At 36.9% G+C, this 48535-nt stretch carries 43 protein-coding genes, 1 tRNA gene, 1 other RNA gene and 1 pseudogene; 11 read left to right on the top strand and 35 right to left on the bottom strand.

What is annotated here, in order from left to right; translation table 11 throughout:
- Positions 1–632: 632 nt before the first annotated feature.
- Positions 633–1487 carry an SAV1803-related protein gene (locus CWR48_RS20615; protein WP_211316765.1) on the bottom strand — a complete coding sequence of 285 codons (855 nt, stop codon included), beginning with the start codon at positions 1485–1487 and terminating at the stop codon, positions 633–635.
- Positions 1488–2041: 554 nt separating this feature from the next.
- Here CWR48_RS20615 and istA point away from each other — a divergent pair.
- The 3 genes from istA to CWR48_RS16295 all read left to right on the top strand — a co-directional run bounded on the left by istA (position 2042) and on the right by CWR48_RS16295 (position 4985).
- The gene (gene istA / locus CWR48_RS16305) at positions 2042–3613 is read left to right on the top strand and encodes an IS21 family transposase (RefSeq protein WP_115774390.1); all 1572 of its coding nucleotides are present in this window, start codon (positions 2042–2044) and stop codon (positions 3611–3613) included.
- Positions 3610–4374 carry an IS21-like element helper ATPase IstB gene (istB, locus tag CWR48_RS16300; protein WP_115774389.1) on the top strand — a complete coding sequence of 255 codons (765 nt, stop codon included), beginning with the start codon at positions 3610–3612 and terminating at the stop codon, positions 4372–4374. Before istA ends, istB begins: the two co-directional genes overlap by 4 nt.
- A 68-nt stretch (positions 4375–4442) precedes the next feature.
- Positions 4443–4985 (top strand): hypothetical protein, encoded by a 543-nt coding sequence (locus CWR48_RS16295; RefSeq protein WP_115774388.1) that lies wholly within the window; start codon positions 4443–4445, stop codon positions 4983–4985.
- A gap of 270 nt (positions 4986–5255) precedes the next feature.
- Here CWR48_RS16295 and CWR48_RS16290 read toward each other — a convergent pair whose 3' ends face one another.
- From CWR48_RS16290 to CWR48_RS21040, 12 genes and pseudogenes are all read right to left on the bottom strand, one after another.
- Positions 5256–5828, bottom strand: coding sequence for a DUF2812 domain-containing protein (locus CWR48_RS16290; protein WP_115774387.1), 573 nt, complete (start codon positions 5826–5828; stop codon positions 5256–5258).
- Positions 5815–6153: a PadR family transcriptional regulator gene (locus CWR48_RS16285; RefSeq protein WP_211316764.1), complete on the bottom strand. Its 339-nt coding sequence runs from the start codon at positions 6151–6153 to the stop codon at positions 5815–5817. The genes CWR48_RS16290 and CWR48_RS16285 overlap by 14 nt, the downstream gene beginning before the upstream one ends.
- Before the next feature lie 811 nt (positions 6154–6964).
- Positions 6965–8326, bottom strand: a complete 1362-nt coding sequence (locus CWR48_RS16280; protein WP_115774385.1) for an MFS transporter — start codon at positions 8324–8326, stop codon at positions 6965–6967.
- 108 nt (positions 8327–8434) lie between these two features.
- Positions 8435–9420: pseudogene (locus CWR48_RS16275) on the bottom strand (acrylyl-CoA reductase family protein).
- A 4-nt stretch (positions 9421–9424) separates the two neighbouring features.
- Positions 9425–9871 (bottom strand): PaaI family thioesterase, encoded by a 447-nt coding sequence (locus tag CWR48_RS16270; RefSeq protein ID WP_115774384.1) that lies wholly within the window; start codon positions 9869–9871, stop codon positions 9425–9427.
- A gap of 321 nt (positions 9872–10192) precedes the next feature.
- The gene (locus CWR48_RS16265; RefSeq protein ID WP_115774383.1) at positions 10193–11254 is read right to left on the bottom strand and encodes an alkene reductase; all 1062 of its coding nucleotides are present in this window, start codon (positions 11252–11254) and stop codon (positions 10193–10195) included.
- Positions 11255–11339: 85 nt separating this feature from the next.
- Positions 11340–12179 carry an alpha/beta fold hydrolase gene (locus CWR48_RS16260; RefSeq protein WP_067728766.1) on the bottom strand — a complete coding sequence of 280 codons (840 nt, stop codon included), beginning with the start codon at positions 12177–12179 and terminating at the stop codon, positions 11340–11342.
- Positions 12180–12265: 86 nt separating this feature from the next.
- Positions 12266–13264, bottom strand: coding sequence for an NADP-dependent oxidoreductase (locus CWR48_RS16255; protein WP_115774382.1), 999 nt, complete (start codon positions 13262–13264; stop codon positions 12266–12268).
- A 259-nt stretch (positions 13265–13523) separates the two neighbouring features.
- Positions 13524–14099, bottom strand: coding sequence for a TetR/AcrR family transcriptional regulator (locus CWR48_RS16250; RefSeq protein ID WP_115774381.1), 576 nt, complete (start codon positions 14097–14099; stop codon positions 13524–13526).
- A 1358-nt stretch (positions 14100–15457) separates the two neighbouring features.
- Positions 15458–15796 (bottom strand): hypothetical protein, encoded by a 339-nt coding sequence (locus tag CWR48_RS16240; protein WP_147294896.1) that lies wholly within the window; start codon positions 15794–15796, stop codon positions 15458–15460.
- Between the two features lie 277 nt (positions 15797–16073).
- Positions 16074–18023, bottom strand: coding sequence for an AAA family ATPase (locus tag CWR48_RS16235; protein ID WP_281270303.1), 1950 nt, complete (start codon positions 18021–18023; stop codon positions 16074–16076).
- The gene (locus tag CWR48_RS21040) at positions 18020–18337 is read right to left on the bottom strand and encodes an AAA family ATPase (protein WP_281270302.1); all 318 of its coding nucleotides are present in this window, start codon (positions 18335–18337) and stop codon (positions 18020–18022) included. Before CWR48_RS21040 ends, CWR48_RS16235 begins: the two co-directional genes overlap by 4 nt.
- A 229-nt stretch (positions 18338–18566) precedes the next feature.
- On the opposite strand from CWR48_RS21040, the gene CWR48_RS16230 reads away from it, so the two are divergent.
- Positions 18567–19301 carry a hypothetical protein gene (locus CWR48_RS16230; RefSeq protein ID WP_115774378.1) on the top strand — a complete coding sequence of 245 codons (735 nt, stop codon included), beginning with the start codon at positions 18567–18569 and terminating at the stop codon, positions 19299–19301.
- Positions 19302–19811: 510 nt separating this feature from the next.
- On the opposite strand, the gene ssrA is transcribed toward CWR48_RS16230, so the two are convergent.
- The 6 genes from ssrA to secG form a co-directional block, all read right to left on the bottom strand.
- Positions 19812–20150, bottom strand: a transfer-messenger RNA (tmRNA) gene (gene ssrA / locus CWR48_RS16225).
- Positions 20151–20292: 142 nt separating this feature from the next.
- The gene (smpB, locus tag CWR48_RS16220) at positions 20293–20760 is read right to left on the bottom strand and encodes an SsrA-binding protein SmpB (protein ID WP_115774377.1); all 468 of its coding nucleotides are present in this window, start codon (positions 20758–20760) and stop codon (positions 20293–20295) included.
- A gap of 81 nt (positions 20761–20841) precedes the next feature.
- Entirely contained in the window at positions 20842–21648 is an 807-nt protein-coding gene (gene zupT / locus CWR48_RS16215) for a zinc transporter ZupT (RefSeq protein WP_115774376.1), read from the bottom strand.
- A gap of 196 nt (positions 21649–21844) precedes the next feature.
- Entirely contained in the window at positions 21845–24073 is a 2229-nt protein-coding gene (gene rnr, locus CWR48_RS16210) for a ribonuclease R (protein ID WP_115774400.1), read from the bottom strand.
- Between the two features lie 210 nt (positions 24074–24283).
- On the bottom strand, positions 24284–25030 hold the full coding sequence (locus tag CWR48_RS16205; protein ID WP_115774375.1) for an alpha/beta hydrolase: 747 nt from the start codon (positions 25028–25030) through the stop codon (positions 24284–24286).
- A gap of 110 nt (positions 25031–25140) precedes the next feature.
- Positions 25141–25371: a preprotein translocase subunit SecG gene (secG, locus tag CWR48_RS16200; protein WP_115774374.1), complete on the bottom strand. Its 231-nt coding sequence runs from the start codon at positions 25369–25371 to the stop codon at positions 25141–25143.
- 159 nt (positions 25372–25530) lie between these two features.
- Here secG and CWR48_RS16195 point away from each other — a divergent pair, with 159 nt between their 5' ends.
- Together CWR48_RS16195 and ptsP are read left to right on the top strand one after the other, a co-directional pair.
- Complete coding sequence (locus tag CWR48_RS16195) at positions 25531–26457, top strand: alpha/beta hydrolase (protein WP_115774373.1); 927 nt, start codon at positions 25531–25533, stop codon at positions 26455–26457.
- A 183-nt stretch (positions 26458–26640) separates the two neighbouring features.
- Positions 26641–28356 carry a phosphoenolpyruvate--protein phosphotransferase gene (gene ptsP, locus CWR48_RS16190; RefSeq protein WP_115774372.1) on the top strand — a complete coding sequence of 572 codons (1716 nt, stop codon included), beginning with the start codon at positions 26641–26643 and terminating at the stop codon, positions 28354–28356.
- A 284-nt stretch (positions 28357–28640) separates the two neighbouring features.
- Here ptsP and eno read toward each other — a convergent pair whose 3' ends face one another.
- From eno to rpoN, 8 genes are all read right to left on the bottom strand, one after another.
- On the bottom strand, positions 28641–29927 hold the full coding sequence (gene eno / locus CWR48_RS16185) for a phosphopyruvate hydratase (protein WP_115774371.1): 1287 nt from the start codon (positions 29925–29927) through the stop codon (positions 28641–28643).
- A gap of 32 nt (positions 29928–29959) precedes the next feature.
- Complete coding sequence (gpmI, locus tag CWR48_RS16180; protein WP_115774370.1) at positions 29960–31501, bottom strand: 2,3-bisphosphoglycerate-independent phosphoglycerate mutase; 1542 nt, start codon at positions 31499–31501, stop codon at positions 29960–29962.
- Entirely contained in the window at positions 31498–32256 is a 759-nt protein-coding gene (gene tpiA / locus CWR48_RS16175) for a triose-phosphate isomerase (RefSeq protein ID WP_115774369.1), read from the bottom strand. The genes gpmI and tpiA overlap by 4 nt, the downstream gene beginning before the upstream one ends.
- An 18-nt stretch (positions 32257–32274) precedes the next feature.
- A complete protein-coding gene (locus CWR48_RS16170; RefSeq protein ID WP_115774368.1) occupies positions 32275–33456 on the bottom strand; it encodes a phosphoglycerate kinase in 1182 nt (393 codons plus the stop codon).
- Positions 33457–33625: 169 nt separating this feature from the next.
- A complete protein-coding gene (gene gap, locus CWR48_RS16165) occupies positions 33626–34633 on the bottom strand; it encodes a type I glyceraldehyde-3-phosphate dehydrogenase (protein WP_115774367.1) in 1008 nt (335 codons plus the stop codon).
- Positions 34634–34682: 49 nt separating this feature from the next.
- Positions 34683–35702, bottom strand: coding sequence for a sugar-binding transcriptional regulator (locus tag CWR48_RS16160; RefSeq protein ID WP_115774366.1), 1020 nt, complete (start codon positions 35700–35702; stop codon positions 34683–34685).
- 213 nt (positions 35703–35915) lie between these two features.
- Positions 35916–36161, bottom strand: a complete 246-nt coding sequence (locus tag CWR48_RS16155; RefSeq protein ID WP_115774365.1) for a glutaredoxin family protein — start codon at positions 36159–36161, stop codon at positions 35916–35918.
- Positions 36162–37457: an RNA polymerase factor sigma-54 gene (rpoN, locus tag CWR48_RS16150; RefSeq protein WP_115774364.1), complete on the bottom strand. Its 1296-nt coding sequence runs from the start codon at positions 37455–37457 to the stop codon at positions 36162–36164.
- 143 nt (positions 37458–37600) lie between these two features.
- On the opposite strand from rpoN, the gene CWR48_RS16145 reads away from it, so the two are divergent.
- The gene (locus CWR48_RS16145; protein ID WP_211316763.1) at positions 37601–38467 is read left to right on the top strand and encodes a YitT family protein; all 867 of its coding nucleotides are present in this window, start codon (positions 37601–37603) and stop codon (positions 38465–38467) included.
- Positions 38468–38514: 47 nt separating this feature from the next.
- On the opposite strand, the gene CWR48_RS16140 is transcribed toward CWR48_RS16145, so the two are convergent.
- Both CWR48_RS16140 and CWR48_RS16135 read right to left on the bottom strand, forming a co-directional pair.
- A complete protein-coding gene (locus CWR48_RS16140; protein WP_115774362.1) occupies positions 38515–39654 on the bottom strand; it encodes a DUF4179 domain-containing protein in 1140 nt (379 codons plus the stop codon).
- A complete protein-coding gene (locus tag CWR48_RS16135; protein ID WP_245976837.1) occupies positions 39554–40333 on the bottom strand; it encodes a sigma-70 family RNA polymerase sigma factor in 780 nt (259 codons plus the stop codon). The genes CWR48_RS16140 and CWR48_RS16135 overlap by 101 nt, the downstream gene beginning before the upstream one ends.
- Positions 40334–40476: 143 nt before the next feature.
- On the opposite strand from CWR48_RS16135, the gene CWR48_RS16130 reads away from it, so the two are divergent.
- Positions 40477–41277 carry an alpha/beta fold hydrolase gene (locus CWR48_RS16130; protein WP_115774361.1) on the top strand — a complete coding sequence of 267 codons (801 nt, stop codon included), beginning with the start codon at positions 40477–40479 and terminating at the stop codon, positions 41275–41277.
- A gap of 63 nt (positions 41278–41340) precedes the next feature.
- Here the strand turns inward: CWR48_RS16130 and CWR48_RS16125 are convergent, their stop codons facing one another.
- A complete protein-coding gene (locus tag CWR48_RS16125; protein ID WP_115774360.1) occupies positions 41341–42279 on the bottom strand; it encodes a fumarylacetoacetate hydrolase family protein in 939 nt (312 codons plus the stop codon).
- 221 nt (positions 42280–42500) lie between these two features.
- Between CWR48_RS16125 and CWR48_RS16120 the strand changes: the two genes are divergently transcribed.
- Together CWR48_RS16120 and CWR48_RS16115 are read left to right on the top strand one after the other, a co-directional pair.
- Positions 42501–43250 carry a FixH family protein gene (locus tag CWR48_RS16120; protein WP_115774359.1) on the top strand — a complete coding sequence of 250 codons (750 nt, stop codon included), beginning with the start codon at positions 42501–42503 and terminating at the stop codon, positions 43248–43250.
- Between the two features lie 86 nt (positions 43251–43336).
- Positions 43337–43891, top strand: coding sequence for a shikimate kinase (locus CWR48_RS16115; protein WP_115774358.1), 555 nt, complete (start codon positions 43337–43339; stop codon positions 43889–43891).
- 177 nt (positions 43892–44068) lie between these two features.
- Here CWR48_RS16115 and CWR48_RS16110 read toward each other — a convergent pair.
- Positions 44069–44144, bottom strand: a tRNA-Arg gene (locus tag CWR48_RS16110).
- A 241-nt stretch (positions 44145–44385) separates the two neighbouring features.
- On the opposite strand from CWR48_RS16110, the gene clpP reads away from it, so the two are divergent.
- Positions 44386–44979 (top strand): ATP-dependent Clp endopeptidase proteolytic subunit ClpP, encoded by a 594-nt coding sequence (gene clpP / locus CWR48_RS16105; RefSeq protein WP_115774357.1) that lies wholly within the window; start codon positions 44386–44388, stop codon positions 44977–44979.
- 61 nt (positions 44980–45040) lie between these two features.
- On the opposite strand, the gene CWR48_RS16100 is transcribed toward clpP, so the two are convergent.
- The 4 genes from CWR48_RS16100 to rapZ all read right to left on the bottom strand — a co-directional run bounded on the left by CWR48_RS16100 (position 45041) and on the right by rapZ (position 48292).
- Positions 45041–45292 carry an HPr family phosphocarrier protein gene (locus tag CWR48_RS16100; protein ID WP_115774356.1) on the bottom strand — a complete coding sequence of 84 codons (252 nt, stop codon included), beginning with the start codon at positions 45290–45292 and terminating at the stop codon, positions 45041–45043.
- 162 nt (positions 45293–45454) lie between these two features.
- On the bottom strand, positions 45455–46405 hold the full coding sequence (gene whiA, locus CWR48_RS16095) for a DNA-binding protein WhiA (RefSeq protein WP_115774355.1): 951 nt from the start codon (positions 46403–46405) through the stop codon (positions 45455–45457).
- A gap of 37 nt (positions 46406–46442) precedes the next feature.
- The gene (locus CWR48_RS16090; protein WP_115774354.1) at positions 46443–47405 is read right to left on the bottom strand and encodes a gluconeogenesis factor YvcK family protein; all 963 of its coding nucleotides are present in this window, start codon (positions 47403–47405) and stop codon (positions 46443–46445) included.
- Positions 47405–48292: an RNase adapter RapZ gene (rapZ, locus tag CWR48_RS16085; protein WP_115774353.1), complete on the bottom strand. Its 888-nt coding sequence runs from the start codon at positions 48290–48292 to the stop codon at positions 47405–47407. Before rapZ ends, CWR48_RS16090 begins: the two co-directional genes overlap by 1 nt.
- Positions 48293–48535 lie beyond the last annotated feature (243 nt).

The following is a 48535-nucleotide window of genomic DNA, read 5'->3' as shown; positions in this document are numbered from 1 at the left end:
TGTGTGTAGTAAATGTGTCCCTAGTAAGGGTGATAACTGGTAGCTAGCCTTTCCTCCATCGGCATTACCCGACTTCATTGGTACTACGCTGCTATCCGACTCCCTACACGGCATTTGGCTTCCTTGCTTGTTATCGCTTGTACACCATACTCTTCTAAAATAAGAGACCGGTAGGGTCTCCCGAGTTGCCGTATCATATCAATGTATAACGTGCCAAGGTCTCTGACTCCAGAGAGGCTTTACCCTTCTTGCCTGTAACAAAGGATAAAATATAGCTTTCTGCTGTGTGTAAGGCATCAGCCCTCTCGATTTACTAACATTATGGAGCTCAATCCCTTCAACCATTTGGCTTTCGGCCCGCTACCTAACTGTCTACGCTTAAAGACTAGAGTTACCTTTAGCCCTCCAAGACTCACTACGAGCGAATGGCTAGTTCTTACTCGACGGGAATCCCACCCGTTATATGACACGACCTAAGCTCGGCCGCACACGCACCAGTTAACACAATAAAACTTTTTATTAGTTTTTAACTTCATAATGGAATTCTACAAACTGATTGAAGTCTCATTCCCAATAAAAGGTCTAATTGATAATCTCCCTCTCTAAATAACGTAATTCCTTTACCAATTTCGTCACCCAAGCTCCTGTAAACTTTCTATATATATCAAAAGATCTTCCAATATTTTTTCCTTTGTATATTTCTTCTTTTTACTATCGTATTCTTCATATGTAACGGCTATATTTCTTTTAAAAATGTCCTTTGGATCTTTATATTCAATGTATATAGAATAGCTAATGGCAACTATATTCTTTCTTGGACTTTTACTATGTAATTGCTTAGCACGCTTTATCAACTCGTCTCGCTCATTAATTCGAGCTTGCTCTAGCTGTTTTAGCCATTTTATTCTTTCTTCTTCCTTTTTCTTTATTTCTTCATAATAATCCAATAAAGTATTGAAATAACCTTTTCCTAACGTTTTTTGCATCCCTTTTAATATATTGAATGCTTCTTGAGCCTCTAAATATGATGTATTGTAACAATTTTTCATCCACTCTGTTTTAGGAATTGCTTTATTAAGATACCAATCTTCAATAATTGGTTTTAAATATAACTCATATCCTGGGTAGCCAAACTCAAAGGAAGTTTCTTTTGTAATCAAAACATGTAAAATACTGTGCTCTACCAAATCACAATAAACTAACCTATCTTTTCTTTGGCATTCAAACGGAATATTAAATCTTTTCACAAAATCCTTATCCGATACCTTTAACCATTTGATCTCATCTATATGATGACAATATAAACCTTCATTTGTTCTTGATATTTTTCCTTTTGCGATATTTTTTATTTCTCCATTCATAAACCTCTGATATGATTTTTCTCTAAAATAATCATCATGTGCAGGACCGTATTTCTGAAGTAAAAAATCAACTGCCTCTTCATAAGTTTTCGATAGTAAATCCAAGTACTCTTTAAAGCTGTTCATTAACTATTACCTCTAATCCTAGTTATTTTTGAGTTTATTTATAAATTAACCTGTCACGGTAATGTATAGCCCCCATTATAAATCTTATATTCAGTTCTTCTTCTGAAAATCTATGATATACCCCACCCCTAGTCTTTATTATCATCATAAAGAAGTACGATTTGTGTGTCTTGGTTCTAAAAGGTGATTTTCTGAATCAATAACTGCTTTATACATTTTCCTCCCTCTATAGTTCCATGTATTCTAAACGTCCTTCTTCAACTCTTCTGCCCCTTTAGTACAATAGCTGCCGTTCGATTTCATCTTCAACTAATGCACCAGTTTGATAATTAAGCACCTATCTTTTGTAATATTACCTACGAACTTATACAAAAAATCATAAAATTACAATAGATTCTCCGATTACAAATATTGTTGTGACCGCTAAACTAAAGTAGACAGTTTTTGCTAGATAAAAAGAAACACTTATTTATCCAAAAAATACTAATACTAAAAAGTACTTTCCATTGTAAAATGTTTATATTATTAAACATCATCAGTGGAGGTCGCTAAAGGTGGATAAGTGGGAAATGTATATGGAAATACATCAGTTAATTAAAAAGGGATTTAGTAAGGCAAAAGTGGCGGAAAAACTAGGAATATCAAGATCAACGGTTTATCGAAATCTAAGAAGGTCACCCTCAGATATGGCCGAATGGGTAGAATCAATTCAAACAAGAAGTAAGAAATTAGATCCCCATAAAGAGCTTATATTATCATGGTTGAGAGAACATCCAGATATGTCTGCTGCACAAGTAGAAGATTGGTTAAAAGAGAAATACGAGGATTTAAAGGTAGGAGAAAGTACTGTTCGATCTTATGTTAGAGAATTGCGAGAGGATTATAGAATAGAGAAAGAAACGTCACCACGAATCTATGAAGCTATTCCAGATTCACCTATGGGTGAACAAATACAAGTTGACTTCGGTCATACCAAACAGAAAACAGTAGATAACAATGAGGTAAAACTGAATTTCATCGCATTTGTATTATCGAATTCTAGATATAAATATCAAGAATGGCTGGATAGACCTTTTACTACCCAAGATGTAATACAAGCACATGAAAATGCATTTAGGTGGTATGGGGGAATCCCAAATGAATTGGTATATGACCAAGACAGTTTAATCGTCGTCAGTGAAAATGGTGGAGATTTAATTTTAACCCGGGAGTTCCAACAGTACAAAGAATCTAGGGATTTATCCCTTCGGGTATGCCGTAAGGTTGATCCAGAGAGCAAAGGAAAAGTTGAAAATGTAGTTGGTTTTATTAAACATAACTTCGCTAAACATCGGGTTTTTCACAACATTGACTCTTGGAATGAACAAGGTTGGGAATGGCTCAATAGAACTGGAAACTATAAAGTTCATAATACAACAAAAAAGAGACCGGTCGAAGTGTTTTCCCTGGAAAGACAACACTTGAGACCAGTCACCAAAAATCTAGATATAAAATATAACTATGAAAATAGTATATCAAGATGTGTCCATAAGGACAATACTATTCGTTATTTATCTAGTCGTTATTCCCTTCCATTGGGGACGTTTGGTAAACATGAAACAGTATGTATTAAGGAAACCGAAGACAAGCAGTTAATCATTTATAGCTCTGAGACAGGAGAGATTATCGCAATACATAAGGTTCCTGACGGAAAGGGATTATTAATCAAGGACAGAAAACATAGCCGAGATAGATCAAAAGGGATAGATGCATTTATTGATACTGTTGCACAATATTTTAAAGAAAATGAGCTAGCTTATGAGTTTTTACAAACTATTAGAGAGAAGTATCCTAGATATACTAGAGATCAGCTACAAATTATTCTAAAAGAGGCAAAGGCAAACAATAAAGAAATTTTATCAGCAGCATTAAATGAATGTGTAAAGAGAAATCTATATAGTGCAACAGATTTTAGCGATGTCGTTTCATACTTAAAACGATACCGACCGACTGATGATACAGTGATTACGAATAACACTGAGATTGTAACACCATTAGGCCATGTTTCTGAATGGGTAATGGAGACAGAAACTCAGAAAAGAGAAGTAGATGCTTATACTGCAATATTGGAAGGTGATTATAAATGAGCCAACTAAAACAGTTGCAGGAATTAATGAAGACTCTGCGTCTCACAGAAACCGCCAATCATCTTCCTACATTAATAAGAGAAGCCGAGCAAACGGATTTATCCTTTACTCAGTTCCTCTTCGATGTAGCAAAATATGAACAGACCCGTAGGGAAGAAAAGCAATTAGAGAATCGATTTAAAAGGGCTACATTCCCTTTTCAAAAAACATTAGACGAATTCAATTTAAAAGAACAGAAATCATTAAGCAATAAACATTTGAATCGATTAAAAGATTTAACGTGGATTGAACAGTTACACAATATTATCTTATTGGGACCGCCAGGTTCTGGGAAAACTCACATTTCAATTGGATTGGGCATTGAAGCGTTAAATCAAGGTTACAAGGTTATCTTTACTACGATGGGAGACCTTATTCATGTTTTAAAGACGGAAGAAATTACTCGTAAATCCCAAACTAGAATGAAAAGAATAAGGACCGCTGATTTAGTGATTATTGATGATTTGATGTTCATGGCAATGGATCAACAAGAAGCAAATATGTTTTTTCATTTGATTAATGACTTATATAATCAGTCTTCCATTGTATTAACGTCAAATAAGGCCCCAAAAGAATGGGGTGAACTATTAGGAGATCAAGCAATCACAACCGCTATATTGGACAGAATTTTACATCGAGTAGAAATAATTCATTTGAATGAAGATAGTTATCGAATGAAACATAGATCAACGATATTTGGGCAAGAAAGTGTTTCAAATTAATCAGCAGTAATTGTGTCTTTTTACTTGACGGTCACAGTTGTATAATTTAAAGTGAGGAGTGATAAAATTTGCTTGTAAAGATGAGTAAGAAGGATTTTGATTTATTAGCACTTAGTAATTTAAGTCAAGAGTGTTTTGAACCGCTTATTAAGATTTATAAAAACAGAGTAGCTGAACAAACTTCATTTAATGTTTCCCAAATTAAAGAGCAATTTTATGAGGAACTAACTGAAGGGCAACGAGCGTTATTTATGTTTTATGCGTATTACAACCACGTAAGTAAATCACTTATCGAATTCTATTGGTGGAGTGCATATTTTATGGCTCAACCTCGAAGTTGGTTAGCAATTAAAACAGGTATTAAGTATTTCGATGATAAATCTATGCTGTCGCTCCTTGAAAGGATTGAAGTAGAACTAAAACGGCATAATCATCCAGATACTTTAGAGAACTTTACGGTTAAACGTGAAGACCTTGAACGGAATAAAGAACTCCAAGCATCTTTCAAATTACTTTATGAAATACTTGATAAAACTTCCTCACTGACTATTAACAAAATAAACGAGTGCATTGGACAAAACCATCAAGATTTTTTGGAGATAGAAGATTAGTTTTAAAAATAACAGGCAGCACCTTTTAAACGGGTGCTGTCTTTCCAAGATAATTAATAAGTAATATAGGACAAATTATAAATACAAGAGAGAAGAATTTCATCTCCTTCTTCAACTATCCTGCCCCGTTAGTGAAACAACTTCTCTTCTAATAATAGCATAATATTCAAACAATGTTTCTGGAAGAAAAAGACGACCGTTTCGAGGGCCGTCCTGTTTAACTCTTGCACCAGTTACCTCAATAAGCGAATTAATTTTCTTAAAAAAATATTATTCAACTTCTCTTGTCAGTAAAGACTTATAGACTTTTTTATGTCGGTAGTAATCTACCATACATTTTATATTGAAAAACAATGTCATTATCCCTACTCCAAGAAAAGCAGATCTGTCGTAAATAATATATAAAGCTATTAAAACAACGAACATTAAAATACCTATGATTATATATATAAGGGAAGAAGACATTCTTCGTCTCTCTCGTTCTCTATATGATTCCTGATCAGAAAAAATATCTCTTTGAGGATTCGTAGAGGTTGTATAGAAAATATGCTTAGAATACCAACTGTTTTTTGAAAGTAAAATCCAGCCAGCACCCTCAAAAATACTTTTGTACTCCTCAAACTCTCCCTTTTGATTTAACTCACGAAAATCAATTTTGTAAATTATATTTTTTTGTTTCTCACTTTTTACAGGTTCGAAAACATATTGACAGTCATCCATATCCTCTGAATCATAACTCTTAAGTATCCAACCTTCGTTTAACATACTTTGCAACCATTGTTCTTCCTTAGAGAAATCAGAAAAATGTTTTGTCACCTTTTTTACCTTATTATTTTTCACCATTTTCAATCCCCCGCTGAATGATTTTTTTTGAAAGATTAATCATTCGAATATATCTTTCATATTCCCAATGGAGTACATCTTTTCCTTGTTCCGTAATACAATAGGTTTTCTTCTTACGATGTTCCTTTTCAACTGCTATTGTTTTTATCAACCCTTGCTTCTCTAGATTTTTTAATACTCCGTAAAGAGTCCCTGGTGCAATAATATAGTTACCTTCACTCGTATTTTCTATTTCTTTTATAATGCCATAACCGTGTAGTGGTTCTTGATAAAGAGCTAATAAAATTAAATATGTAGATTCTGATAATGGATTTATAGGAGACAACTCCCTTGATATAATGAATAACGATATATCGATAACCATAATTTAAACTATAATATATCGACTGTCAATATATTGGTGATAAAAATTTAAAAAATCAGACACGAAAAGTACATTTCTTTAATAAAGAAATGTACTCGTTAGTTATATGCACTTTTAATTCGAATACAATTTTTCATCATTATGTTTAGATTTTTGATTAAATTAAATTACTCAGCTGATTTTTCTTGAAGTTCTTGTTCAACTGCGATTCTTCGCCTTCCACGTCTGTACCGATTATGCCTGAAGTTAATTCTTATCTCCTTTTTATTTAAATAGTGTCTTATCAAATCGTACCATTTAGCTTTAGTGATTTGCTCAACCCACATATTTTAACCTCATTTAATTACCAGTTTAGTCACTTTTCTTCTTCAACTATTCTGCTTCATTAGTACAATAAGAATAAATAGCTGCTGTTTGATCTTATCTTCAACTCTTGCACCCGATAGTTTAAGTACAATCTTTCACAATCTATTTTAATATGCAAAGAAAGTATTAACTGTTCAAATTTTAACACTCAGACATGTCTTAATTAACATCTTACATTTAATTGTTTCACTGGGCTTTTTTATTAAATCTAGGTTTACTAAAAATGTTGTAAGAAACATGAATAATAAAGCGCATTAAAAGACCAACTGAGCAGAGTATCTATTTAAGATTTATTAACTGAAACAGTAAAACAATAACGATTGAGAAGCTTTCAATTAGGAAACAACCGAATAGAATGATTGAAACATATTATGACTGTATTATTTTGATTCAAGTGATAATAAAGTTAACTTGGTTGTTTAAGCCTAGAACTTCGATAATATAAACCGTATATTAAAATAGCTATCATTATAACAGAGAAAAAGCAATTAAAAATATTTCTATAAATAGTTTCTGGAGATAAACTATTTTGAAGGGTTAGTAGTAATCCAGAAATAGTGACTCCAAGCCCTCCACCGAAAAATTGGATTAATTGGGCGACTCCTATGCCTGAACCGACTTGTCTCATTGGCAGAATCCTCGTTATCTCATTAGAAATACTCGTTGAAAGTGATGTAAAACCAACACTTACAAACATATATGCCACAAGTATAAAATAAGGACTGATGGTAGATAACAATGCGAATAAGATGGTCGCGCTTAATAAAAACAATTGCCCCGAAATAATTAATGGCATATTGCCAAAACGATCAATTACTCTTCCTATATATTGTCCAGCAATCACTGCAATAATAGCTCCTGGAAAAATGATCATCCCTACCTCTATCGGCCCTTGTTGGAATGTAGTTGTAAGCATAATTGGCATTAAAAACAGAGTTGCAAAATTTATAAAAAAAGTGATACAAACTATTAACAGTAGTTTTGTATACTGCCTATTTCTAAAGAGGATTGGCGGAATGAACGGCTCTTTTCTTTTATGAAGATATCTCCACCACACCACAAAAAGAACGACGGTTGCAGCTAAGATAATATAGGAAAATGTGGTCAGAAAAAGGAGTAGACCTGTAACACTAAGTCCCGTTAGAATTGCACCAAATAGATCGAAGTGACCTTTTTGAAGAACCTCTTTCGGCAACAACAAATGGAAGAATGGAATGGAAAGGACCGAAATGCTACTGATAGCGAAAAGATAATTCCATCCTAAGTATTGTGTAATGATTCCCCCTATTAGAGGGCCTAAACCAAATGCCAAAGAAGCCGTAGAATTAATAATTGCCATCGCTCTTGCACGCCTCGAAAGACGTAAACGCCCGGCGATGATTATTCCCAATCCCATAATCCCTCCACCACCAACAGCCTGAACAATTCGAGCTCCTAATAGGAGGAGAAAATGATTGGAAAAGAAGCCGATGATGGATGCGATTCCTAAAATACTGATTCCAAAAAACAAAAGTCTAGAGACGGGGATAAAGTCCGACAATCTGCTAAAAGCCAATGATGCAATGGCAAACATGATTGAATAACCGGAAACGAGCCACGACGCTGTTGATGAATTTAAGGAAAAGTCTATAATTATAGAGGGCAATGCAACATTAAACATCGTCGCGTTCATTACTACGAGCAAGATGGTAAAACTCAAAATTAAAATAATCTTATTCACTTGAGTGGGTACCATGCTTTCTAATTGGGGAGAAGTAGTTGAAGTCATTTGATCCCATCCTTATTTTTAAAGTAATTAGTCGTTATCGTATTCGGACGACAACGACTAATCAACCCGCCTCACACAGGCAGTGAGCTGATTCCATTCAAAATCTGTTTATAGTTTAACAAGCGTTCTTCCGCGTACTTTCCCTTCTAATATAGCAGCTAATACTCCGGGTAGTTCTTCTAATGAGATTTCATTCACCATCTCTTCATTTAAGGTTGTTGGTTTCAAATCATTCCCAAGACGATTCCAAACTTTTAAACGCTCATTTCTTGGATATTGAACCGAGTCAACGCCAAGCCAATTTATACCTCGTGAAATATGAGGAAAAACGGTTGTGGAAACTTCACTGCCACCAGTGAAACCACATGTAGCTACAGATCCACCATACTTCAATGTACTTAGAATGTATTGGAGAGTTTCCCCCCCTACAGGATCAATCGCTGCTGCCCATTTTTCTTCACGCACTGGCTGATTGTCATTATCTACAATCTCATCTCGATGAATGATTTGTTTAGCGCCTAATCTTTTCAAATACTCTTCTTGGTCTATTTTTCCTGTACTCGCCACAACTTCATAACCTTTTTCAGCTAAAATATTTACCGCAACGCTGCCTACTCCTCCTGTTGCACCAGCTACTAGAACAGGTCCTTGGCTAGGTTCTAATCCATTATCTTCTAGTCTTTGAACGGCTATTGCAGCAGTTAATCCTGCTGTTCCTAGAACCATGGATTCCTTTAAAGATAACCCTTTCGGAAGAGGAACAACCCACTCTGCAGGAACACGTGCGAGTTCACTATAGCCGCCAAAATGACCTGTTCCTAATTCGTAGCTCGTAACAATAACTTCATCACCTTTTGTAAATCGTTCGTCTTTTGAATCAATAACCGTTCCGGCTAAATCTATTCCTGGCACAACAGGATAGGAGGATACAAACTTATTTAGGATGGCTACTGCACCATCTTAAAGTTTACGCTAGAATAGGCTACTTGAATGGTTACGTCGCCTTCTGGAAGGTCCTCCATACGTAATTGTTTGATTTCTAACTTGGTTTGATCATTTACTTTGTCTAGTACCATCGCTTTGAAATTATTCATTTTATCATACTTTCCTTTCTCTTTTATGATTGGAATTCCCTTTTAAAACAATACACGTACTCGTTGAATGCGCAACAAGACTCTTTTTTTCATCATAGATATGGCATTCCAGCAATCCAATTGTGCCGCCCTTTTTTATTATTTGCCCCTCAGCTCGCAGTTTCGATTCAAAAATAGGTTTAAGGAAATTCAACTTAAGTTCCACCGTCGTAAACAATTCGTCCTCAGCAAGTGTACTAATAAAAGATAATCCCATTGCAGCATCAGCTATATCACCCAGTATCCCGCCATGCAATGTGCCCATCGGATTATGCAATCTTTCAGAAGCTTCTATTTCAATAACGACTCTGCCTTCTTCAGCTTCTACCACCTTAAAGCCAAGTACCTGCGCAACAGGAGCACCAGGTATTTCACCCGTCATCATTTTCTTTATTCTTTCTAAGTGACTCATTATCCACAACTCCTAAATAATAAATTTTACTTTTAGGGTACTGCCAACAAGTCAGAAATTTTGTCCGTTAAGCGAGTTTCTATCTGTAAAGTAGAATTCCGGCACACTAATGAATCGACTCTTTGTGTTTGCTTGCTAAACTCTAGCCCTCTATTGTTGAATAAACTTTTAATTATTTTAATAGTGTAAGGAGACGCTTCTCTTATTTAAAGAAGCGTCTTTACTTAAATAATCCCTACTAGTTTTAATACCAAAATAAGTGCTTCTAGATTATTAAAGTAAATAAACCTGCAGTCTCCATGCAGTAATTGAAAAATTAAATTAAGCTTCTAGAAACGGGTAATCTATATAACCTTGTGCACCACCGGTATAAAGCCTATTTAAATCCGGTTCATTTAGGGGGGCATTTTTCTTTATACGCTCAATGAAATCTGGATTAGCTAGTGCCCAAATTCCTATTGTCGAAACATCTGCTATACCGCTGTCCACGTCCACAGTAAGTTGTTCAAGTGGACGTCCCGCTCTATTTACTACTAGGGGTTGTGTCCATAATTGACGTATTTCTTGTAATAAGGGTTCATTACCAAAGTGCATAATATGAAGATAAGCCAAATTAAGTTTGTTTAATTCCCCTATTAAATAACGATACATCTCAATATTTGTATCGCCTTCCTCAATGCCGTTCAATGTTCCTTGAGGAGAGAATCGAATCCCCGTTTTTTCTGGACCAATTTCATCAATGACTGCTTTAGTCACTTCAATTGCAAATCGAGCTCGGTTTTCAATGGTACCACCATAGGCATCTTGTCTGAGATTGGAGTTTTCACTAAGGAACTGTTGAATGAGATACCCATTCGCCCCGTGAATTTCGACTCCATCGGCTCCTGCTTCAATTGCTGCGGCTGCGGCAGTACGAAATTCTTGAATGACTTCTTTTATCTCATTTTGACCTAATTCCCTAGGCGTCGGAATATCTTTCTTCCCCTCAGCTGTATGCATTTCTATACCAGGTGCAATAGCAGAAGGTGCGACCGCTTGTCGGTGATGTGGTGTATTGTCAGGATGTGAAACACGCCCTACATGCATGAGCTGAATGAATATGCGTCCACCTTCATTGTGTACACGACTCGTTACTTTCTTCCAACCTTCTATGTGAGATGCCGTATAAATCCCAGGTGTATTGAAGTACCCTTGCCCATCATCTGAAGGTTGTGTACCTTCACTTATAATTAAACCAAATGAAGCACGTTGACTATAATATTCAGCCGCTAACTCACTTGGAGTACCATCAGGTAAAGCTCTATTTCTTGTCATTGGTGACATACCTAAGCGGTTTTTCAATGTAACGTCTCCAATACGAACCTCTTCAAATAATTTCTTCAATTTCATTCTCCTTTTTTGTTCTCATACACTTTAAGTATAAGATGGTTAGTAGTAATTCATTATCTATGACTAATTGTCCTCTTCATTACTCAGCATCAAGAAATCGATTTACATCGCCAGCGAATTGTTCTGGGTACTGGAATAGATGTCCGTGACCAGAGTCTGGATAAATAATGAGTTGGGCATTAGGTAAGTTTACAGTTAGAATGTAACTGTTTTTAGTCGCAACCATGATGTCTTCAACCCCATTGGTCACGAGTACTGGTTGCGTAATCTTCTGTAACCAGTCGTATTTCTGTTCAGGTTCCCGCTGAGCCCATTCGGATACTGCCTTGAATTGCGCCTCGGTCACTTGAGATGAGCTTTCCACTTTTTTCTGACCCAAGATTCGTTTTAATGAAGCTATACCAGCCGCTCGACTCGTTTCGGTAGGTCCGTAAAATAGGAACAAGAAATTCTCCCGAGCATCATTTCCACTAGATTCAGTCATCGCCTCATACACGCCTTCTCTACGCTCACTGACACCAGATCGTGGAGATGTACCCGCCAAGACGATGCGTCGTACCATATTTGGCTGTTGCAATGCTAATTCCTGTGCAACCATTCCTCCTATTGAAAAACCAAGAATATCGACTTTTTCTAAGCCAAGTGCTTTAATAAAAGACGCTGCATCTTTAGCCATCTCCGCTATAGTAGGCGGAGTTTCACCACTGGATTCACCGACACCAGCATTATCAAAGAGAATAATTGGTCGATTTTCAGCTAAAGCACCAATCATAATAGGATCCCAGTTTTCCATTGTTCCGCGGAAGTGAATGAAGAAAACTAGCGGAATTCCTGCTTCTTGGCCGAACTTTCTATAGGCAAATCGTACCCCTTCAGCTTCGATATAACTTGATTCAGTTGGAATTGTAAATGTTGACATTGTATAGTCTCCTTTCGAACTTATTGTTCGAGTATTTTTAAATTAGATTTTATCTGTCTGGCTGTGACTTACTGTACATGTGATGGCTACCTGATTTTCAATATAATTTTCCCTTTAGCTCTTCCTGATTCCGAATATTCTATTGCTTTTTGCGCATCTTCAAAGGAAAATACTCTATCGATTACAGGTTCGATTTTTCCAGATTCAATAAAGTCTGCAATGATACGTAATTGTTCGCCACTCGGCTTCATAAACAAATACCTATATTGAACATTTTGCTTTTTTTCAAGTGTAGTAAGTTTTTTACTTACTACGGAGAGCAACATCGTTTTTAAAAATCCTAATCCCCGTTCTTTAGCAAAACGAGCATTTGGTAATCCTGAAATGGATACAATTTTTCCTCCATTTTTAAGAACGTCGAAGGATTTCTCAAGCGCTGTGCCCCCAAGCGTGTCGAATATTGCATCATAATTTCCCAGTATATCTTCAAATTTATCTGTTTTGTAATTAATGATTTCATCTGCACCGAGGGATTGAACTAATTCCCTACCGTCTTCACTAGCAGTCGTTCCAACAGTGGCACCCATTAATTTTGCTAGTTGAATAGCAAAAGTTCCGACACCACCAGCACCAGCGTGAATCAATATCTTTTGCCCTTTTTGCAATTGAAGTATTTCATGTAAGGCTTGATATGAAGTTAATCCAACCAGTGGAATCGATGCCGCTTCCTCAAAGCTTATATTTTTAGGTTTTAAGGCTATGTCATCTTCATGAATAGAAATATATTCAGCAAAAGTTCCGACTTTACTCTCACGTGGACGACCATATACTTCATTTCCGACCCTAAAGCCAGTCACTTTTGTACCAACCTTTGTCACAACACCAGAAAAGTCATTCCCAAGGATTAGTGGCATTTTATATTTAATTAACAATTTCACCTCCCCATTGCGTATCCTAAAATCAAGCGGATTAATACTAGCTGCATGAATTTCTGTGAGTACCTCATATTCACCAATTTCAGGTACGGGCATTTTCGTCAAACGTAATGGAATCTTTCCATACTTATCAATTACCATCGCTTTCATTATCTCCACCTCCAAATAACAAGAATTCACAAGATACTTTATTGTTTAACAAGCATTCTTTTGCCTTCAAGATTGAAATCTCCAGCTCAATTTTCATCATTCACCGGTGCTTCGTGATGATCGACAATTTCATCCTGGTAAATGATTTCTTTCGTGTCCAATACCTTGTAAAGGAAACAATTTACTCTACAGGTATACGTACATTTTTAATTGAAACAATTCGAGAACGAGCATTCTCAAAAGGGTAAAAAAAGAAAGATTAATCCAAAACAGACAGTGTCATATCGATAATGCTTTCCAATTTTTCTCTATCATCGCTCGTTTTCGCTAATACTCGCAATCCCACTAATGAATTATGAATAAACAGGGAGAGACTTTTCGCATTGTGATGATTGGATATTTCCCCCAATGTTTGACCTCGTAGCAATAGCTCGTACAGTAATTTTTCAGTATTTGAGAAACTATCCACAACTTTCTCTGCTACTTCTTCGTCATGTAGGGATAATTCAACTGCTGTATTTACCGTTAAACAACCAATAGGTTCTTTTTTATTTTTATAAATTGCAATCTCAAATAAACGCCTGATGGCCTGTTTTACCGAATCCAGTGGCTTTACTTGTGAATTTATCTTGGTCCCTACTAATTCTTCATAGCGTTCCAACGCTTTCATAAATAACGTGTGCTTATCGCCAAATGTATCGTAAATACTTCTGCGATGGATTCCCATATGCGTGACTAAATCTTGCATCGAAGTTTTTTCATAGCCTTGTTTCCAAAAGAGTACCATAGCTTTTTGTAATACTTCATTTTCATCATATTCTTTTATTCTTGCCATCCAATTCCCCTCCTTCCACACAATCTATAGCAGCTCTTTAGACCGTCGTTTAAAAAGCCTTTAAGTACTAAGAAGTTCGTTTTGAGAACGGTCATTCTCATTTCTCTAAAAAAATATTGCTTATCCTTTACCTTATATACCCTACGATATCATTTAGAAAACAATCCATCAATAAATAACTCCAGTAATTATTATGACATTTCTCTATGCTTTAGAACCATCGGATAGTGATTTTTTCTCATTCAATATTTCAACCAAGAGAAAAATTGTTTATTAAATAAAATTTTCATCTTACACTATTCTGCCCCATTAGTGTAAGTACACTTTTTCACAAACTCTATAGTCCGCTCTTATTTTACCATATATTCAAAATATTTATAACCTAACTCTTTCCTCATTCCTCTAATGCCCATTTCTACTCGTCTACTATATGTATCTGTTTCTTAGTTGGTACCTCCCCCAAATCCCCCATAACCCCTTCTTCCCCATAGCCTCATCCCCTCTTTTACGCCTGAAGGCAATGGAACTAAGTTCTTCCCCCAAACGACCGAAAAAGACCCGAAATATCCCGTCTGGGTTGTATAGAATATTCCGCCATTGTAACTAAGTTATTCCCCATAATTGGGTAAAAGTATGACGGGAATCTGGATAAAAGATTGGAAATGCAACAATTTTAGGATGGAGTTACAGTTAGGAAATACACTGAATAGAGATTGAAAATCCGTTGGATTTATAGGGTGAGGAAAACAATTGAAAAGGGATTGGATATCTATTGATTCCAGCAACTACAAAGGATTTGGTGGGACTTTCTCCCGAGTTTGGGAAAAATAAAAAGGGACGAAATGGTACCGACCCCCGAATCGATATTAAACTTTATTGAAAAACGATTGAATACATATTGTGCTGTCCGCTGCCCTTCCCACTTCCTTTGCTGTTAGGGTACCAACTTAGTTCCATCAGGGAAGATGAAAGTTACAGGGAGATATAATAGAACAAGAATATGGAAAGAAGACTGGTAGTAACTACATAATTATTTAGTTATTGCCAATAGTGAAAAAGATCCCTAAAGAGACTTTATGATTTTCTATTTCATTCTTTAATTACTTTGTATTCCTTTACATATTCGTTTGGAGTATATATTTTTATAATACTACTAAACGGTATAGAAACACTTGGTTTCAATTCACAATGAATTTCGTCAGTATAACCACCATGGAAAATTCCATCATTTAAAATTGATAATGATTTTTCAATAATCCATTTTCTATTCATCAAATCAATTTCATTTTCCTCAAGATTTTCTGTGTAAATCCTATGATAAAAATTATTAATATTACTAAGAGGAGCTTCGAACTTAATTATGTAGCATTTTTTTTGTTGTTATTCATCCAATCATATTTTATTTTTCCATCTTTCAGAAGTTGTGCTAAATTATATAAGAATTCGGGATTTTCATTCACGTTCCCTCCATAATTTAGTACATTTTCACTAGAAAAGAACGAATTAATTTGGTAATCCTCAAATAATTTAAAACTCACCCATTCGGCTGAATCTCTTCCTGCAAGACCTCGATAATCCTTGGCTATTTCGTAAATTTCCCCTTTATAATGAATTTGTTTCTTTGCTAAATCTATTTGGACACCATGATTTTGTAAGTATTTATTTAATGGAGTGTCTAACAATATAGCTTGTTGCAAATTAATTAGCCCATATTTTTTAATACTCGAACATTCATCATTATTAGTAGTAACATGGAGGGAGGACATTATAAGCTCACTTGACAGCATTTGTTCATCTGTTATTTGAAACGATTCAATGAACTCATCGCTGTCATAATTATCCTTATTATTAGCGATATATTTACTAATTTCTCTTTCAGCTAAATTAAGTATCTTCCGAGTGAATGTATTGTACCTTCAAAGGTTGTAAGGTCGTAATGGATCGTTTTTAACACTATGGTACCCTCCTTGTAAATTATTCTTTACCAACCGCTGCTTGGGCCAATGCCTCTTGTATTTCCTTTTTAGCCTCATCGTTTGCTTCGTTATTCTCCGCTTCACTATCAATGTTCCCCATCATCATGTTGAAATGAGACTCATGATTAGAATTAATAAAGATCTTTCTAAATACTTCAAAATAGATTATATTCTGTTCTTGATTGCTGTCGATATATAAATCATCGTTCACATGATGTGAGCCATCGTTGGCCCAGGACAGTAAAGAATTGCAAACAACCTTATCTTCATCAGGAAATTCTTCAATAATTTTATTAACATCAATATTACCGAAGAATTTAAAGTAATTCTCCAAGATTCTTCTCATAATGTTTGGCGTTGTTATTGAATTTGGGTTTTCCTTTAATTCTTTCCAAAGAAGCTCATATGAATTTTTAATAGGATTTTCTTCATACTTAGTTATTTGAGATGTATTGTCTGTCTTTCTTAAAATCCAAAAGGTTTCATCATTTAGTTTTTTACTACCATAATCTTTATTAAATGAAATTTCCTTATGAAAATATACAATATGAGTCAAAATAATCAATTGTTTAAAGTTCGTGTCATTACTTCTTACCTTTTTCTTCAAATTATTTATCAGATTACTTACCATAAATAGTATATTACTGTCTAGGCTAGAAATCGGGTCATCAATCGCAACTACCCTTGCTGTATTAACTTTATCCTGATCATTACTTCCATTAATAAGCTGATAGAAATACAGGAAGATAATAAAGGTTTTCTCTCCTTCACTTAACGTTTCGTTTGCATCTTCACCATTTTCTCTTACAATCTTGTAATTACCCTGTTCATCAGATTCTGCTAACTGGAAATTTGTGAACCCAAATGATTTAAGAAGCGTATTAATTTCGTTAATAGAAGGTAAAACACTTGTTAACTGATTTTGAAGCTCAATCGCCTCTTCTTCCAGTTTCCTTTTGAATCCTACTTGTTTGGCCTTGTCCTGCTTCATTCCAACTAAAGCTCTATTCTCTCTTCCAAAATTACTCATGTAATTGTCATAATTACTCATATTCACTTCAACGATAAATCTCCATATATCTTTTATTAACCTTTCCTTTTCTTCTTTGATATTGTCAATTACCCTATTTAACTCTGAAATTTGTACATTTGCCTGTTCAACCTCTGATTTTATCTGCTCAAGGTAGCTTGTAATTGAATTTAACTCAATACTTCTACTTGGTTCATTTCTCTTCCTTTCGAGCAACTGAATGTTTTCCTTATATGTTGAATTCACTATTTCAAATAGGGATGTGATTTTCTCTTTATTAATAAAAGGTATGTCCTCAGTTATAAGAAAATTGTACTGTTCAAAAAAGCCAATTGTATCTCTTTCGTATTTTTCTATGGATGAATTAAGAATTTGTATTTGTTCAGTGAATGTTTCATCAAAATACTCATCCAACTTTTCCTTAAAACTCCCAGGTAACTCCTGTTGGCAAAATGGACAAATACCATCCGTACCATCCATATGTCTGTGCCCTTGTTGTACCCAGTCGCTTAAATTTAGTTCAGATATTAATCTAGCAATATCTATATCCTTTTTACCTATTATTTTTGTTTGAAATATTGATAGTTCTTCTAAAGAACTATCAAATTGAATCTCTGGAATTGGACTGATTTTTACTCGTGAGTTTTTAAAAACGGATTCCACTCTTCTATTTAATTCTTCATATGTATACAGTTCACTGTTGTTATTCTCGGCCTCACTCAAACACTTTTCCATAAATTTCTCTCTATTATTTCGAAGACCAGTAAATGCCTCTTTGAAGTTTTCATCATACTTTTGTTTTAAATCCCAACATTGATTCGTAAAATTTGTTTTTAAGATATCTAACTGCTCATTTTTTTCCTTTATGTTATTTTCTAAATTTCCAATCCGCTCTTGATGTTTTTCTGCATCCTTCATTTCTTATCAATTAAGGCTAATATTTCAGTAGATTCTTTCCCGAGAGTAAAAATACCTTTAATATCGTTGTGAATACTGAAATTCTCTTGAATAAAATTTCTATTATAAACAAACAAATCAAAGTCAGGACTGCCTTGCTTCCATTCTATATTACAAGAAGAGAATTTTTGATTATCCCTATTTCGCAGCAATTCAGAAAAAGTAGTTTTTCCCGTACCATTGCTTCCGTAAATGTAGTTGATCTTACTCAAATTAACTTCAATTCCCGTTGGATCATAGGATGCTACTTCCTTAATCCTAATCTTTTCTATCATGCTATTGTCCTCCTCGCTTTATCTTATTCCTAGTATATTTTGCCTATTGTCAATTCCTATTTTACAGTAAAAGATTAAATAAAACACTAAATGATTCTAAATAATCAGGTATTACACTAGACAATTGGACCTGAGGTACTGAAGTCAAAGTCTCTTATTATGAATTTTTCATTACCATTTATAGTAGGAAGGTTTGGTACTATGGAAAAAAGAACTGGAGGTGGACATTGTGAATTTTGAAAGACTAGATAAAGTGGATAGGATTTTACTGTCAGCAGAGGATTCGAAACATTTAGATGACTGGTGGCTTAATATTCACGAAGGAGCCTTTAATGACTTTCGCCCTGTGTTGGAAGAAGGCGTGATTTTGCAGGAACTTGACCCAAACATGAAGTACGATCAAGCATTTGTGAAGGCACAAGGCTTAACCCCCCAATTGCATTTACTGTATTTCAAACAATTGGACGATGTGCGGGTCTATTATGAAATTTATCGGTCGATTGGCGAGAACCAGGTGGAGCATATTTTAGAAGGCATCAAGAATTATGCTGAGTTAAAAAGTAACCTTACGATAAACACGAATAATCGTATCGATCTAAAAAAAGAACATGCTGTCCATTACCTGGACGCTATTACCTCAAGCCATATCGCCTTGATGAATTACATGGAACTGTATCGGGATGTGAAAGAGCGAGTATCTTTTGAGACTGTTCGGAAAAAAGTCACTAAAAAGACGAAAAACGGAAAAAAGAGAAACACTCGGCCAATTAAGATGGTGGTTTACAATGTGAAAATTCCACTTACCCCTGTAACCGATGAAGAAAGACGTGCGTATCAACGAATGAAAGAAGCATGGACGGTTAGAGGACACTGGCGAACCCTGCCTTCAGGAAAAAAGACATGGGTAAAGGCCCATGTGAAAGGGAACAAGGAAAAGATTGAACCAAATACCTACCATTTTTAGTGCGAGACCCTTGGGTATCACATAAGCGTCTATCAAGTACAAAAGTCAAGACAAATTTCTATATGAATTGCTCTGTTCAACATTTATATTCATAAGATGAGTAATGTTTTTTTCACTTAATTGAAGTATATCTTTGCCAAGAGTTTTTTGAAGTATAAACTTGCCAGAGTGGCAAGTTTATACTTCAAATCACAAATAAAAAAACCACCAACATTATGTATTGGTGGAGACGGTGGGACATGCTCTTCCATGCTTTCGACATGGCACTGACTATATCTTGAACCTTGAAATTCAAGGTCCCTCGGCGTATTATACGAAATGTATATTTACCACGGTTGGCAGGATTTCGTATCTTAGTACTACCAAATTGGCAGCCTATAAGTCGATAGATGGCTGTTGGATTGCTCCACATACCACTCGGTATTGCCTTATTGCCAAGGATGCAACTTAGGTTTCACCGATAAAGCCGAATTTTCACTTCTGTGTTACCACAAAAGGCGACTAATTTATTAATCGAACCCACGTCCAGAGGCAACGCCACTCAGGCTTCTACACGTGTAGTTGGTATATTCGTATTTCGCTTATCACTCTGCCTACCAACAGGCGTTGTGAAAGCTAGTCTGATTAGATTCAACGAGCATCCTCAGACGGTGGATGTTCGTAATAGCCCGCTTAAAGTTGAGACCCTTCAATCTGCCCCACGGGCGACGGCAGGAAGGATCCTTTAGTGCTACTTACGCAGCTGCTAAAGAGTAATTGTTTTCTTTGCCATTTATAAGGCGTTTAACGTTTTACGAGCCGTAACCTCGACGCGCAACCTGAGCTCGAACTACCCCTGTCGAATCCGTAACGTCCCCATATAGAGAAACGCTCGGGTAAATACGAGCAATATAATATGTCTTTTACGACTATCTTTATTATAGCATAGATCACGTATTTTTCAAGGGCAGGAAGGATTTACTAGTGTAGTTGGCAATTAGTGCCAGCTACATTACTGATTATACTCCTTTAATGCCCGATCAACGTCACGCTTCATTTGCTTCTGCTTCAAGTCATCACGCTTATCGTATTTCTTCTTCCCTTTACCTAACCCAATCAAAACCTTGGCATAGCCATTTTTAATGTAAATTTTGAGTGGTACAAGGGCATATCCTTGCTGCTGGGTTAAACCGATTAATTTATCAATTTGCTTTCGATGTAAGAGCAGTTTACGTGTACGAGTCGGGTCATGGTTAAATCGATTTCCTTGTTCATATTCCGCGATATGCAGGTTGATCAGTTGAACCTCACCGCGACGATCAATTCTGGCATGGGCATCTTTAATATTGGCACGCCCGTTTCGCAGTGACTTAATTTCCGTTCCTTGTAGTACGATTCCTGCCTCATATGTTTCTTCAATAAAATAATCATGTGATGCTTTTTTATTTTGTGCGAGTGTTTTTCCTTGGCCCTTTGGCATAAGTTTTCCTCCTACTGCTTACATGGTATATTATTTTACCAAAGTTTGAGGAGAATTCCAAGAAACAACTCTTTCACAAACTTATGCGAGTAGCAATAAACTTATGGCCATAACCGCCATTCCCGTCATTACCCCGTAGATAGAAAGATGTGCTTCATCGTATTTCTTTGCTGCCGGCAATAGCTCATCAAGAGAGATAAACACCATGATTCCTGCTACCATTGCGAAGATGACGCCAAACATCACATCGCTTAAAAACGGCATGAGGAAAAGAAAAGCTACAAGTGCACCAACAGGTTCAGCTAATCCAGATAAGAAGGATAAACGAAATGCCTTTTTCTTATCTCCTGTTGCATAATAAATTGGCACTGATACGGCAATACCTTCTGGGATATTATGAATGGCAACAGCAACCGCTATCGCAAAACCAATCGATGGATCCTGCAATGTTGATACGAACGTTGCGATGCCTTCTGGAAAATTATGAATTGCGAGCGCTAATGCAGTAAAAACACCCATTTTCATTAACTCTGGATTTTGTACTTGTTTAGTCCCTGTTTCCATGTCTTCCACTTTTTTAATTTCATGTGGATTTGTATATTTCGGAATGAGCTTATCAATCAAACCGATAACGAGCATTCCAGCAAAAAAACTAATGACCGTCAACCAATAGCCTTCCGTTTCCCCAAGTGCACCCGTTAACGAATTCTTCGCTTTGAAAAATATTTCAACCATCGATACATAAATCATTACCCCGGCAGACAATCCTAAAGCAAAGGATAAAAATTTCGTATTGGTTGTTTTTGCAAAAAACGCAAGCATACTTCCGACACCCGTTGCTAGACCTGCAAATAGCGTAAATAAAAACGCTAGTAAAATATCACTCATAAAAATACCTTCACTCCCTGTTTAACTCCCTTTGTTACCTTTGCAGATCTCCTTATGAGTAGTGTAAGTGACAATTAATTAGCTGTCAACAATAAGATTTCCCTAGTCCAACTTTACATTTCCAAAATATATTATGCAGCACGTTATTTTGTGCTACAGTTTGTAAAGACCAAAGAAGGTGAGCCATTTCACTGGCTCACCTTCTTTGTTTCTTCTTTTTCTTGGTTTTTTTCTTAAATGGGACTTCATTCGTTTTTCGATCATTTCGTTCATTATTGGGCTTTCGGCTTTTCGACTTTCTACCAGTAGCGTTGGCTAATTCAAAGTCAACGGTATATTCATCGGTGTTGACAGCGACAACTTTAACCTTTACTTCTTCACCAATCCGATAAACGGTAGCCGTTCGCTCTCCAATTAGTGCATGGCTTCGTTCGTCATAATGGTAATAATCATCCGTCAAGTAGCTAACATGAATAAGTCCTTCTACCGTATTTTCCAGCTCAACGAACATACCGAAATTGGTAATTGAGCTGATTAATCCAGTATACTCTTCACCGATTTTATCCTTCATATACTCTGCCTTCTTCAGGCTATCCGTATCACGCTCCGCATCAACCGCGCGGCGCTCCATCTCCGAAGAATGCTTGGCAATCTCTGGTAATCTGTCCTTCCAATGTGCAAGGTTCTTCTTATCCAGCTTCTTATTAATCAGATAGCTACGGATTAAGCGATGAACCGTTAAATCCGGGTACCTTCTAATTGGTGACGTGAAATGTGTATAGAATTCCGTTGCAAGTCCAAAGTGTCCAATCCCTTGCGGATCATACTTTGCCTGTTTCATTGAGCGAAGCATTAGTTTCGATACAATCATTTCCTCTGGTTCACCACGAATATCATCTATTACTTTTTGTAGGCCTTTCGGATGGATATCATTCGCTTTACCTTTTACCTTGATTCCTAAGCCACTTAAAAATTCAAAGAAGTTTTGTAACTTTCCTTCATCTGGATCTTCGTGAATCCGGTGAATGAAAGGCACATCCATCCAATGAAAATGCTCTGCCACTGTTTCATTTGCTGCAAGCATGAATTCTTCGATAAGACGCTCTGCGACTGAGCGTTCTCGTAAGACAACATCCACTGCTTTTCCTTTATCATCGACAAGAACCTGTGCCTCTTTAAAATCGAAATCAATCGCTCCACGAGTCATCCGCTTCTTACGTAAAATGGCAGCAAGCTCTTCCATTTGTTCAAACATCGGGACAAGCGATTCATATCGTTCTCTGACTGATGCTTCTTTATCGACTAATATTTTATTTACATCCGTATAGGTCATTCTTTCCGTCGTTTTTATTACACTCTGGAAAATTTCATGGTTTACCACTTCACCTGAAGAAGTTATTTCCATCTCACAGCCCAAGGTTAATCTGTCCACCTGTGGATTTAATGAACAAATCCCATTTGATAAACGGTGTGGAATCATTGGGATTACTCGGTCAACTAAATAAACACTTGTCCCACGGTCGAGTGCCTCTATATCCATCGGTGACCCTTCCTCAATGTAATAACTAACGTCGGCAATATAAACACCAAGCTTATAGTTTCCGTTTTCCAAACGTTTCACAGTGACGGCATCATCTAAATCCTTTGCATCCGCACCGTCGATTGTGACAATTACTTCATCACGTAAGTCACGGCGACCTTCAAGTTCTTCCACGCTAATCGTTTCTGGTGTATTTGCCGCTTGTTCTAACACTTCATCGGGAAAATCAATCGTAATTCCGTGTTTGTAGATGATCGATAGAATATCAATACCAGGATCATTTTTATGACCAAGAATATGGATAATCTCACCTTCAGCGCTCATTCTACCTTCTGGATATTTCGTGATGTGAGCAATTACTTTATGCCCGCTTACTGCGCCATTTGTACTACCCTTTGGAATAAAAATGTCATTGGGAATACGTTTATCATCGGCAATAACAAAGCCAAATGCACGATTGTCTTCATAGGTACCAACGACTTGCAGCACAGCACGCTCTAGAATTCGGATAACTTGTCCCTCCGGACGGTTTCCATCCTCTTCCGTTTTCTCTAAACGTACTAAAACTTTATCATTATTCATCGCTGAGCCTAAGTCAGAATGATGGATGTATACATCTTTTTGATTCTCATCATCTGGAATCAAGAATGCAAATCCTTTTGCATGCATCTGAATTTTACCACGTACTAAATTCATTTTCTCTGGTAATCCAAAGCGGTTTTTACGCGTTCTCACCAATTCTCCAGCATCTTCTAATTCATTTAAGGTTTTTACTAATTCTTTGAACTCCTCTGAATCCGTAATTTCCAATTCATGTTCAATTTCATCAACCGCTAATGGTTTCGTACCTGTTTCTTTAAATAATGTTAAGATTCTTTCTTTCATCTGCTCACCTTCTTTCTTCATATTATATACCTTTTATATCGAATCTATAAGAGGTTGTTCAAAAAGTCTGGTAAAAATGACACATCGAATTTCTTCGTTGGCTTGCTTTTCCGTTGCTCACGTATTAAAAGCATACGTTCCGCTACTCAAAGCTACGCCGCCTCGAACTTCTCGGTCCTTTTTATCCTCCTTTTTAAACACACATTATAATCATTCTTTCCAATCTAATGTTTCAAGGAATTGATATATATCATCATGGAGCTTTTCTTTCTCCTTATCAAGTGTAATTACGTGTCCAGATTCCTCATACCATTTAATCTGTTTTTTATCTGCTTCTACATGGTCATAGATGTAATCGGCACTATCCGTATTAATCATTTCATCCTTTCTTGCTTGGACAACAAATGTAGGAGTATAAATGGTGTCTACATTCTCTCTTACATCTGTTATCGTCTGTCCCATTAGTGAAAAGAGTCCCTTCCCCTTTTCATACAAATCATTTACTTGATCATCAAGTTGTTCTTCATTTACGCCTGCTATTTGTTTATACTGTCTTGTGAAGCTCTTGAAGCCTTTCGCTAAGCTTGCTTCATCTAAATAAAACATCGGTGCACACATTGGAATTACAGCTTTGAGTTGTGTAGTATATGCAAGCTTTAATGCATACACCCCACCAAGCGAAAGTCCTGCGACCGCTATTTCTTCATAGCCTAAATCACGAAGATGCTGTAAGCTTGCTTGCACATCCTCCCAATATTGATCTGGATTGGTTTTTATCAATTCTTCTGGGGGTAACCCATGTCCTCGGTAAATTGGTCCATGAGACGTATACCCTTTCTTCTCTAAGAATCTTCCTAGCATCCGGACATCTGCTGTATGTCCAGTAAATCCATGCAATAATAATACCGCACGAGGTCCCGCTTCAAAAGTAAAGGGTTGTGGTTGTTTTATCTTCATCTGAATTCTCCATTTCTAACAGTGATCATTAGTTGGCAGACTCACTCTTCCTGTGCACGCCTTACTATGTAAAAACCCTTATCACTTTAATGGTGACAAGGGTAGTTTAATTATAATACATATCCACTTATAAATGCTAATAAGAAAAACAATACAGCTGTAATTACAGTCCCACGATGTAATACTAAATCCATTCCGCGAGCTTTTTGTTTCCCAAATAATTGCTCTGCACCACCAGAGATGGCACCAGAAAGACCAGCACTCTTACCAGATTGTAGTAAGACAAACGTGATTAGTACAATTGCATCAATTATTAATAAAATATTTATTAAATTTGCCATGTAACAATAATACCTCCTATTACGCACAACTTTCTACTAAATACTTTAGCATAGTTATCAATTGGATGGCAAGCTATTTATTATCAAATCTTGGACGTTTCCGGCAATTCAATTTAAGATGTTAATATAGAAACGATTACATTAAGGGAGGGAATATAAATGGGAGCTTCATTTTGGATAGAAATGATAGATGATACGAAAGTATATGTGAAAAAATGGGGAACAGATATTGAACAGCCAAAAGCAATCATACAGCTCGCCCACGGAATGGTAGAGCATATTAATCGCTACAATGATTTTGCCAATTATTTAGTTAGTAAAGAATGTATCGTTTATGGAAACGATCATCGTGGACACGGGAAAACTGGGGAGAAGCAGGGACTACTCGGTTACTTTTCCGATCAGGATGGTTTTTTAAAATCGGTCGACGATATGCATGCAATTTCGTTGAAGATTAAGCATGAATACCCTGGTATCCCGCTCATTCTTTTTGGGCATAGTATGGGGTCATTCCTCGTGCGAAATTATATCCAATTATATAGTGAACAAATCGACGGTGTAATTTTATCTGGTACCGGTTATTTTCCTAACCTTATTACGACAGCGGGGAAATCCATTGCATCCATCCTTCCACCAAGAAAACCATCGCAATTCATGAATAAGCTTGCATTTGGTAATTATAATAAAAGAATTAAACAACAGCAAACAGAATTTGACTGGCTCACAAGGGATCATGATGTTGTAAGACAATTTATTCAGGACCCTCTTTCTGGCTATATTCCGACTGCAAGATTTTTCTATGATTTAATGACCGGTCTACATCACATGCAAAACAATAGTAGGAATGAAGCTATTCGGATGGACCTACGAATGCTTCTTATTAGCGGTGATGAAGATCCTGTTGGGAACTATGGGAAAGGTGTATGGCGGACGGCGAATATCTATGAAAAAGTCGGATTAACCAACATTACAACCATGCTTCTTCCCCATGCTCGCCATGAAATATTAAATGAAATAAATAAGGATGACGCGTATCTTGCAATACACCATTGGATTGAATCAATTCTTTTCAAAAATGTAAGTTAACTTAATATTCGTATGGTTTACTACCTTACTGTTCCTAATTTCAGTGACAAATGGATAGTGGGAATTTCATACTCTATAGTTCTTATTATTTCTTGATTGTTAACGATTTCACGTGTTACTATAAAGTGTGATGAGTAAAACGCTCAAAATATATTTTTTTACTGAAAGGTTGGCAAAATAATCATGACGAATATTCAAGGTATTGCCGCTTCATCAGGCATCGCCATAGCTAAAGCATATCAATTAGTTGCACCCGATCTATCATTCGAAAAGGTTAAAATTGATAATCCTGAAGAGGAAGTTAATCGTTTAAATGCAGCTTTAGAGATTTCTAAACAAGAATTAGAAAAAATTAAAGCACATACGATGGAAGCACTTGGTGAGGAACATGCGGAAATTTTCTCTGCACATTTACTTATTTTAGGTGACCCTGAATTAATTAATCCGATGAAAGATAAAATTACATCTGAAAATGAGAGAGCGGAGACAGCGTTAGAACAGGTTTCTAACATGTTCATCGACATGTTTAATAATATGGATAATGAATATATGCGAGAACGTGCTGCAGATATCAAAGACGTATCGAAACGCGTAATGGCACATTTACTAGGGGTAACATTCCCAGATCCAGCATTAATTGATGAAGAAGTAATCGTAATTGCAAATGACTTAACACCTTCAGATACAGCACAGTTGAATCGTCAATTCGTGAAAGGTTTTGCAACCGATGTTGGTGGACGTACATCGCATTCAGCGATCATGGCTCGTTCATTAGAAATTCCTGCAATTGTAGGTACGAAAGAAATCACATCCATTGTGAAACAAAATGATACGGTTATTATCGACGGTTTAGAAGGTATTGTCATCGTTAACCCTACAGAGGATGAATTAGCAACTTACAGCGAGAAACAAGCTGCATTCGCTGAACAACAAGCAGAATGGGCAAAACTTAAAGATGAACCAACATTTTCTAAAGACGGGGAACAGGTTGAATTAGTAGCAAACATCGGTACACCTGAAGATGTTGCTGGTGTTATTAATAACGGTGGTGAAGGTGTCGGCCTTTATCGTACAGAATTTTTATACATGGGTAAAAGTGAATTACCAACAGAAGACGAACAGTTTGAAGCATATAAATCTGTTCTTGAACAAATGGGAGACAAGCCTGTTGTTGTTCGTACATTAGATGTTGGTGGCGATAAAGAGTTAAGCTATTTAAATTTACCAAAAGAAATGAATCCATTCTTAGGATTCCGTGCAATCCGCTTCTGTTTGGAAAATGAACATGTATTCCGTCCACAGCTACGTGCGTTACTACGTGCAAGTGCATACGGTAATTTAAAAATCATGTTCCCGATGATTGCAACGCTGGAAGAATTCCGTAAAGCAAAAGCAATTTTATTAGATGAAAAAGAAAACTTAACTGCTGAAGGCGTGAAGGTTTCTGATGATATCGAAGTTGGTATCATGGTTGAAATCCCATCAACAGCTGTTATTGCAAAGCAATTTGCAAAAGAAGTTGATTTCTTCAGTATTGGAACGAACGACTTAATCCAATATACAATGGCTGCTGACCGTATGAATGAACAAGTGTCTTACTTGTACCAACCATACCATCCAGCAATTTTAAACTTAGTAAACAACGTAATCGAAGCAGCACACAGTGAAGGTAAATGGGCTGGTATGTGTGGCGAAATGGCTGGGGATCCAATCGCAATTCCACTTCTTCTTGGACTTGGACTTGACGAATTCAGCATGAGTGCAACATCAATCTTGCCAGCACGTACACAAATTCGTGACCTTTCGAAGCATGATTTATCGTCGTATAAGGATACGATTTTATCGATGGGAACTGCGGAAGAAGTAGTTGCATTTGTTAATGAGAAAACATCTAAATAAATCGAAAAGAGACCGGACAGTGTTCGGTCTCTTTTACTTTTGCTTTGGTTTTGGATTTGTCGCTCGATTTGCTTGAGTTGTCGCTCGAATTTCCGATTTTCCGCTCGATTTGCTGAGTTGTCGCTCGAATTTCCGATTTTCCGCTCGATTTGCTGAGTTGCCGCTCGAATTTCCGATTTTTCGCTCGATTTGCTGAGTTCTCGCTCGTTTCTACCCTTCCTTACATTTATGCATAATAAAAGAGGCAGATCTCTCTGCCTCTTTTTTCAATCAAATATTATCGATTATTTTTTCAAGTTGTAGAATGCTGTAGGACCAGCGTATTCGCCCATGCCTGAAAGTTCATCTTCAATGCGAAGTAATTGGTTATATTTTGCAACGCGGTCTGTACGTGATGGTGCACCTGTTTTGATTTGACCAGCGTTTGTTGCTACTGCAATATCAGCGATTGTAGCATCTTCTGTTTCACCAGAGCGGTGAGAGATGATAGCAGTATAACCTGCACGTTTTGCCATTTCAATTGCTTCGAATGTTTCAGTAAGGGTACCGATTTGGTTAACCTTAACTAGGATTGAGTTACCAACGCCTTGCTCAATACCTTGTGCAAGTTTCTTCGTGTTTGTTACGAATAGGTCATCCCCAACTAATTGTACACGATCACCAAGACGATCTGTTAAAAGCTTGTGACCTTCCCAGTCGTTCTCATCTAGACCATCTTCAATTGAGATGATTGGGTATTTATTAACCATTTCTTCATACCAGTCAACCATTTCAGCAGAAGTACGGACAACGCCTTCTCCTTTAAGGTTGTATTTACCATCTTCGTAAATTTCAGATGAAGCAACGTCCATTGCAAGTTTAACTTCTTCACCTGGTTTGTAGCCAGCAGCTTCGATTGCTTCTACAATTGTTTGAAGTGCTTCTTCGTTTGAACCAAGGTTTGGAGCGAATCCACCTTCATCACCAACAGCTGTATTATAGCCTTTAGATTTCAATACGTTTTTCAATGAATGGAAAATTTCCGCACCCATACGTAATGCTTCTTTGAATGATTCAGCACCAACTGGCATTACCATGAATTCTTGAATATCAACGTTATTATCAGCATGCTCTCCACCGTTAACAATGTTCATCATTGGTGTTGGCAATACTTTAGCATTGAATCCGCCTAAGTAGTTGTATAAAGGAACATCAAGTAGGTCTGCTGCTGCATGTGCTACTGCCATGGAAACACCAAGAATTGCGTTTGCACCTAATTTTCCTTTATTTTCTGTACCATCAAGTTCGATCATTGTTGCATCAATGATGTTTTGACGAGTAACGTCTAATCCAACGATTTCTGGAGCAATTACTTCGTTTACGTTTTTAACTGCTTGAAGAACACCTTTACCTAGATAACGATCTTTATCACCATCACGTAGTTCAACTGCTTCGTATTCACCTGTTGATGCACCACTTGGTACTAAAGCTCTACCAAATCCACCTGATTCTGTAAATACTTCTACCTCAACTGTAGGATTACCGCGTGAATCTAATACTTCGCGTGCATAGACATCTGTAATGTATGGCATGAAAATCTCTCCTTTTAACTTTTATAGTTTTATTATTTAACAATTAATGAAGTTCCAGTCATTTCAACTGGTTTTTCTACATCTAATAAATCAAGTAATGTTGGTGCTAGGTCTGCTAGAATACCACCATCTCTTACTGTTATTCCTTCTTTAGTTACAATAACCGGTACCGGGCTAGTTGTATGTGCAGTCATTGGTTGGCCTTCCAATGTCAAGACTTCATCTGAATTTCCGTGGTCTGCAGTAATAATTGCATTCCCACCAAGTTCAATGATCTTATCGACTATTTTACCTAAGCATTCATCTACCGCTTCGATTGCATCAATTGTTGGCTGAAGCATTCCTGAATGCCCAACCATATCCGGATTTGCAAAGTTTAAGATGATTGCATTTGGACGTTCATCAGAATCGAGTTCTTTCAGCAACGCGTCCGTCACTTCATAAGCACTCATTTCTGGTTGTAAATCATAGGTTGCAACCTTAGGTGAATTAATTAGAATTCGTTTTTCACCAGGGAATTCTTTCTCACGACCACCGCTCATGAAAAATGTCACATGTGGATATTTTTCTGTTTCCGCGATGCGCAATTGTCTTAAATGATGTTGGGAAAGTACTTCACCAACTGTATTATCTAAGTTAATTGGCTCATATGCTACATAGCCATCAACCGTTTCACTAAAGTTTGTTAGCATAACAAATTGCAAGTCTTTCGGAATCTTGCTTCCACGATCAAAATCTCGGAAATCTTCATTCGCAAATGTACGAGAAATTTGAATCGCACGGTCAGGACGGAAATTATAGAAAATAATGGAATCCTCATCCTCTACTTTTCCAACTGGAACACCGTTTTCATCAACAATAACAGATGGTATAACGAACTCGTCATGTACACCATTTACATAAGAATCTTTAATAACATCTAATGGATTGGTATATGCTGGACCTTCACCGTAAACCATCGCATCGTATGCTTTTTTCACACGATCCCAACGCTTGTCGCGGTCCATTGAGTAATAACGACCAGATACGGTCGCAATTTTACCGACACCTAATTCATCCATTTTATCCTGTGTAGCCTGAATATATTTCTCCGCTGTTTGTGGTCCAACATCACGACCATCTAGAAATGCGTGAACATATACTTCTTTTACATCTGTTTGTTTAGCTAGTTTCAACAGTGCAAATAGGTGATTGATATGACTGTGTACACCACCATCAGACAATAGTCCGAAAAGATGTAATGCCTTGCCGTTTTCTTTAGCATGGTTCATCACTTTTAAGAATGCTTCCTTTTCGAAAAAGTCTCCTTCTTTAATGGATAAATTCACACGTGTTAAACTTTGGTAAACGATTCGCCCAGCACCAATATTTAAATGCCCAACCTCTGAGTTACCCATTTGCCCTTTTGGTAAACCAACTGCTTCCCCACTTGCTGTTAATTGGTTATGCGAAAAATGTTTCCAGTAACGATCAAAGTTCGGTTTCTTTGCTTGCTTGACTGCATTTCCCATCACTTCATCACGGATGCCAAATCCGTCTAAAATGATTATTGCAGCTAAATTATTTTGACTCATTTAGCTCCAGCCTCCACTAGCTGTAAGAAGGATTCTGCTTCTAGACTTGCGCCACCAACTAATGCACCATCAATATCGGATTGTGCTAATAATTCTTCAATATTAGCTGGTTTCACACTTCCACCATATTGGATGACAACTTTGTCCGCTGTTTCAGCAGATGTTACTTCTTTTACAACATTACGAATGTGTTTACAAACCTCGTTTGCATCTTCACTTGAAGCAGTTTTACCTGTACCGATTGCCCAAATTGGTTCATAAGCAATAATCGTTTCAGCTACTTGTTCATTAGATAATCCTGCCAGAGCTTTTTTCACTTGATCTTCTACTAGGCTCATTGTTTCATTTGCTTCGCGTTGTTCCAATGTTTCACCAACACATACAATTGGAGTTAGACCATGTGCAAAAGCTGCTGCCGTTTTTTGGTTTACTGTTTCGTCTGTTTCAGCAAAATATTCACGGCGTTCTGAATGGCCAAGGACAACATGTGTTACACCTAGATCCTTTAACATTACTGGACTAACTTCGCCAGTGTAAGCACCATTCTCTTCAAAGTGCATGTTTTGTGCTGCAACTTTCAAATTCGTACCTTTTGCTTTTTCTACCAATGATGGTAAATAAACAAATGGTGCACAAACGATTGCTTCTACATTGTCACTGTTGGGTACTTTTTCAATGACTTCATCGACAAATGCATTTGCCTCTGATAAAACCTTGTTCATTTTCCAGTTACCTGCAATTACATTTTTGCGCATCTAAGTTCACCTCTCCTTTTATTTCTCGTCTAGTGCTGCAACGCCTGGAAGTACTTTACCTTCCATGAATTCAAGGGAAGCTCCGCCACCCGTTGATACGTGATCCATTTTTTCTGCTAGGCCGAATTTCTCAACTGCTGCTGCTGAATCGCCGCCGCCAATTACAGAATAACCAGCAGTTTCTGCTAATGCATTCGCAACAGCTCGCGTACCACCAGCGAACGCATCTAATTCAAATACTCCCATTGGTCCGTTCCAAATGATTAATTTAGAATCGGCAACAATTTGGCTATAGATTTCACGTGTTTTCGGTCCGATATCCAATGCTTCCCAATCTGCAGGAATTTGGTCAATTGCTACGGTTTGTTTGTTTGCAGTTTCAGAGAAATCATCCGCTACGATTACATCGACTGGAAGGACGAAATTAACTCCTTTTTCTTCTGCTTTTTTAATAAATTCATTTGCTAAATCGATTTTATCTTCTTCTAATAAAGATTTACCAATTTCATGGCCTTGCGCTTTAATGAATGTGTATGCAAGTCCACCACCAATAATTAGGTTGTCCACTTTATCTAAGAAATTATCAATAACATTTATTTTATCTTTAACCTTGGCACCACCAATGATTGCAGTGAAAGGACGTTCTGGATTTTCTAATGCTTTGCCTAAGACATCCAATTCCTTTTGCATCAATAGTCCTGCAGCTGAAGGTAATTTTTCTGCAATTCCTACTGTTGAAGCATGTGCACGGTGTGCTGCACCAAATGCGTCATTTACGTATACATCTGCAAGTGCTGCGAATGCTTCTGCGAGTGTTGGATCATTCTTCTCTTCTCCAGCTTCGAAGCGCACGTTTTCTAGTAATACGATATCGCCTTCATTCAGCCCCGCAATCGCTTGCTCAACTTCTTCACCGTAAACTGCATCTGTCTTCGTTACTTTTTTTCCAAGCAATTCACTTAAATTCTTTGCAACAGGGTCTAAGCGTAGATCCTCCACTACTTGGCCTTTTGGACGACCAAGATGACTTGCCAAAATAACGATCGCACCATGTTCTGTTAAATAGTTAATCGTTGGTAATGCCGCTCTGATTCGTGTATCATCAGTTACTTCTCCGTCTTTCATCGGAACGTTAAAGTCAACACGACAAAATACTTTTTTGCCTTTAACATCTAGGTCTTGAAGTGTTTTTTTGTTCATTTGTACACCCTCCCAAACTTAAGTTATGTAATAGAGTCGCTTCTAGCTCCTCTATCATTTGCTTTCACCGTTCATTATATACTAAGTGGAGCAAGCTTGCCTTGTTTACAAATAAAAATAAAAATGTAAAAAGGAGGAAGAGCTTGCTCCTCCTCCTTTTACTTTTATCTTATAGTCCTTTTTTAGCCATGAATGCTGCTAAGTCAACACAACGTGAAGAGTAGCCCATTTCATTGTCATACCAAGAAACAACTTTAACCATGTTATCTTCTAATACCATTGTAGATAGACCATCTAAGATAGATGAATGTGTGTTACCTACGATATCAGATGATACGATTGGTTCTTCAGTATATTCTAAGATACCTTTTAATGGACCTTCAGCAGCTGCTTTGAATGCTTCATTTACTTGTTCAGCAGTTACATTTGTTTCCAATTCTGCAACTAAGTCTGTTAAAGAACCATCTGGAGTTGGTACGCGAACAGCCATACCGTTAAGTTTGCCATTGATTTCTGGTAATACTAAACCAACTGCTTTTGCTGCTCCAGTTGTAGTTGGAATAATGTTTGCAGCTGCAGCACGTGCACGACGGTAGTCTTTATGTGGTAAATCAAGAATTTGTTGATCATTAGTATAAGAATGGATTGTAGTCATTAATCCACGTTTGATTCCGAATGAATCTTGTAATACTTTAGCAAATGGTGCTAAACAGTTTGTAGTACATGATGCATTTGAAATGATATTATGTTTGCTAGGATCATATTTATCATCATTAACACCCATAACGATTGTTAAATCTTCGTTGTTTGCAGGTGCAGAGATAATTACTTTCTTAGCTCCAGCTTCGATATGTTTCTTAGCGTCTTCACCATTTGTGAAACGACCAGTTGATTCAATTACGATTTCTACTCCAAGATCTCCCCAGCCTAAGTTAGCAGGATCGCGTTCTGAAAGTACTTTGATTTCTTTTCCACCAACAACAATGTTCTTGCCGTTAACAGAAACTTCTTCTTCTAATTTACCGTGAATTGAATCATATTTTAATAAATGAGCTAACATGTTTGCATCTGTTAAATCATTAACTGCAACAATTTCAACTTCGTCATTTTTAAGTGCTTGACGGAATACATTACGTCCAATTCTACCAAAACCATTAATACCTACTTTTACTGCCATTCTTATTCCTCCTAAATGTTGTTAGATTAAAAAAATATATTAAAAGAGGTTACCCTCTTAAAATCTGTTTTGCAGCTGCTTCATCAGTTATAAGTAAATCGCTTTTCCCTTGTTTAAAATAGGAAACAATTGCTTTTGCCTTCGATTTACCACCAGCGACAGCTATAACATGATCAATAGAAACAAGATCCTCTAACTGAATTCCTAATGTACGGACTTTATGAATAATCTTACCAGACTCATCAAAATAATAACCAAACGCTTCACTTACAGCAGTATTTGATTGGAGCTTCAAAATAATTTCTTTCGAAGTTTTACGCCGTTTTGCCATCGTAATCGCGTCACCAATTCCGTGGATAACGATATTTGCGCTCTTGATTTGCTCTAAGACATCCTGGATCGATGGTTCTTTCACTAACGTTTGATACGCTGTCTCACTCAAGGGATCTGGTACATAAAGTAATCGGTAGTCGCCATTAGCCTTTTCCGCCATTTCCGTGACAATTCGGTTTGATTGGTCTTCTGCTTTCTCACCAATTGCACCACGTGCTGGAAGAAACAAATAATCACCGTTCTTACTTAGCGGTGTCATTGCATTTGCGACAGCGGCCATTGTCGTCCCGCCTGTTACAGCAATAATCATGCGTTCTTTAACGATAGATTGAAGGAATGTGACGCAAGCCCTCCCCATCTCCCGTTTTACCCAATCATGTTCATCGCTATTACCAGGAAGAATGAGAACTTTCTTCGCTTGTAACTTTCCCTTAAGTTGCTCTTCTAAAACATTTAAACCCATCAATTCGCCCATAAATTTGGCCAATTGATTCAGAATTAATTTACCCTCTTTTGTGATAAACATTCCTTTGGTTGTTACTTGAACCAGCTCTTGGCTTTGCAAAAATTCAACCTCACCACGAACATGGCGTTCCGTTAAATTCGTATTCTCCGCTAGACTTCTTCGCCCAATTGGTTCAAATAAATCAATACTTTGCAAAATAGAATACCGTTGTTGCATTACTTCCAAAATATCTGGAACGAGCTTTTTTTGTAAATCAGTGAATGTTCTCATATAAAGACTCCTTCATACTGGACGAAAAAAGTCCCATACTATTAAATGTTGTCCCGATTACATTTTTAGTATAGCATACTTGAAGTAAAATACAAATAATTTGCGATGAAAAATTGTTAAAGTAATGTAAATGAATGTGAGAATCGTATTCTCCCTTATCAGTCGGAGGTCAAAAACCCGATGCATATCATTTCACACTGCCAACACCCTAAGTTACCTGCTGCTCTCTTTCAGAAGTTTTTCAATCGAAGCATAATTCATTTCTTCGCAATTAAGCTGTTTTCCATTTAATTCGATCACAGGAATTGACAATTGATATTGTTCGAGTAATCCATCATCTTCATATATATCTTTTTCTTCCAATTCATATGGGTAGTCTTTCTTAAATAAGGATAATAATGTTTCTGCTTCCATACATAATGAACAATTCTCTTTCATATATAGTGTAACCTTTCGCATTTAGCACTTTCCTCCTCTTTTTCTTTTCAATGATGATGGGATTTGCAACTGTCCTCTGTACTTCATAATTGTTCTCCTAGCAATTTCGATCCCAAAGTCTTCCTTTAGCTTTCTGCATATCGTTTCATCTGATAACGGTCTGCTTTTATGTTCTGCTTGGATTAGCTCATATATCCGTTGTTTAATCGCAACTGCTGCCATCTCTTTACCATCTGTTTGCCTAATCCCCGTTTGTAAGAAGAATTTAATTGGCAGCACCCCATGATCTGTTTGTACATATTTTTGCTTTATCGCCCGACTAACAGTGGATACATGGATATCCAATTCAAGTGCAATCTCTCTTAATGTTAAAGGCTTTAAATGCTGTGGACCATTTTCAAAAAAAGTGGACTGCTTCTCAATAATCATCTGAATGATTTGCTCTAGCGTAGATGTTCGGTATGCAATTGCTTGCTGTAAAACTTCAATTTGCTTATATTTTTCTTTTAGATAATTGGTAGTGTCCTTATCCATTGTGAGCAACTTCCCGTATTCATCATTGATTTTGATTGTTGGCGCTGCCCATTTATGAAAGGTGATTTCCCAGCTTCCATTCTCTTTAAAAATGGATGCCTCGGGAATGATATAGTCAGAATGCTGTGAACCGAGAAGCTGTCCTGGCTTCGGATGACATCGCTTCATTCGCTCGATAATCGCTAATGCTCGTTCTTCCTCTACCTGATAATGTTTGGAAATGGCAGCGCTATTATTTGTAGCAATCCATTCTAAATGTTCATCCATTAGATTTAGAATAAACGTATCTTCTATATTCATGGCTTTTAATTGCAACATAATACATTCACTTAATGATCTCGCACCGATTCCAGCTGGTTCTAAGGATTGAATCATAGCGAGCGCGTCCCGGGCACGCTTTAATGTAGTGTCACACGCATCTGCCCATTGCTCAAGCTCAATCTCTAAGTACCCGTCATGATTTAAGGAATCGATGCCAAAATCTATGATTGGTTCTAATTCTTTTGGGAAGGATAAGGTATATAATTGATTCCGTAGCTGTTCATACATCGAGTATTGTACTGGATTTATTTCACCAATATCCGGTGTATTTACATGTGAAGCACGGTAATGCTCGATTTCATAATCATAATTAATCGCATCCATTAGCGGATTTTCATTTGAAAGTTCGCCCAGATAGTCCAATAACTCCATACCGGGTAACTGGAGAATATGAATGGACTGTATAAGTGATTGATTGAGCTTCCATTGCAATGATTGCTGCTGCACAAGTCTCGGTTTCATCGAGAACACCCCTTAGAAGATGTATACCCTTATAGTTTGCCATTACTTCTGATAAATGTCACCTTTTCGCCTTTATCGTTGACAGCTCTATAAAAATTCATATAATATTTTACTATTCATTACGTTTCGAAGGGAGTAAGATAATGTCAAAAAAAATACAAAAAGAAACAATTGGTCATACTATCCGTCGGTATATTATGCTGTTTATCGGAGCAGGAATCGCGGCAATCGCATTGGAATTATTTCTCGTTCCTAATTCAATTATTGATGGCGGGGTTATTGGTGTATCCCTACTAATTAATAATCTAACAGGGATAAGCTTTGGGATACTCGTCCTCATTATTAATATTCCGTTTCTAATTGCTGGATTTAAGAGATTAGGAAAGGACTTTCTTTTCTCCTCGCTATTCAGTATTATTTCCTTATCTGTTGTCGAATCACTATTACATAGCGTTGCACCAATTACGGATGAACCGCTGCTTGCAACCGTATTTGGCGGATTGGTCCTCGGTGCGGGGGTCGGAATTGTCATTCGAAATGCAGGGGCATTGGATGGGACAGAAATACTAGGAATTATCATTACGAAACGCATGTCATTTTCTGTTGGTGAGTTTGTCATGTTCATCAATGTATTCATCTTCGGCTGGGCTGGGTTTGTCCTAGGCTGGGAGCAAGCAATGCTATCGATCCTCACTTACTATATTGCATCGAAAACAATCGACGCAATCGGCCAAGGTATTCTAAATGAAACGAAAGCGGCAATCATTGTTTCTGATATGTCAGAGGATATCGCTGAAGTAATCGGTGAAGAATTAAAACGAGGCGTAACTAAATTATATGGACAAAACAACTATACAGGTACAGATACAAATGTACTCTATGTCGTCGTTACACGCTTAGAAGTCGCAAAACTGAAAGCCATTGTATTTAACCTTGATAAGACAGCCTTCACCACCATTATGGACACTCAAGAGGTTCAGGGTGGCCGGTTTAAATCGGCTGGGCATTAATAAAAGCGGATCCCGACCAATTAAGGAAACGGGGCCCGCTTTCTTTGTTATTTAATCTTTATCTTCTCATTGCTAGTAATCCACTCTGGGAAGAAATCAAGTTTTAGCGAAATCGGTGACTTCTGTCCAAGTAAATGCTCAATATGATACCCGAACTCATTCGTTCCCTTCTCTACTGAAGTGGTTGTAAACGAGCTACCTGAATCAAGTGCCTTTCCATCTGCATCATATGATTGACTGAAGAATGAATAAGGGAACTCCTCATTATACTTAAATACAAGATAATCCCCTTCTCTCACTACTTCTTTAAAAAGATTTCTCTTTGGTTGTCTTATTATAACCTCATTTTCAGCATCTACAATAACCATACTTTCCTCTTTATCAATGGCCTGAATTTTCCCTAAGACTAAATTCAACTCTTTTGGTTCCTTAAAATAATTACTTTGTAAATACAGCATCCATTCATTATCAGAAATATAACTTGCTGTAATTCCGTTCTCAATTTTACTCCATGACTCACCATGTTCATCAACAAGTAGCATTTCATCAAATGAAAGGAACTTCTTCGTATTATTAGGATTCATCTTAACATGTACTGCCACTCTTAATGGGTTTATTGTTACATCAAGGAAAGTAATTTCCTGCCCTTCAACAGTTACTGTTTCGTTTATATTGTAGGTTTTATTTTCCTTTTGCTCCTTTGTCAGAGTAAATGGGATATTAAATGTCTCGCCACCAACTTTCAAATCAAGTGCAAATTCCGTTGTGTTTAATGGAGCTTGAAAGAAATACTCAAGTACTCCATGAAAAGAATTCGCAAATTCCACTTCATTTAACTCTGGGTTGTAACTCGAGCTAGCGATGTCTATCTCTCTACCATCCTCGCTTCTAATTTCAGCTTGATTTAGAGTGATACTCCGTTTCTTTTCTTCCGTATTAATTGTATAAAACAATACAACCCCTTGTTCATCCGCAATCACTCCATCGATCACAACTTCCACTCCATTTTGCAGTTTCGAAACACCGAGCGATTCATAGTAATCACTCTGGATTGCTGCTACCATTCCTTTATCATGCCTAATTAATTCAACGACTTTTTCCATTCCAGGAACGTTTGCTAGATATGAGGCAAAAACGGGTGATACACGTATGGATGTAATTAATGAGATAAGAATAACAGCAACCATTGCCGCAATTAGAGTCCATTTTTTTGCATGACGTTTTTTTATTTTTCTCGAATTTAGCTTTCTGAAAGCCTGTTAAAATAGCCATATCTAGTGCAGTTTCTGGAACTGAAATGTTATCGACACTTTTTTTATATTCCATAAGTTTTTCTTCTTCATCTTCAAACATGATTACTCCACCCTCTCCGCCTTCATCCTGCCTTTTTCTGAGTTCTTTTAACGCTTTATTCGGCCACGTTTTCACTGTTGCCTCCGGACACCCCAGCACCATTGCGATTTCTTTAATTTTCAGTTCATGAAAATACTTCATCGTTAAAATTTGGCGTGAGCGCTCATCGAGATCCTGCATTGCATCCTTCAATTCCATTTCTGTATGATTTTCAGAAACGCCTTGGATACCAATTATTTCATCATTCATGATGATACGTTTCTTTCTTTTTAACTGGTCATTACAATAGTTAATCATGATTCGAATATGCCAGGTCTTCATATAAGCAGATTCCTTCACCCTATGAATACTTTTATACGCACGATATGTTACTTCTTGAAGTGCTTCAATAGCATCCTCCTGATCACGTAAATATGCGATTGCCGTTTTATATAAATCTATTTTATAGGTCTGTATCAATCGTAGAAAAGCATCATCATCACCTGCGATGGCTTTTCTTGCATCCTCATTCAAGTCTTATCCCCCATCCCAGAAGCAGTTATATAGATTAGACTACTAGTTTCGAAAAAAGTTTTATTCTTTTTATTATAAAGGAGAATGATGCTGCATGTTGAACATATATAATAAGCATAACAGTTCAAGAGGGGGATGATTATATGCCATATGTCGAACTTGATTTAGAGACAAAGCTATTTTATGAGGACGAAGGTGAAGGAAAGACGGTTATTTTTATTCACGGCGTAATGATGAGTAGTAAATTTTTCTATAAACAGCTCCCGTTTTTTAGTAAAAACTATCGGACAATCGCATTAGATCTTCGTGGCCATGGAAAGTCTAGTAAAGTAGAGCATGGTCATACTGTTGCACAATATGCAAAAGATTTGAAAATATTTATCGAAAAATTAGAATTAGAGGATGTTATTTTAGTAGGATGGTCGATGGGATCATTCGTTGTTTGGGATTATGTGAATCAATTTGGAACAGATAATATTAAAGCAGTAACGATTGTTGATCAATCTGCATCGGATTATATATGGCCTAACTGGGAGTTCGGCGCATTCGATTTCGCAGCATTAACTGGATTAATGCAAGCAATCCAAGAAGATCAGCACGGATTTAATCGAAATTTCATCGATGGTATGTATAAGGAAAAACCATCTGAAGAGGATGTTCAATGGATTTTGGCAGAAATGAATAAATTGCCCGCATCGATTGAAAGCACCATCGTTTTTAATCAATCCATCGCTGATTATCGAGAGACTCTATCGAATGTTGATATTCCAACACTGCTCTGCTTTGGTACGGTGGGCTTCTTCCCAATAGAAGCTGGAGAGTATATTCAAAAGCGAATAGCTGGGTCAAAGCTAGTAGCATTTGAAAATAGTAGTCATTTGTTATTTTTAGAGGAAACAGACAAGTTCAATCGTGAGTTATATACATTTTTTAGTAATCTTTAAGAACTAATTTACTTTCTTTACTACTAAATAGAGAAGGAACAACAAATGTTCCCTCTCTTCTTACTATATCAGATGGACAACCTTGTTTTCCATCCGACCAATTTTTTCAATTTCTAATGTAACGACGTCCCCATCTTCAAGAAACTGCGGTGGGTCCATCGCAAACCCTACTCCATCTGGTGTCCCAGTTAAAATAATATCTCCTGGATTCAACGTGATTAAATTGGAGATAAATTCGATAAGAAATGGTATATCAAAAATTAAATGGCTCGTATTCGATGCCTGCCGTTCTACACCATTTACAAAAGATCGGATAGATAAATTTCCTGGATCACTAATTTCATCAGCAGTCACTACCCACGGACCAATTGGTGTACTTCGATCTAATGTTTTCCCTTGAAGCCATTGCGGTGTACGCTTTTGTAAATCCCTTGCTGAAGTATCATTTCCGATTGTATAGCCAGCAATATAAGATAGCGCCTCCTCCTGTTTCACCTTCGTAGCCATCTTACCAATGACAAATGCTAGCTCAACCTCGTAGTCCAATTTTTTCGTTACATCGGATGTTTCAATCGCATCCTCCGGGCCAATTAATGCATTATTAAACTTTGCAAAGAGAACGGGATATTCCGGAATGTCACTTTGCATTTCTGCCACATGATCCGCATAATTTTTGCCAACACAGATTATTTTTCCAGGTGAAGAAATCGGCGCGCCTAACTTAATGTCTTTCAGTGGAAAGCTTTGCCCCTCATCACGCTTATTTAATATGTATTGATATGCCTTTTTCGCCTTCTCAATTGCCGGAGTTCCGATTGCAAAGAATTGTGAAGGATCAGTGGGAAGTTCCGATTCCATTTCATCAGCTGCTATGGATTCTTCTTTTCCTGATGAAAGCAATGCTTGATATGCTGACTGAATATCGATTACTTTATCTCCCTCTAGAACACCAATTCGGTATGTATGTAAACGGTCCTTTTGTTGAAAGCTTACGAGTTTCATTTAATCCCTTCCCATCTTTAAATAATTGTATAATTTCATTTTATCAAAAGTATCTTACTTTATACAAGTTGTCGCTACCCAATACTAACTTTTCAGTTCATTTGCCTTCACGAAGCATTCAAATTTCACTCGTTTGACAGTACCATAGAAGGAATGATGTTTGATATACTAATTATATTACATACATAATTTATTGAAAGATAACTAAGGGGGATATTGTCATGAGAAAAAGCCGTATTATTTTTATCCTGTTAACCATTACGATTTTAGCAGCGTGTGACGCAAAAAATGAGAATACCGATGCTGGATCAACAGAACTTGTTCCACTTGAGGTAGAATTTTCAGTTCTAGAAACTGCTGAAGTAGATAAAGTAGTAAAACTTGTAGCAACTGTTACGCATGGTGAAGAATCTGTTGTAGATGCAGATGATGTGACATTCGAAATATGGGAGCAAGGGATGGAGGATGAAAGTACTAAGATTGAAGCAACAAATAATGATGACGGTACTTATTCAATAGAAACCACCTTTGACCATGAGGCTACTTATGAAATGTATGCACATGTGTCGGCAAAAGATATGCATACAATGCCGAAAAAATCGATAATAATTGGCAGTGGCGTAAGTCATAATCACGACGACGGACAGAATCATGAACATGCTGAACACGCAGATGGTTTCGCAATGCACTTTATGAAACCAGAATTAGTGACAGTTGGTGAAAATACATCACTACAAGTACATGTACAACTAGACAACCATCCTTTAGAAAAAGCAAATGTACGATTTGAGATTTGGAATGAAGAAACACCGGACAAGCACGAATGGATAGATGCGGGTGAAGCAACTGCTGGAGAATACTCCAGAGATTTTGCATTTCCAGAAGCAAGTAACTATCAAATAGTGATTCATGTGGAAAACGAAGACGGATTACATGAGCATCAGGAATTTGAAATCACTGTAACGGAATAATCATGATACTTAATGAACCTCCGTGCAAAACACAGGTATTTGGCTTATACTAATTTTAGAGAATTAAATTAATTAGGGGGAAGAGCATGAACGATGTTTCACTACGAGAAAAAAGCATTGTAATGATAGGTTTTATGGGCGTTGGTAAAACTACCATTGGTAAAGTTGTAGCAAAGAATTTATATAGAGACTTTATTGATATTGATGAAGAGATTGAAAAGAAGTTCAACATGCCAACCTCTGATATTTTTAAACAATACGGTGAAAAAATTTTCCGCGAAACAGAGAAAAATATGATTATCCAATCCTGTAAACAAAAACTAAAAATCATCTCCGTTGGTGGTGGTGCGTTTCTTCAGGAAGAAATTAGAGACGTTTGTTTATCAGAATGCATCGTTTTCTTCCTTGATATGTCTTGGGAAAATTGGAAGGATCGAATTAGCCTGCTTATCGATAGTCGTCCCGTACTGCAAGGTAAGAATATGGACCAAATTGAGGAACTATTCAATGAACGCCAACCGATTTACTCAGAGCATCATTCCCGGGTCATTACAGATAATTTAGTCGTTGAGGAAGTCGCTGATTACATTGTCGAATCGTTGAAAACGGCATGGGATATATATGAGCCGAATGCCGGTTGATATCAAATAGTAACAAACAAAATATGAGCCTATTAAAAAAACAAACAGAACCCACAATGAAGTCCTGTTTGTTTTTTAGTAGGCATATAGAAGAATGATAGTAATTCTCCTTTGTGAGCAGAAAAAAGACAAGGATAGAATAACCTTCTAACCCTTGTCTCATTTAATTTACATTGACGCGCCCAGAGGGATTTGAACCCCCGACAAACCTGGTACCGGAAACCAGTGCTCTATCCAGCTGAGCTATGGGCGCATGTAGATGTTTGAAATTGACACATATGCTATTATACCGTTGTTTCCTTATAGTTACAAGTGTTTTCTTAACCTTTTTTTGTTATGACGTTTATTCGCCAAAAATAAGGGTATCATGTAGAAGATATTTTTTTATATTATCGAAGGTTTATGTTTGACCTTCATTGACCTTTGAGCTATTATAAAATTAGATCCATTAAGTTAGTTGGATGAAACTTGTTTTATATAAGGAGGATTTACAAATGAATTTAGTACCTACAGTTATCGAACAAACCAATCGTGGCGAACGTGCATATGACATTTACTCACGCTTACTTAAAGACCGTATTATTTTACTAGGAAGTGCAATTGACGATAACGTTGCAAACTCTATTGTCGCACAATTACTTTTCCTTGAAGCAGAAGATCCAGGTAAGGATATTTCATTGTATATCAACTCACCAGGTGGTTCCATCACATCTGGAATGGCGATTTTCGATACGATGAACTTCATCAAATCTGATGTTTCTACCATTTGTATCGGTATGGCAGCATCAATGGGTGCATTCCTTCTAACTGCTGGCGAAAAAGGAAAACGATTTGCATTACCAAACAGTGAAATCATGATTCACCAACCATTAGGTGGAACACAAGGACAGGCAACAGACATTGAAATCCATGCAAAACGTATTATCGAAATCAAAAAACGCATGAATGAAATTATGTCAGAAAAAACTGGTCAGCCATTAGAAGTAATTGAACGCGATACTGAACGTGATAACTTCATGACAGCACAACGTTCTGTTGAATATGGTTTAATTGACAAAATCTTAGAACGTAAAGAAGATGCTAAATAATCTTTGTAAAAATCCCTTTCATTTATAAATGAAAGGGATTTTTTATAGTTATCAAGACCATTTATTTAGATACTAATGAACTCAAATGATTTAATGCTATTTCTTCGTCGGCCCCATCCGCGATCAACATTACTCTCTCGCCTTTACCAATTGCTAAGCTCATTAATCCCATGATACTTTTGGCATTTACTTTTTTTCCCTCTTTTTCTAGAAACAGATGTGCCGCATAGCGATTCGCCTCTTGAACAAACTGTGCTGCTGGTCTAGCTTGCAATCCTTCCACTAATTCAATCGTGACTAATCTTTCAATCAATTTCCTCATCCTCCTCCAGCTTTTAAGAAAACGCTATCATTTCCATTTAATAACCAACTAACAAAGCACGGTGGCAATGTTAGTCATCATAAACCTTATATTTAATCCGTATTATATCATGTATTCAACATAAAGAAAATTATTCCAACGAATTAGGTAGAATTAACTTCCTTGTAATACTTCACCTTGCTTTAACTTCGCTGCAAAGTCATCGATTTTCTTTAGTCTGTGATTCACACCAGACTTCGAGATTTTTCCACTCGAAACCAATTCCCCTAATTCTTTTAATGATACTTCTTGATGTTCCACACGAAGTCTTGCAATTTCCTGTAATTTCTCTGGAAGTTGATCAAGCCCTACCGTATTTTCAATCAGTTTAATGTTTTCAATTTGTCGGAATGCTGCGCCGATGGTCTTATTTAAGTTCGCTGTCTCACAGTTTACAAGACGATTAACGGAATTCCGCATATCACGAACAATTCGGACATCCTCAAACTTAAATAACGCATTATTTGCACCAATGATACTTAAAAAGTCCGTAATTTTCTCGGCCTCTTTTATGTAAACAATATAACCACTTTTCCGCTCCAATGTGCGCGCACGAAGGCCAAATGAATTTAATAATTTACATAAAGCATCATTATGCTCCTGATAGAAATTAGATATTTCTAAATGATACGAGGATGTTTCAGGATTATTAACCGATCCACCTGCAAGAAATGCACCACGTAAATAGGCTCTTTTACAACAGGTTTTAGAAAGAACTTTATCCGAAATAGTTCGAATTACTGTATAGGAATCTTCAATAATATCCAATTCTGTTAAAAAGTCACGTACCTTTTCTTTTAATCGAACAATATATATATTGTTCTTCTTCAACTTCATTTTCTTTCGGACAAGAAGTTCAACTGGAAATTCGTAACTTTTCTTGATCAATGTATAGATACGTCTTGCGATTGCAGCATTTTCCGTTTGCACATCAAGCGTGTAATTCCTACTGGAAAACGAGATTGCACCGTTCATCCTAATTAAGGCTGCGAGCTCTGCATGTAAACAACAATCATCAAACTCAATTGCTGTTAATTCCTTCTTTATTTCTGAAGCAAAGGACATCTTCTTTCTCCTCCTTTACCATTATTTACCGTAACGATTACTTTTGCTCTAAAATGGAGTAAAGTAATGTTGCAATTTTATTATTATCATGTCGTACTGTTGAATTAGAATAACTAATAATGTCCCCTTCAATTATTTCTAATCCCATATTTAATAATTTCAATGTATCATATACAACTGGCTCGGCGTTTTCTTCTGCATAGATGTCACGTACTGCCTTTTTAATTGGTTCATTATGAACAACAACGGCATCTAGACAGCCAGAACCAATATGATCCGTAATTGCTTGAACATGATCCGATGCTTTATAACCGGTTGTTTCACCTGCCTGTGTCATCACATTACACACATAAACAACCTTTGCCTTTGTTTCTTTCAACGCAATGTCGATTTTCGGGATGATCAGATTCGGCATAATACTCGTATATAAGCTTCCAGGTGAAATAACGACTAAATCAGCTTTTTGAATTGCATGGATTGCATTTGGCAGTGGTTTAACAGGTTCAGGACTTAAATATACACGCTCAATCCGCTTCCCTGCAAGTGGAATATTGGATTCACCAGAAATGGTGGTTCCATCCGTAAACCTTGCATTTAAAGTCATATTTTGATTTGATATTGGATAAATTTCACCTTTTACATTTAATACCCGGGAAATTTCCTTTATCCCGGTAAAAAAGTCACCAGTAATCGACGTCATGGCGGCTAATAGTAAATTTCCCATGGAATGGCCGGACAGTCCATTTCCGACAGAAAATCGATGCTGGAATAACTCTAAAAGCATCGGTTCTACATCAGATAGTGCGGCAATTACATTACGAATATCTCCTGGTGCAGGAATTGCCATTTCACTCCGTAATCGGCCTGAGCTGCCGCCATCATCTGCAACGGTAACGAGTGCTGTTAAATCAATTGGTAAATTCTTTAGTCCGCGTAATAGAACTGGCATTCCAGTCCCACCACCCATTACAACAATTCTTGGGTGTTTCCCATTTGTCATCATGAATTTCCCTTTCTCTTATCAATATCCCGATGTGTAACATGTGTGATGTAATTCGTCGAGAGTTCATTCGCAAAGTGCTCTGCTAACGCAACGGAACGATGTTGCCCACCTGTACAACCAATACCAATAACAAGCTGCGATTTTCCCTCTTTCTTATACTGTGGAAGCATGAACTGCAATAAATCAAGCACCTTATCATTAAATATTTGTGTGTCGGACCATTTGAAGACATATGAAGCAACGTCCTGATTTAATCCTGTTAGCGGCTGTAAATGGGCTACATAATGTGGGTTAGGAAGGAATCTTACATCAAATACAAGATCAGCATCGATTGGAATTCCATATTTAAATCCAAAGGAGACCAAGTGTACGGAGAAGATTTCCTGTTTATCTTCCGAATATATTTTTACAATTTTTTCTCGTAATTCACGAGGCTTCAAATTGGTTGTATCAATAATACGTTGTGCTCTTCCCCGTAATTGGTCGAGAATTTCGCGTTCTTGATGAATACCGTTAAGTGGAAGTCCGCCAATTGCTAATGGATGTGCGCGTCTCGTTTCCTTATAGCGACTAACTAACTTTTCATCCTTTGCATCCAGGAATAGTATATGCTCCTCTAGCCATTCCTCTTTTCCAACAGTATCTAATGCATCAAATAAGGAATCAAAGAATTCACGTCCACGTAAATCCATTACGAGCGCTACTTTTCGAATTGCGTTCGAGGAATCACGCATCAAATCTAAAAATTTTGGTAGCAATGTAGGGGGTAAGTTATCTACACAATAATAGCCTAGATCTTCAAAGCTTTGCACTGCAACCGTCTTTCCTGCACCTGACATTCCTGTTATAATAACTAATTTTGTTTCCATTTCTCCGTCTTTCATTGTCAATCTCCCCCTTATATAAACCGTAAAGGTGTTGATAGAACACTAATCATATCGATTCATTTGTATCACTATACGAAATTCGTCCGCACTAAATACCTTCATCCGCTAAATATATTAGAAAACTTGGTTGCACTTATGTAGTAAGAAAGTCTTTACACTTTCTTACCTACAAAAAAGTTCACTATGTTTATTATACTATGGATAAGGTGAAACTTCCATTCGTCATGATTAGGAAAGATT

This window comes from Oceanobacillus arenosus (genome assembly GCF_003369575.1).
Classification (GTDB): domain Bacteria; phylum Bacillota; class Bacilli; order Bacillales; family Amphibacillaceae; genus Oceanobacillus; species Oceanobacillus arenosus.
This window is presented reverse-complemented; position numbering and strand designations above follow the sequence as displayed.

What these genes read in the sequence shown, in the direction of transcription:
- CWR48_RS20615 (WP_211316765.1), bottom strand. Translation starts at nt 1,487, where the DNA reads ATGAACAGCTTTAAAGAGTACTTGGATTTACTATCGAAAACTTATGAA.
- istB (WP_115774389.1), top strand. Translation starts at nt 3,610, where the DNA reads ATGAGCCAACTAAAACAGTTGCAGGAATTAATGAAGACTCTGCGTCTC.
- CWR48_RS16290 (WP_115774387.1), bottom strand. Translation starts at nt 5,828, where the DNA reads ATGGTGAAAAATAATAAGGTAAAAAAGGTGACAAAACATTTTTCTGAT.
- CWR48_RS16280 (WP_115774385.1), bottom strand. Translation starts at nt 8,326, where the DNA reads ATGACTTCAACTACTTCTCCCCAATTAGAAAGCATGGTACCCACTCAA.
- CWR48_RS16270 (WP_115774384.1), bottom strand. Translation starts at nt 9,871, where the DNA reads ATGAGTCACTTAGAAAGAATAAAGAAAATGATGACGGGTGAAATACCT.
- CWR48_RS16260 (WP_067728766.1), bottom strand. Translation starts at nt 12,179, where the DNA reads ATGTCAACATTTACAATTCCAACTGAATCAAGTTATATCGAAGCTGAA.
- CWR48_RS16255 (WP_115774382.1), bottom strand. Translation starts at nt 13,264, where the DNA reads ATGAAAGCGATGGTAATTGATAAGTATGGAAAGATTCCATTACGTTTG.
- CWR48_RS16250 (WP_115774381.1), bottom strand. Translation starts at nt 14,099, where the DNA reads ATGGCAAGAATAAAAGAATATGATGAAAATGAAGTATTACAAAAAGCT.
- CWR48_RS16235 (WP_281270303.1), bottom strand. Translation starts at nt 18,023, where the DNA reads ATGAAGGATGCAGAAAAACATCAAGAGCGGATTGGAAATTTAGAAAAT.
- CWR48_RS21040 (WP_281270302.1), bottom strand. Translation starts at nt 18,337, where the DNA reads ATGATAGAAAAGATTAGGATTAAGGAAGTAGCATCCTATGATCCAACG.
- smpB (WP_115774377.1), bottom strand. Translation starts at nt 20,760, where the DNA reads ATGCCAAAGGGCCAAGGAAAAACACTCGCACAAAATAAAAAAGCATCA.
- zupT (WP_115774376.1), bottom strand. Translation starts at nt 21,648, where the DNA reads ATGAGTGATATTTTACTAGCGTTTTTATTTACGCTATTTGCAGGTCTA.
- rnr (WP_115774400.1), bottom strand. Translation starts at nt 24,073, where the DNA reads ATGAAAGAAAGAATCTTAACATTATTTAAAGAAACAGGTACGAAACCA.
- CWR48_RS16205 (WP_115774375.1), bottom strand. Translation starts at nt 25,030, where the DNA reads ATGAAGATAAAACAACCACAACCCTTTACTTTTGAAGCGGGACCTCGT.
- secG (WP_115774374.1), bottom strand. Translation starts at nt 25,371, where the DNA reads ATGGCAAATTTAATAAATATTTTATTAATAATTGATGCAATTGTACTA.
- CWR48_RS16195 (WP_115774373.1), top strand. Translation starts at nt 25,531, where the DNA reads ATGGGAGCTTCATTTTGGATAGAAATGATAGATGATACGAAAGTATAT.
- ptsP (WP_115774372.1), top strand. Translation starts at nt 26,641, where the DNA reads ATGACGAATATTCAAGGTATTGCCGCTTCATCAGGCATCGCCATAGCT.
- eno (WP_115774371.1), bottom strand. Translation starts at nt 29,927, where the DNA reads ATGCCATACATTACAGATGTCTATGCACGCGAAGTATTAGATTCACGC.
- gpmI (WP_115774370.1), bottom strand. Translation starts at nt 31,501, where the DNA reads ATGAGTCAAAATAATTTAGCTGCAATAATCATTTTAGACGGATTTGGC.
- tpiA (WP_115774369.1), bottom strand. Translation starts at nt 32,256, where the DNA reads ATGCGCAAAAATGTAATTGCAGGTAACTGGAAAATGAACAAGGTTTTA.
- CWR48_RS16170 (WP_115774368.1), bottom strand. Translation starts at nt 33,456, where the DNA reads ATGAACAAAAAAACACTTCAAGACCTAGATGTTAAAGGCAAAAAAGTA.
- gap (WP_115774367.1), bottom strand. Translation starts at nt 34,633, where the DNA reads ATGGCAGTAAAAGTAGGTATTAATGGTTTTGGTAGAATTGGACGTAAT.
- CWR48_RS16160 (WP_115774366.1), bottom strand. Translation starts at nt 35,702, where the DNA reads ATGAGAACATTCACTGATTTACAAAAAAAGCTCGTTCCAGATATTTTG.
- CWR48_RS16155 (WP_115774365.1), bottom strand. Translation starts at nt 36,161, where the DNA reads ATGCGAAAGGTTACACTATATATGAAAGAGAATTGTTCATTATGTATG.
- rpoN (WP_115774364.1), bottom strand. Translation starts at nt 37,457, where the DNA reads ATGAAACCGAGACTTGTGCAGCAGCAATCATTGCAATGGAAGCTCAAT.
- CWR48_RS16145 (WP_211316763.1), top strand. Translation starts at nt 37,601, where the DNA reads ATGTCAAAAAAAATACAAAAAGAAACAATTGGTCATACTATCCGTCGG.
- CWR48_RS16140 (WP_115774362.1), bottom strand. Translation starts at nt 39,654, where the DNA reads ATGGTTGCTGTTATTCTTATCTCATTAATTACATCCATACGTGTATCA.
- CWR48_RS16130 (WP_115774361.1), top strand. Translation starts at nt 40,477, where the DNA reads ATGCCATATGTCGAACTTGATTTAGAGACAAAGCTATTTTATGAGGAC.
- CWR48_RS16125 (WP_115774360.1), bottom strand. Translation starts at nt 42,279, where the DNA reads ATGAAACTCGTAAGCTTTCAACAAAAGGACCGTTTACATACATACCGA.
- CWR48_RS16120 (WP_115774359.1), top strand. Translation starts at nt 42,501, where the DNA reads ATGAGAAAAAGCCGTATTATTTTTATCCTGTTAACCATTACGATTTTA.
- CWR48_RS16115 (WP_115774358.1), top strand. Translation starts at nt 43,337, where the DNA reads ATGAACGATGTTTCACTACGAGAAAAAAGCATTGTAATGATAGGTTTT.
- clpP (WP_115774357.1), top strand. Translation starts at nt 44,386, where the DNA reads ATGAATTTAGTACCTACAGTTATCGAACAAACCAATCGTGGCGAACGT.
- whiA (WP_115774355.1), bottom strand. Translation starts at nt 46,405, where the DNA reads ATGTCCTTTGCTTCAGAAATAAAGAAGGAATTAACAGCAATTGAGTTT.
- CWR48_RS16090 (WP_115774354.1), bottom strand. Translation starts at nt 47,405, where the DNA reads ATGACAAATGGGAAACACCCAAGAATTGTTGTAATGGGTGGTGGGACT.
- rapZ (WP_115774353.1), bottom strand. Translation starts at nt 48,292, where the DNA reads ATGAAAGACGGAGAAATGGAAACAAAATTAGTTATTATAACAGGAATG.